General features: G+C 42.1%; 51 protein-coding genes, 1 tRNA gene and 1 pseudogene (1 of these 53 running past the window's edge). 23 read left to right on the top strand and 30 right to left on the bottom strand.

The features are described from left to right. From ACYRY3_RS29985 to ACYRY3_RS29970, 4 genes are all read right to left on the bottom strand, one after another. Window positions 1-1726: the 5' portion of an ATP-binding cassette domain-containing protein gene (locus ACYRY3_RS29985; RefSeq protein ID WP_460205327.1), read on the bottom strand. The gene continues 107 nt to the left of window position 1, outside the view; 1726 of the gene's 1833 nt are visible here — the first part of the coding sequence; the start codon lies at window positions 1724-1726; the stop codon falls past the left edge of the window. An 11-nt stretch (window positions 1727-1737) separates the two neighbouring features. Next, complete coding sequence (locus ACYRY3_RS29980; protein WP_460205326.1) at window positions 1738-3531, bottom strand: ABC transporter ATP-binding protein; 1794 nt, start codon at window positions 3529-3531, stop codon at window positions 1738-1740. A gap of 86 nt (window positions 3532-3617) precedes the next feature. Then, entirely contained in the window at window positions 3618-4457 is an 840-nt protein-coding gene (locus tag ACYRY3_RS29975; protein WP_460205325.1) for a M56 family metallopeptidase, read from the bottom strand. Continuing rightward, window positions 4457-4876, bottom strand: coding sequence for a BlaI/MecI/CopY family transcriptional regulator (locus tag ACYRY3_RS29970; protein ID WP_460205324.1), 420 nt, complete (start codon window positions 4874-4876; stop codon window positions 4457-4459). Before ACYRY3_RS29970 ends, ACYRY3_RS29975 begins: the two co-directional genes overlap by 1 nt. Window positions 4877-5171: 295 nt before the next feature. Here ACYRY3_RS29970 and ACYRY3_RS29965 point away from each other — a divergent pair, with 295 nt between their 5' ends. Continuing rightward, window positions 5172-5963, top strand: a complete 792-nt coding sequence (locus ACYRY3_RS29965; RefSeq protein ID WP_460205323.1) for a 2-phosphosulfolactate phosphatase family protein — start codon at window positions 5172-5174, stop codon at window positions 5961-5963. A gap of 85 nt (window positions 5964-6048) precedes the next feature. Here ACYRY3_RS29965 and ACYRY3_RS29960 read toward each other — a convergent pair whose 3' ends face one another. The 6 genes from ACYRY3_RS29960 to ACYRY3_RS29935 all read right to left on the bottom strand — a co-directional run bounded on the left by ACYRY3_RS29960 (window position 6049) and on the right by ACYRY3_RS29935 (window position 11562). After that, window positions 6049-7353 carry an SLC5/6 family protein gene (locus ACYRY3_RS29960; RefSeq protein WP_460205322.1) on the bottom strand — a complete coding sequence of 435 codons (1305 nt, stop codon included), beginning with the start codon at window positions 7351-7353 and terminating at the stop codon, window positions 6049-6051. A gap of 60 nt (window positions 7354-7413) precedes the next feature. Further along, a complete protein-coding gene (locus tag ACYRY3_RS29955) occupies window positions 7414-7701 on the bottom strand; it encodes a hypothetical protein (RefSeq protein WP_460205321.1) in 288 nt (95 codons plus the stop codon). Window positions 7702-7872: 171 nt separating this feature from the next. Next, entirely contained in the window at window positions 7873-9123 is a 1251-nt protein-coding gene (locus ACYRY3_RS29950) for a BaiN/RdsA family NAD(P)/FAD-dependent oxidoreductase (protein WP_460205320.1), read from the bottom strand. 98 nt (window positions 9124-9221) lie between these two features. Next, complete coding sequence (locus ACYRY3_RS29945) at window positions 9222-10319, bottom strand: PIN-like domain-containing protein (RefSeq protein ID WP_460205319.1); 1098 nt, start codon at window positions 10317-10319, stop codon at window positions 9222-9224. 448 nt (window positions 10320-10767) lie between these two features. Further along, window positions 10768-11004, bottom strand: coding sequence for a hypothetical protein (locus ACYRY3_RS29940; RefSeq protein ID WP_460205318.1), 237 nt, complete (start codon window positions 11002-11004; stop codon window positions 10768-10770). 69 nt (window positions 11005-11073) lie between these two features. Continuing rightward, window positions 11074-11562, bottom strand: coding sequence for a hypothetical protein (locus ACYRY3_RS29935; protein WP_460205317.1), 489 nt, complete (start codon window positions 11560-11562; stop codon window positions 11074-11076). A gap of 258 nt (window positions 11563-11820) precedes the next feature. Here ACYRY3_RS29935 and ACYRY3_RS29930 point away from each other — a divergent pair, with 258 nt between their 5' ends. Then, on the top strand, window positions 11821-12024 hold the full coding sequence (locus ACYRY3_RS29930) for a Fic family protein (RefSeq protein ID WP_460205316.1): 204 nt from the start codon (window positions 11821-11823) through the stop codon (window positions 12022-12024). 52 nt (window positions 12025-12076) lie between these two features. Here ACYRY3_RS29930 and ACYRY3_RS29925 read toward each other — a convergent pair whose 3' ends face one another. Continuing rightward, on the bottom strand, window positions 12077-12385 hold the full coding sequence (locus tag ACYRY3_RS29925; RefSeq protein WP_460205315.1) for a TIGR03792 family protein: 309 nt from the start codon (window positions 12383-12385) through the stop codon (window positions 12077-12079). A 131-nt stretch (window positions 12386-12516) separates the two neighbouring features. Here ACYRY3_RS29925 and ACYRY3_RS29920 point away from each other — a divergent pair, with 131 nt between their 5' ends. Together ACYRY3_RS29920 and ACYRY3_RS29915 are read left to right on the top strand one after the other, a co-directional pair. Further along, window positions 12517-12840 carry a phasin family protein gene (locus tag ACYRY3_RS29920; RefSeq protein WP_460205314.1) on the top strand — a complete coding sequence of 108 codons (324 nt, stop codon included), beginning with the start codon at window positions 12517-12519 and terminating at the stop codon, window positions 12838-12840. 79 nt (window positions 12841-12919) lie between these two features. Further along, window positions 12920-13468, top strand: a complete 549-nt coding sequence (locus ACYRY3_RS29915) for an FKBP-type peptidyl-prolyl cis-trans isomerase (protein ID WP_460205313.1) — start codon at window positions 12920-12922, stop codon at window positions 13466-13468. Between the two features lie 98 nt (window positions 13469-13566). Here the strand turns inward: ACYRY3_RS29915 and ACYRY3_RS29910 are convergent. From ACYRY3_RS29910 to coaD, 4 genes and pseudogenes are all read right to left on the bottom strand, one after another. Further along, window positions 13567-14997, bottom strand: a pseudogene (locus ACYRY3_RS29910) (DnaB-like helicase C-terminal domain-containing protein); the annotation flags it as partial. Between the two features lie 260 nt (window positions 14998-15257). Beyond that, a complete protein-coding gene (locus ACYRY3_RS29905) occupies window positions 15258-15623 on the bottom strand; it encodes a Ycf66 family protein (protein ID WP_460205312.1) in 366 nt (121 codons plus the stop codon). A gap of 144 nt (window positions 15624-15767) precedes the next feature. Continuing rightward, window positions 15768-16463, bottom strand: coding sequence for a DivIVA domain-containing protein (locus ACYRY3_RS29900; protein ID WP_460205311.1), 696 nt, complete (start codon window positions 16461-16463; stop codon window positions 15768-15770). Next, complete coding sequence (coaD, locus tag ACYRY3_RS29895) at window positions 16346-16924, bottom strand: pantetheine-phosphate adenylyltransferase (RefSeq protein ID WP_460205310.1); 579 nt, start codon at window positions 16922-16924, stop codon at window positions 16346-16348. Before coaD ends, ACYRY3_RS29900 begins: the two co-directional genes overlap by 118 nt. Window positions 16925-17131: 207 nt before the next feature. Between coaD and lgt the strand changes: the two genes are divergently transcribed. The 6 genes from lgt to ACYRY3_RS29865 all read left to right on the top strand — a co-directional run bounded on the left by lgt (window position 17132) and on the right by ACYRY3_RS29865 (window position 25982). Next, complete coding sequence (gene lgt, locus ACYRY3_RS29890; protein WP_460205309.1) at window positions 17132-18028, top strand: prolipoprotein diacylglyceryl transferase; 897 nt, start codon at window positions 17132-17134, stop codon at window positions 18026-18028. A 206-nt stretch (window positions 18029-18234) separates the two neighbouring features. Then, window positions 18235-19002, top strand: coding sequence for a precorrin-4 C(11)-methyltransferase (cobM, locus tag ACYRY3_RS29885; RefSeq protein WP_460205308.1), 768 nt, complete (start codon window positions 18235-18237; stop codon window positions 19000-19002). A gap of 37 nt (window positions 19003-19039) precedes the next feature. Continuing rightward, window positions 19040-19393: a phenylpyruvate tautomerase MIF-related protein gene (locus tag ACYRY3_RS29880; protein WP_460205307.1), complete on the top strand. Its 354-nt coding sequence runs from the start codon at window positions 19040-19042 to the stop codon at window positions 19391-19393. Window positions 19394-20029: 636 nt separating this feature from the next. After that, on the top strand, window positions 20030-22915 hold the full coding sequence (locus tag ACYRY3_RS29875; protein ID WP_460205306.1) for an ATP-binding protein: 2886 nt from the start codon (window positions 20030-20032) through the stop codon (window positions 22913-22915). A gap of 258 nt (window positions 22916-23173) precedes the next feature. Beyond that, window positions 23174-25390, top strand: a complete 2217-nt coding sequence (gene ppk1 / locus ACYRY3_RS29870) for a polyphosphate kinase 1 (RefSeq protein ID WP_460205305.1) — start codon at window positions 23174-23176, stop codon at window positions 25388-25390. A gap of 175 nt (window positions 25391-25565) precedes the next feature. Further along, window positions 25566-25982, top strand: coding sequence for a response regulator (locus ACYRY3_RS29865; protein ID WP_460205304.1), 417 nt, complete (start codon window positions 25566-25568; stop codon window positions 25980-25982). Between the two features lie 155 nt (window positions 25983-26137). On the opposite strand, the gene ACYRY3_RS29860 is transcribed toward ACYRY3_RS29865, so the two are convergent. Next, window positions 26138-26320, bottom strand: a complete 183-nt coding sequence (locus tag ACYRY3_RS29860) for a hypothetical protein (protein ID WP_460205303.1) — start codon at window positions 26318-26320, stop codon at window positions 26138-26140. A gap of 159 nt (window positions 26321-26479) precedes the next feature. On the opposite strand from ACYRY3_RS29860, the gene ACYRY3_RS29855 reads away from it, so the two are divergent. Next, window positions 26480-27031, top strand: coding sequence for a DUF2854 domain-containing protein (locus tag ACYRY3_RS29855; protein ID WP_460205302.1), 552 nt, complete (start codon window positions 26480-26482; stop codon window positions 27029-27031). Between the two features lie 72 nt (window positions 27032-27103). Here the strand turns inward: ACYRY3_RS29855 and ACYRY3_RS29850 are convergent, their stop codons facing one another. After that, complete coding sequence (locus tag ACYRY3_RS29850) at window positions 27104-27364, bottom strand: CRR7 family NDH-1 assembly protein (RefSeq protein WP_460205301.1); 261 nt, start codon at window positions 27362-27364, stop codon at window positions 27104-27106. A 414-nt stretch (window positions 27365-27778) separates the two neighbouring features. Between ACYRY3_RS29850 and ACYRY3_RS29845 the strand changes: the two genes are divergently transcribed. Beyond that, window positions 27779-28813, top strand: a complete 1035-nt coding sequence (locus ACYRY3_RS29845; protein WP_460205300.1) for a GGDEF domain-containing response regulator — start codon at window positions 27779-27781, stop codon at window positions 28811-28813. Between the two features lie 53 nt (window positions 28814-28866). Here ACYRY3_RS29845 and ACYRY3_RS29840 read toward each other — a convergent pair whose 3' ends face one another. Both ACYRY3_RS29840 and ACYRY3_RS29835 read right to left on the bottom strand, forming a co-directional pair. Beyond that, window positions 28867-30441 (bottom strand): alkaline phosphatase D family protein, encoded by a 1575-nt coding sequence (locus ACYRY3_RS29840; protein ID WP_460205299.1) that lies wholly within the window; start codon window positions 30439-30441, stop codon window positions 28867-28869. Window positions 30442-30684: 243 nt separating this feature from the next. Beyond that, window positions 30685-30756 (bottom strand) — tRNA-Thr (locus ACYRY3_RS29835). Window positions 30757-30790: 34 nt separating this feature from the next. Here ACYRY3_RS29835 and ACYRY3_RS29830 point away from each other — a divergent pair. Further along, window positions 30791-31060 carry a DUF3493 domain-containing protein gene (locus tag ACYRY3_RS29830; protein ID WP_460205298.1) on the top strand — a complete coding sequence of 90 codons (270 nt, stop codon included), beginning with the start codon at window positions 30791-30793 and terminating at the stop codon, window positions 31058-31060. A 490-nt stretch (window positions 31061-31550) separates the two neighbouring features. On the opposite strand, the gene ACYRY3_RS29825 is transcribed toward ACYRY3_RS29830, so the two are convergent. Further along, on the bottom strand, window positions 31551-33239 hold the full coding sequence (locus tag ACYRY3_RS29825; protein WP_460205297.1) for a DUF1565 domain-containing protein: 1689 nt from the start codon (window positions 33237-33239) through the stop codon (window positions 31551-31553). Between the two features lie 393 nt (window positions 33240-33632). Between ACYRY3_RS29825 and ACYRY3_RS29820 the strand changes: the two genes are divergently transcribed. Further along, window positions 33633-34169, top strand: a complete 537-nt coding sequence (locus tag ACYRY3_RS29820) for an alpha/beta hydrolase (protein WP_460205296.1) — start codon at window positions 33633-33635, stop codon at window positions 34167-34169. Between the two features lie 63 nt (window positions 34170-34232). Here ACYRY3_RS29820 and ACYRY3_RS29815 read toward each other — a convergent pair whose 3' ends face one another. Both ACYRY3_RS29815 and infB read right to left on the bottom strand, forming a co-directional pair. After that, window positions 34233-34430: a hypothetical protein gene (locus tag ACYRY3_RS29815; RefSeq protein WP_460205295.1), complete on the bottom strand. Its 198-nt coding sequence runs from the start codon at window positions 34428-34430 to the stop codon at window positions 34233-34235. A 507-nt stretch (window positions 34431-34937) separates the two neighbouring features. Continuing rightward, window positions 34938-36377, bottom strand: a complete 1440-nt coding sequence (gene infB, locus ACYRY3_RS29810) for a translation initiation factor IF-2 (protein WP_460205451.1) — start codon at window positions 36375-36377, stop codon at window positions 34938-34940. Between the two features lie 33 nt (window positions 36378-36410). Here infB and ACYRY3_RS29805 point away from each other — a divergent pair, with 33 nt between their 5' ends. From ACYRY3_RS29805 to ACYRY3_RS29785, 5 genes are all read left to right on the top strand, one after another. Continuing rightward, entirely contained in the window at window positions 36411-38198 is a 1788-nt protein-coding gene (locus ACYRY3_RS29805; protein WP_460205294.1) for a glycosyltransferase family 39 protein, read from the top strand. A gap of 712 nt (window positions 38199-38910) precedes the next feature. Next, window positions 38911-41202 (top strand): ATP-binding protein, encoded by a 2292-nt coding sequence (locus tag ACYRY3_RS29800; RefSeq protein WP_460205293.1) that lies wholly within the window; start codon window positions 38911-38913, stop codon window positions 41200-41202. Window positions 41203-41208: 6 nt separating this feature from the next. Then, window positions 41209-41694 carry a response regulator gene (locus ACYRY3_RS29795; protein ID WP_460205292.1) on the top strand — a complete coding sequence of 162 codons (486 nt, stop codon included), beginning with the start codon at window positions 41209-41211 and terminating at the stop codon, window positions 41692-41694. A gap of 2 nt (window positions 41695-41696) precedes the next feature. Further along, entirely contained in the window at window positions 41697-45002 is a 3306-nt protein-coding gene (locus tag ACYRY3_RS29790) for a PAS domain S-box protein (RefSeq protein ID WP_460205291.1), read from the top strand. 75 nt (window positions 45003-45077) lie between these two features. Next, a complete protein-coding gene (locus tag ACYRY3_RS29785) occupies window positions 45078-46193 on the top strand; it encodes a hybrid sensor histidine kinase/response regulator (protein ID WP_460205290.1) in 1116 nt (371 codons plus the stop codon). A 137-nt stretch (window positions 46194-46330) separates the two neighbouring features. Here the strand turns inward: ACYRY3_RS29785 and ACYRY3_RS29780 are convergent, their stop codons facing one another. Then, window positions 46331-47410: a RuBisCO accumulation factor 1 gene (locus tag ACYRY3_RS29780; protein WP_460205289.1), complete on the bottom strand. Its 1080-nt coding sequence runs from the start codon at window positions 47408-47410 to the stop codon at window positions 46331-46333. A 550-nt stretch (window positions 47411-47960) separates the two neighbouring features. On the opposite strand from ACYRY3_RS29780, the gene ACYRY3_RS29775 reads away from it, so the two are divergent. From ACYRY3_RS29775 to ACYRY3_RS29765, 3 genes are all read left to right on the top strand, one after another. Next, window positions 47961-48917 carry a response regulator gene (locus tag ACYRY3_RS29775; protein ID WP_460205288.1) on the top strand — a complete coding sequence of 319 codons (957 nt, stop codon included), beginning with the start codon at window positions 47961-47963 and terminating at the stop codon, window positions 48915-48917. A gap of 73 nt (window positions 48918-48990) precedes the next feature. Continuing rightward, window positions 48991-49686 (top strand): bifunctional demethylmenaquinone methyltransferase/2-methoxy-6-polyprenyl-1,4-benzoquinol methylase UbiE, encoded by a 696-nt coding sequence (gene ubiE / locus ACYRY3_RS29770; protein ID WP_460205287.1) that lies wholly within the window; start codon window positions 48991-48993, stop codon window positions 49684-49686. A gap of 69 nt (window positions 49687-49755) precedes the next feature. Then, window positions 49756-50994 (top strand): DUF445 domain-containing protein, encoded by a 1239-nt coding sequence (locus ACYRY3_RS29765; RefSeq protein ID WP_460205286.1) that lies wholly within the window; start codon window positions 49756-49758, stop codon window positions 50992-50994. 337 nt (window positions 50995-51331) lie between these two features. Here the strand turns inward: ACYRY3_RS29765 and ACYRY3_RS29760 are convergent, their stop codons facing one another. Both ACYRY3_RS29760 and ACYRY3_RS29755 read right to left on the bottom strand, forming a co-directional pair. Continuing rightward, complete coding sequence (locus ACYRY3_RS29760) at window positions 51332-51715, bottom strand: type II toxin-antitoxin system VapC family toxin (protein ID WP_460205285.1); 384 nt, start codon at window positions 51713-51715, stop codon at window positions 51332-51334. Next, the gene (locus ACYRY3_RS29755) at window positions 51715-52098 is read right to left on the bottom strand and encodes a hypothetical protein (protein WP_460205284.1); all 384 of its coding nucleotides are present in this window, start codon (window positions 52096-52098) and stop codon (window positions 51715-51717) included. Before ACYRY3_RS29755 ends, ACYRY3_RS29760 begins: the two co-directional genes overlap by 1 nt. 129 nt (window positions 52099-52227) lie before the next feature. Here ACYRY3_RS29755 and ACYRY3_RS29750 point away from each other — a divergent pair, with 129 nt between their 5' ends. Then, window positions 52228-52416: a hypothetical protein gene (locus tag ACYRY3_RS29750; RefSeq protein ID WP_460205283.1), complete on the top strand. Its 189-nt coding sequence runs from the start codon at window positions 52228-52230 to the stop codon at window positions 52414-52416. Between the two features lie 21 nt (window positions 52417-52437). Here ACYRY3_RS29750 and ACYRY3_RS29745 read toward each other — a convergent pair whose 3' ends face one another. The 5 genes from ACYRY3_RS29745 to ACYRY3_RS29725 all read right to left on the bottom strand — a co-directional run. Beyond that, window positions 52438-55008 (bottom strand): HD family phosphohydrolase, encoded by a 2571-nt coding sequence (locus ACYRY3_RS29745; protein WP_460205282.1) that lies wholly within the window; start codon window positions 55006-55008, stop codon window positions 52438-52440. Between the two features lie 217 nt (window positions 55009-55225). Next, entirely contained in the window at window positions 55226-56164 is a 939-nt protein-coding gene (locus tag ACYRY3_RS29740) for an ADP-ribosylglycohydrolase family protein (RefSeq protein ID WP_460205281.1), read from the bottom strand. Between the two features lie 92 nt (window positions 56165-56256). Next, a complete protein-coding gene (aroQ, locus tag ACYRY3_RS29735) occupies window positions 56257-56727 on the bottom strand; it encodes a type II 3-dehydroquinate dehydratase (protein ID WP_460205280.1) in 471 nt (156 codons plus the stop codon). Between the two features lie 9 nt (window positions 56728-56736). Then, window positions 56737-56874 carry a hypothetical protein gene (locus tag ACYRY3_RS29730; RefSeq protein ID WP_460205279.1) on the bottom strand — a complete coding sequence of 46 codons (138 nt, stop codon included), beginning with the start codon at window positions 56872-56874 and terminating at the stop codon, window positions 56737-56739. Between the two features lie 357 nt (window positions 56875-57231). Next, the coding region (locus tag ACYRY3_RS29725; RefSeq protein WP_460205278.1) for a topoisomerase C-terminal repeat-containing protein at window positions 57232-57671 on the bottom strand (440 nt) is incomplete at its 5' end.

Here is a 57671-nt window from a genome sequence, read left to right as displayed (position 1 = left end):
GAGAAACAACAAGGCATGTTGGCATCCAATCACTTGCAACTTTTTCCGAGTAGCCCTTTTGGCTTCTTGCTGCGAATATACGTGACCACAATATTTGTTCGGTCTCAACATCAAGAGCGCTGGAGAGATCGTCAAAAACTAGCAATTCCGGAGAGCGCACAAACATACGAGCTGCAGCTGCTCGTTGCAGTTGCCCACCTGAAAGCCGCACGCCCTTTGGTCCTAGCAATGTCTCCAACCCCTGGTGCATATCTGCCACATCCCGCTCAAATACAGCCAGTTCGATCGCTCGTGCTAAGTCCATTTCGCTTCTATGAAGACCCAACAGAATATTCTCACGAAGCGAGTAGCTAAAAAGTTGCGGGATTTGAGGAGTATAAGCACTACGAGGAGGAACGAAAAAGTTAGCGGGGTCATCGACGCGATCGCCATTCCAGTATATTTCACCTGTTTGCTTTGGTAACAATCCCAGCAGGGCGCGGAGTAGGGTTGTCTTACCAGAACCAATACAACCGGTAATCACTGTCAAGCTTCCCCGTACTAGCTTTAGGTCTAATCCACTAATTCCGCGATTGGTGTCAGGATAACGATAAGTCAAGTTAGAGACTGTTAACTCATGCAAGCACAAACTGTCATTCCAATCCGGCTGCTTCACTGAAGGTAACTGTTGTTTGCGACCGCGTAAATCATTAAGGTAGAGGGGGTTGTGCGCCACCAAACTTTCTGCAGGTACGTCAGAAAGTAAAGCTTCCATACGCTCAAAGGAGACTTCAGTCTGCTTTGACACTGCCAGAAAAACCCCAAAAAACCTTAAAAAGGAACTTACAAAAGAGAGACTGTAGACAAACAAGGCAAAGTCACCCACAGTGAGCTTGTTTGCAGCAGCCTGCATTGACTGCGAAGCAAGAAGCAAAATTAAACCTGTTCCTATACTGACCACATTTTCAAAGCCAGAATTGAGGATTGCGTTTAGCAGTTGGTCTTTGATTGCCATTTGACGGCGCTGTTCGTTAATCCAACGGAAATGGTCGAGTACTTCGTTTTCTGTCCCTGCAACTTGAATCGCTTGCACAGAACCAAACATCTCGCCGACCAAACCTGTCACTTGTTCGGTTGCTTGGCGACTTGCCTGACGGTATCGTTTGATTCTTTTTTGTGCCTGCTGGATGAGTGCGATCGTAACAGCTAGGGGAAGAAAGACACACACCGTAATCCATACATTGATGCTGAGTAAAATTGTAATAGAACCAAGGGCGAACAACCCCCCGCCGATATTCTCTGAGACAAAAGCAACATTGTGTTCTACTTGTTGGGCATCATCACGGAAGTAGCTAATGGCTTCACCAGGCGATACAGTTTTGCCAGCCTCAGTAGATGGCGAAAGGGGTTGAGCACCAGGACGGTTTAAGATGCACTCTAAGAGATTGCGCCGCAGTAATGAACTCATGGTGAAACGGTGCTGAGTTTTGGTCAAACGACCTGCAAATAAGACGGCGACTTGCCCCAGACCTATGGTGAGGAGAAGCGTCATGAGAGCCATAGGGGATAAACTCAGTTGGGACTTGTTTGTTAGAGTGTCGAAAAATTCACGGATAACTAATCCCGGTACAGCGGGCAACCCCATAATGAAGATCCAGAAAAAGCTGTCAATCAAGTACAACTTTGGGTTGTAACGTATCAGTTGCCATAATAATTTCCAGCTGGATATCTTGTTTAATGCAAACATAAAGCTGTGTATTAAGCTAGTACATCGGTTAAACCAGTTTTTAACAACCGGGAGAAACGGGAATTGGAATCGTTGGCTAAATTTTTGCGAAAACCGTATTCGACGATTCGACCGTGGTCTAAAATCAAGATTTGATCTGCCTTTTGCACTGTCGCTATATGATGGGCGATAATGACTCCGGTGCGCCCTTCCAAGAGCCTGTCCACTGCACGCTCAATGAGCTTTTCTGTCATGGGGTCGAGACGGGAAGATGCTTCATCAAGAATTACCAGACCGGGATTTTTCAGAAAAATTCGGGCAAAAGCAAGCAACTGTGCCTCTCCTGCAGAAAGCCCACCACTGTCTGACCCCAATTGCGTATCTAATCCATAAGGCAGTAATCGCAACCATTCAGATAGTCCCAACAATTCCAGCACGTCTAGGAGTTGTTGGTCGTCGATGTTTTTGTTGAAAAATGTCAAATTATTACGCACTGTGGTTTGAAAGAGTTGCACGTCTTGGGTTATCAAACCTACTTTCTGCCGTAATTCTCTCAAGGGCGTGGAGTCAATTGCTACACCACCTAAGCGTATACACCCCTCTTGCGGGTCGTAAAGTCGAAGCATGAGCCTTGCTAAAGTTGTCTTACCACTGCCAGTGCGCCCCAGCAGCCCCAGTATCTGACCGGGCGGTAGATTGAAGGAGATATTTTGAAGTACCCCAGAAGGGAGGGAGGGGGTGAGGAAGTGAGGGAGGTAGGAAGATGGAGATTGTTGGTCTTCATAACTAAATGAGACGTTGTCAAAAACTACAGATAGCGCTCCTGGCGAAAGGGGTGTATCTCCACCTGGGTTGAGTCTTGTTTTGATTTGGAATAATTCTTGAATTCGGTTAATACTGGCTTGTGCCTGTTGTAAACCTTCTAACTGTACTCGGATTTGTTCAATGGGATCGCGCAGAAGATTGCTGTAATAAAAAATGAGGTAGACCGTCCCAATGGTAATTGTCTTTTGAGTCCAAAGATAAGCACCGATCGCTAATGCGATAGCATTACCAGTGGTAAAAAGACCGATTGTTGTTCCCCAAAGAATCGTCTCGCCAAAACGAGCCTGATGAAATGCAGGCAGCCAACGTTGCAGAATGAGATAGAAACGGCGCATGGCATAGCTAATGGCTCCATTCGCCCTGATATCTTCGGTACCTGCGAGTTTTTCTGCGATAAAACCAAAAAATTCCGCACCAATTTGACGATAGGCTGCCCAATAAGGAACGGCATTGGACTGGAGATAGACCAAAATGAGCAATGCTGCTAGGGAAAAAAATGTTAGACTCAAACCAGCCCGCCAATCCTCATAAAAAAGCACCACCAGCACACCTAGTAGCAGAAGGGCATTGCCCAAGACTTTAAGAGTAAAGTGGGAAAAAAACTGGGACAGAGCGTTCACATCCCCATCGACTCGCTCAACCAACTCTCCTGGCGTGCGTGATTTATGAAAAGATAAGTCTAATTTGAGACAGTGTTCTGCCAAGTCAGCCCGTAGAGCATTGGTTGCTGTCCAGGCAACATTTTCACCAAAATAAGTCGCTGCAACCGAGAGAGCTTGAGTAACTAGAGCAACAATAGTAAATAGTAGGGCGGCAATAAATAAGGCTTGCTGGGAACCTCCTGTAACGGCTGTATCAATAAAGTACTTTAGAATCTGAGGGTTAAGGATTTGCAAGCCTATGCTGCTGAGGAGGGTGATAGCAAGCCAGATAATGTACCTTAGCTGGGGCTTGAGATACTCAACGAGTAAATTCCAGTACTGTTTCCAATGAGCTTTCATGGATTAGACTACGGATTTCTGTTGAACGTATCTTATTGTGGTCGAAAATTCTACCACTAACCACTAACCACTATCTACTAACAGTCTTAGGTATGAAATATCACAGTCAGCAACGGTAGCAACGCTAAGAGAAAGCTTTTCCAGTGCTTCAAGTTAGATTGGGGAATGGGCTGTGGTTGTCCTAACAAAGCTTCTATTCTCTGTTCCAAACGGTCTACAGGACTAGAACCCAATGCTGCACAGAAAACTTCTGAAGAGACAGGCGGAGTACTAGCTACCAATAAAAGGGATTCTGCCAGCAGCAGTGGGTCTACCCGAAAAGCAGCATATACGTCAGCTCGTAGTTCGCGCAAAATCAATAGTTCTTGCCACAAAGCGTCTGTGTTGGGTAACCAAGCTGTGCAAAAACGCACCCAACCCAGCCAGAAAAACCAAAATGTGTCTCGGTAATGGAAATGCCCTTGCTCGTGTGCAAAGACAGTTTCTAATTGATTTGCTGAAAGAGTTTGCAGTAGTCCTTCAGTCAGGACGAGTTCGGGTTGCCAAAATCCGATTTGACCTGCAAAAAGTGCCCTTGTGTTCAGAATTCTAACTTGTCTGCCTGCAATATTAACTCGGGGACAGTCGCGAACAGATTTGATAGATTGCCATCCTTCCAGGGTTAGTTTGATACATGAAATAGCCACAAAAGCAAGAACGCTTAAGGCTAAGACATAGCCAAAACAACCAGTTTGCAAGCCACCCATTTTACCTTGAGGTCCCATGCACACCAGGGCAATACCTGTCATTAAAATGAGCAACGGGGGAAAGAGAAAGAAAAATAGTGCTTTTTGCCATTGCTCATTCCAGGTGCCTCGAGTTTTTGTCCATTGCGATCTCATCCAATACGCGACTGTCAAAGCAGCCGCAATCATCAATACGTGCATTATTTTTCCTCCCTGGCTTGGCGTGCAGCTTGAATGCGTTTGGCTATGGCTTGTATTTGCTCGGTTGCAGCTTCATCAAGAGTATCAGCAAAAGCAGCAACTACGTCGGGGTTCCCCACTGCTAAAAATCGCCGTAACTGCTCGTGTGCTCGAATCATGTCAGCTTGCTGCTTTGTCACCAATGGCCGCCAATAAAAAGCTCGCCCTTTTTTGTCGCAGGCTAGCCAACCTTTGTCTGTAAGGCGACGTAACACGGTCGTCACCGATGTGTATGCTAATTCCCGATTGGGATCGGTCAAAATGCGATCGTGTACATCCTTAACTGTAGACGATCCCAGTTCCCAAATGATATTCAAAATTTCTGCTTCTAGTGGACCTAGGGACAGTTGTTTGGGACGGTAGTTTGGTAAAGGTGCCATGTGGATTTCAATTACAGATGGGGCATAACGACTAGGGTCTATGACATAGTAAAAAGTTTTTTCTATGGTGCTTTTTACCCTATACTTTAAGCCAAGCACAACTTGTTTCAGCAGTCTGTTCTTTTCTTTAGATTACCTTGATTTTTCCATTGATAAGTTGCAGTTGTAGTAATAATAGGAATTACCAATGGTTAATCTACTAAATCAATCTTAAAGACTTATTATGGTTGGCACATTCAGTAGTTAGAATGTTGACGTAAGTATTAAATCTTATTAAATCAGGTGTAACCAGCACGTGAAGCTATTTGTTTACCATACTCCGGAATCCACTCCAGCAGATGAAGTGCCAGAATGTGCGATCGCAGTTGATGTACTGCGAGCCACGACTACAATAGCAACAGTCCTAGCGGCTGGGGGTGAAGCAGTCGAAGCATTCAGCGATTTAGATAAACTGATGAGAGAGAGCGAAAAATGGTCTCCTGAAAAACGCTTGCGTGCTGGAGAACGTGGGGGAGCAAAAGTTCCCGGTTTCGATTTGGGTAACTCTCCTCTCGATTGTACTCCTGAACTAGTACAAGGACGGCGTTTGTTTATTAGTACCACCAACGGCACTCGTACTTTACAAAGAATACAAGACGCTCAAGCTGTATTAACGGGTGCTTTTGTTAACCGCGCTGCAGTCGTGCAATATCTTGTAGAAAAGCAGCCAGAAACAGTTTGGATAGTTGGTTCGGGCTGGGAAGGCAGTTTTTCTCTAGAAGACACCGCTTGTGCAGGTGCTATTGCTCATAGCGTTTTGCAAGACACTAACTTGTCACCCGAGTTTGCTGCGGGTAATGATGAGGTTGTAAGTGCGATCGCTCTTTACTCTCAATGGCAAGATAATTTACTTGGCTTGTTCCATCATGCCAGCCACGGTAAACGTCTGTTACGCCTTGAATGTCATGAAGATCTGAAATATTGTTCCCAACCCGATATTTTGGATGTTTTGCCTATACAAACAGAACCTGGAGTTTTAAAGAAGTATTATAATAGCAGTTTCCATGTGGATGAACTACAGCCGTTGCTAAAGGCTAACAGTCGTTAACTCCTACAGATGTAACTCACTGAATTACCAATCCATATTAGTTATAAGATAAGGGATGAACTATAAAAATTTTTCATCCCTACATTTAATTATGCTCTTTTAGCTTAGATAGAGGGTTAAAGTTCTCTGCTAACTGACCAAATAATAAACTCACACTACCACAACCAATGCCTACGATCATAATGGTCAATTCTCCATTATTCCAAAAAACGGCATTGGGCTGGTAAAGAATAATACTTAAGGTAGTGAGAGCGGATAGACTTCCTAGAGCCAAAGACAGTCTCACACTGAAAACGGAAGGTGTGTAAAATTTAACGTAATCTAAGAGATAGGCAATCCAGGGAACCCACACTGCTGAAAGGTAGGCAGTGTAAAACAACAGAATCAAACCAATGATTTCGCCTCCATTTAGAGCAATACCCAAGGCAAACAGAGCATTCACTCCGGCAATCAAAATGCGATTTCCCTGAAATTTAGGTAAAAGCTGCAAGTCCAACAAAGTTTTGGTTTGTACCCGCAACACACTACTGCCTAAACCAAGGGATGGAACTGCTAAAGCCGCAATCAAGAAGGCACCTAAAGGTTGATTGCTTCCACCACCAACCCAAGATAATATGTATGGAATGGCAGCTTTAGCATCCAAGTCTGCAGGTAAAATAGCAGCATTTTGGGCAGCAATAACCACAGCAGAAGGGAGAAAAGCTAAGGCGATGATTGCTAAGGCAGCGAAGATAGAACCGAGATAGACAGTACGTACATCTCGAGCTTGAACTATGTACTGCTGACATTTCATATCAATCAGTACCAGCAAAATTGTGGAAAGGGAAACACCTATCGCTTCAGCAAAACTGATTTGATGCAAGGACGAGATAAATTGTAGGGGTGCTTGCACGTAATTTGGTAAACCGTGCAATACCCACAATCCATAAACTAGCCCCAAGATGTTGAGCAAGAGGAATCCGCGAAACAACCAACTTGCCTTCTCAACTTCCAGCAGTGAGAGAACCCAAAACAAGAACGTCACTATGAGCATGCCGGACAATCTGGGTACTCCCATCACACCGAGAATGGAAGCAGCTGCAATAATCTGGACTGCCCCAATACCAATAAACGATGTCCAAGACATCAAGCCAACGCCAATTTTCACCAAGTTGCCGTAACGATTTCCCAGCAATGTCCAAATTTGCTCAATTTCAGTCCAGTAGAATTTTGCGAGTACTATGCTCGCAATGACGCCCAAACCAACAGAAACCGCATACAGACTACCCATAACCCCTGAGGACACAGCTTTTTCAGCAGTTCCTAAAAGAAACCCCAAGCCATAATGGGCAGACACCAGCAATGTAGCTAATGAGAAAACACTGAGTTGCCGATTTTCATCAACAGTCATCAGAAAAAATAGGTAGAAACCCCGTCCTTCAGCGAAGCGGAGGACGGCTTTACAAATCTTCTAAGCAACAATCAGTCCGTTTGAACGACGAATTAATTTTACTTTGCTAGAAGCAATCTGCCCTAACCGTTTCCAGTTAGCATCGCTGACAGATACTTGTTTTTCGGTGTCGCCACTGACATAGCCAATCCCTTTTGGAGAGTTGACTAGATCGCCCTTACGAACACCGTGGCGAGTAGTAGACCCGCCATATTTACGACGCACTCCACCCCCCGAGGGAACCATTAAATGTAACTGGCGACGGGAATAAGGAGGGCGACGAATGACTTTGAAAGGAGCTGATGTCACTTTGACGCTACCAAACCATTTACCACCATCTACATTTGCTTTGTGGTACTGGCGATATTCAACAAAATGACTGGCGGCAAGAGCTACGCCATCAACGGCGTGAGTGTTAAATTCAGACGTTGCTCAAATTGGTTTGAGCAATCCTCGCCCTTAAAGGGTGAGGTAGGTGAATTAATTTTTTCCTGATGCTGCCGCTAATCCTGCTAAATACCCGGTTGTCCAAGCACTTTGAAAGTTAAATCCACCCGTGACACCATCTATATCTAAGATTTCCCCTGCAAAATAAAGCCCCGGAACTAACTTACTTTCCATTGTTTTAAAGCTGATTTCTTTAAGATTGACGCCTCCACACGTCACAAATTCTTCCTTAAAAACTCCTTTTCCCTGAATTAAGAATTTTCCTTGGGTAATTTCTTGTACTAACAGATTCATTGTTTTATTGGGAAGTTCTGCCCAACGGTTTTCTGGAGCAATGCCTACACGAGAAATTACGTACCGCCAGAGGCGATGGGGTAAATCAGCACCGCGATGCAGTGACATTGCTCGCTGTCCCCATTCATTTTTAACAGCTAACAATTGCTGGCGTACTTCCTCTGGCTTAAGATGGGGTAGCCAATTGATAGATAGAGCCGCTTTATAGTTGCTGGAGTGTAACACTCTTGCACCCCATGCAGAAAGTTTTAGAACCGCAGGTCCGCTCAAACCCCAATGTGTAATCAATACGGGTCCTACTTGTTCTATTTTGGGTTTTTCCGGTACAGTTAAGCACAATCGCACAGATTCAACGCTCACACCAGCCAATTCCCTCAACGCTGGGTCGGGAATATTGAAGGTAAACAAAGAAGGTACAGGTGGTTCAACGGTGTGTCCCAGGTGTTTGGCTAATTTGTAACCAACTGGGTTGCTTCCTGTTGCCAACAGTAAGCGATCGCACTCCAAAATTTCTCCTGACTTAAGAGCAATTTCAAATCGACTTTCTTTCCCGTCTGTGAGCGAGTGGTTGATTGTTGTCACAGAAATTCCCGTCTGCAGTTCTACTCCAGTTGCTTTTGCAGTTTTCATCAGACAGTTCACAATGGTTTCCGAACTATCTGTAATGGGAAACATCCTGCCATCCGGTTCAGTTTTTAGGGGAACTCCTCGACTGGCAAACCAAGCTACTGTATCCTTAGCTTGAAAGCGGGTAAAGGCACCTAACAAAGCTTTTCCGCCTCTTGGATAATTTTGGACTAACCCTGATGGTTCAAAGCAAGCGTGAGTCACGTTGCAGCGTCCACCACCCGAAATACGAACTTTACTTAATGGTTGACGGCTAGCTTCAAGCAAAGTGACTTGAGCATGGGGATTGGCTTCGGCTGCTGCGATCGCACCAAAAAAACCAGCTGCACCACCACCCACAACAACGACCCTCAGAGGTTTCACGATGAAAATCCTAATACAATTGACCTTTTTCCACTAACCACTGATTGTGTAATAAACTAGGGGTCTACAGACAACTGATAACCGAACACCAGTCACTATTAAATCAACCGATGGCAGGGGAAAACATCTTTTATGTTAGCGTTGAAATACTTACCATGTGATGAAGCATTCATGAGGGCAGCATAAACTGTGACCGGAACACCTTGATACTGGTAAACTTCCCCTTTCTGGAATTCAATTTCCAAAATTTGGTTGGCAGTATCATAACCTACACTACGCAGGCACGCTGACTCGACTGTTATTCGCTTGGTAATTGTGTTCTGAAATATAACATCTCGAATTTCCTCGACTGCTTCTGGCTGAGTTGGTAGTTCAAAAAACTTTTCTGCATCCTTCAAGAATTGGTCACTATGGTACATATAGAATTGAAAGTTGTCTATTCCTACCTCAGAGATGATTTCTTGAATAAGGTCTGGTCTTGGCTCTAGAGATTCTCCATCATACTTCAACCACCAATCTTCCTTATTATCATCCGTCACAAAAATTATTGGTCTTTTCTGAATTTTTGCATAATCAATCAATTGAAACCACAGAATAACATCTCCGTAATTTCTAGGAATAGGTTTATTCGCATCTTTATATCCTGGAGGTTTCTGATAGCTAAACCGCTTTTCTGCTTTCTGATAAAGATTTTCCAGTTCTTCATCAGTATATGGTTCACCTACTTTTCCTTCAAACAGATCTGTGAGAACTTCTCTGAGTTCATCATGTTCCAAGTAGTTTGGGTGCTGATTTTTTGCTTCATTTATCTGAAATACGATCTTATCTATAACGATTTCAATATTCTCTATAATTTGTTGAGGCTTGATGAATGGGTGTCGTTGATAATCGTGAGAGAATTCACTCCTGATTTCTTGAAGTTTCTTAGTTAAAATTTTTTCGATATCGTCATAAGCCTTAATAAATTTAGAGATAACATATATTCTGTTTCTTTGGTATTCATATCCCACTTGGTGAGGTATCCAAATTCTCTCTTTTAATCTATGAAGAATTTCAAAAAATCTCTCTCGCGTTTCTGGTGTATAACAATAGATGTGTAACAAAACATTTGCATCAAAAGAAAAAATACAATTTTTCCATATTTCCGTTAATTCTTCCGACGTAGGCTTATAATATCCACGAAATAAATTTCGCATATCTAGTTTTTAGACTCTTGGTAGCAGGATTGATAGTTACAATTATTGTTACAGAGTCAAGTCGGTCGATGCAAATAAAGTTAAAAACTTTTGGTCGTCCTTTACCATTAGTCTTGTTGTGCATTATGATTAAATTTCATCTATCTAAAGAAGTATTTTCTGGATTAAATTTTAATTTAAAGATAAAACCAAGACCTCTCCAGAACACAATGTAGAGACGCGCCATGGCGCGTCTCTACACGTATGTTATTTTATACATTAAATTTAACTAAGGAACTTCCAAATAAAAAAATATCCAACTTCCTCTTGTAGTCTCTTGTAGTCTCTTGTGCTCTCTTGTGGTCTCTTGTTGACTAAGGACAAAGGACGAATTATTTCTTATCCCGGTTCGCGCCGTTGTGGAATTCCAAATGATGGAAACCTCTCCATACCTGTGCGTAGGTGCGGTTCAGGTTCGGGAAGAAAACCTCGTTGTTCTCAAACTTTTTCTGATAGTGTTGCTTGATAAGGCAAAACCAAACTCTTGAGTTGCTGCTGTATCTTTGACCGACTTAGCAGCAACGTCGTTACCTGACATATGGAGAGTTCGGTGCTTAACTTCTAGTTGCATAGTAGGTATGAAGCTAGACCCGAGGAGTGTAAAGCTGACAATAGTGAGTAAGAGTTTAATTGTTGCGGGTCGCATAGAATTTACCTCACTGCCAAATATTTGCAACTTTCTGCTAAGAACGTGAAAATGAAAAGTGAGTGAGGTTTATTCAACACTGACTGGGGTAAAATCTACTAAAAGTGCTTCAAAGTCTTTTGACATTTGTGTAAATACGGATAAGTATTGAGATGCCATTTCCTTTGTCAGCAGTTCTATCATCAATCTGTTTTCTATCCACAACTCCATAACATCAAATAAAGAGTCGCGGTTACAGCGTACAACGCGCCAACCTTCACGCTGCCCAATTTGTTCTATTTCTTCCTGAGAAAGGGAAACAGACAGCGCGGCGTGCATATCTATATAGTGAGAAGCGATCGCGGTCTGTACGAAAGTACATTCGCCTTCCGCTACACCGGGGACTAGCTGAGTACCTAAAGGATACAACTCAATTGCTGTACCGTTTTCATCGAAAGAAACAACAATGTAACTGCCTGGGTGGGGAAAAAAGTTAAGAACTTGCCCTTTTAAGATTTCTGCAAAAACTTGTGCAACGCGGTAAGGATTTTTAACAGAGATTGAAAAGTGGTGAATCATGGGATAGCCTCAGTTCGATGTTTCTTAGATTAGGGAATAATCGGGGAGAACTAGGGGAGGCGATCGCCAATTCACCGATGAAACTTCACAATCAAGTAAAGTTACAATGAATCTTATGTATTAATACGCAGTTTGAAATGTAAAATCAACCAATAAATACTTATAAATCAGATATCCTAGTAATAGATGATACACCTGAGAATTTAAACCTGTTATCTGCCATGCTAATGGAACAAGGGAAAAGTGTCAAGTGAGCTTATGGAACAAACAATCCGTCAACTTTGTCAAGACAGTTTTTTAACACATAAGCAACTTGAGAAGTTGTTAGGTCGCTCTGCAACCACACTCCGAGTTAATTATCTCAGCACTATGGTAAAAACTGGTCAACTGGAATTGCAATACCCAGACAAACCTACTCATCCAGAGCAAGCATATCGTACTAAAAATAACCTTTTACCGTAAGCAAGTTATTCAGTACTTTTGTCTACATCTGTTATTCATCTGGGGGCATAACTCACTTTTGCGGAAACTTCCTCACTTGATACTCTTCTGACTCGACAATCTGTTGTGGAAATCCCAGGGCTTGAGTAAACTTTTGTTCAATTGCATCTAAATCCTCTTGGGGTATGGCTTTCCACTGCTCCCGCGTTGCCCAATGAATGATTAAAACAACTTCTGCAGCATCATTTGGGTTGATCCACACTTCTTTTCCAAGGAACCCCGGATACTTCGCAAGGGCGGTTGTCCAAATTTCTGCATCTTTCTGGATAAATTTTTCCCGTTGTGCGGGCGGAACTTTCACCTTCAGTAGCTCGATAACCACACTGTTTATCCCCGTATTTGTTTGTCAGAATAGAGCTGTAATCTATATTAATTAACCTTCGTGGCATAGGTCTATAGCATAGATTTATGAAAAAGGGTTTTTTCCTTTGAAACAATTGATAGAAAGGCATTATGGACAATAACAACTGGATGCAGCAGTTATTAATGTTGGGTCTCGGTACAACATCCTTGGTAGCTGATAAAGTTAGGGAAGCAAGCGATCGCCTTGTGAAAGATGGCAAGCTCGATCCCGAACAAGCGAAGGCAGTTATGGATGATATGGTACAGCAGTTAAAATCGGAACAGGGAAACTGGGATGCCCAGATGCAACGGCAACTGCGAAATATGTTACAGGATTTGGGGGTTCCCCGCCAGTCAGAAATGGATGAATTGCGGGGTAGAATAGACCGCTTGGAGCGTCAAGTCCGCGATTTGGAAAATAAGCTTTGGCGTTAGTGGTGCGCTTTGTGTTCTAAACTAAGTTTTGTCATAGTGGTCATCTTACAATCGAACTTCCTAAGTAGGGAGGAATATTTTGAAAGCAATTTTACTCAGCGTGGGTTTCATGCTGTTTTGTGTTGTCGTTTTGATTCTGGCGCAAATAGGCGGTGACAAACAAACTACCGCTACTGCTGCCCAATTGAGTGAAATCACAACCGCATCCACTCAAGTCGTCACTGAAAACAATACCTTAATTGCGAGCAAAGCCATGTCTGATGCTAACAAAGCCAAGCCTGATGCTAACGTCGTCACTACGCCCTCTGGATTAAAGTATGTCGAAATCAAGGAGGGAACTGGGGCGACTCCTAAAACCGGGCAAACTGTTGTCGTTCACTATACGGGCACTTTAGAAAATGGTAAGAAGTTCGATAGTTCACGCGATCGCAACCAGCCCTTTAGTTTTAAACTTGGTGTCGGACAAGTCATCAAAGGCTGGGACGAAGGTCTCAGCACTATGAAAGTCGGCGGTCGCCGTCAGTTAACCATACCCGCAAACTTGGGATATGGTGCTCGTGGTGCTGGTGGCGTTATTCCACCCAACGCTACCCTCATTTTTGATGTGGAATTGTTGGATATTCGATAAGGGTTGGTGGTTAGTAGATAGTAGTTAGTAGCAACCGCTAACCACTAATTACTAACCACCCACTACCAACCACTAACCACTAACCACTAACCAAATTATTAATACCCCCCTGGTCTAGCTAAATTTTTAAACTTAGTTAACTGTGGATCGAATAAGAGTTTAACAACCCCTGTTGGTCCGTTACGGTGTTTGGCAATAATCGCTTCAGCAATTCCGCGATCGGGACTATCAGTGTTATAGTATTCATCTCTGTACAGCATTATGACTAAGTCCGCGTCCTGCTCAATAGAATTGTGGACAATAATGTTATTTGCGATGAAATTATGAAATTGAGGAACTGTTAAATCATAGACCTCTTCTTCACCATCAGCTTCTATTGAGACAATTTCATCCCAGTAAACATCGCTATTAGCTAAGCGGTTTAATTTTTCAGATTTGACAACTCCAGCTAATCTCTCTGCTCTTTCTCGGCTCAAATTTTGTTTATAAAGAGCTGTGCCACAATGAGCAACACCAAGTGAAGATTGCATTTGGCGTATAGTAATACCATACTGCTGCATTGATGGAACAGCATATAGTTTCCATATATCACGAGGTATTACGTCTCTATTAGTGTTAGCAGAACGTACTTCAATGTATTCTGCAATGCGAGGTATAATCTGCTTGCCAAAAGCTTCAATTGCAACAGATGCAACAGTATCAGCTAAATCTTCTTCTCTTGTAGTATATTGAATTACGTGTCGGGGAAGAGTACACCCATCTCCAATCAGATGTCCGAGTAAGGCAATTTTAGAATTGCTTATAGATTGTACAGAAGAACTAGGTAAGCACCGGGGTAAAGCAATGCGATCGCCTATTTGCATTTCGTCAAGTTGCTGCCAACCGTGAATTGTGAGAAACTTGTGATTCCCAGTAGCTCGAATTGTGCGTCCTAAACGGGTTACAAGCCGCATGATATGCTTAACACCTGTAGAAAAAGCATTGCTAACAACTGCTTTTTCTAATTGCATTGTTTCTTCATTCAGTGCCCAAATTCGGAAACCCGATTTACCTACCAATTCCCGAATTGGTATTTGTACCCCGTTATCTGCTAACGTTACCAAGCTATCACCTGTTAAGCAACCCGATTCTCTCAAATCAGAAAGCATTGGACGCTTGTTAGTGCGTGATTCCACACCTCGACTCAACTGAGATAAAGCAATCACAGGAACAGATAATTCACGGGCTAAACTTTTAATACTGCGGGTAATTCTTGACAATTCTTGCACGCGATTATCACCTGCGCCTTCCATCAATTGCAAGTAGTCAATAATAATCAATCCCAGTTCCGAACCAATTTCTGCTTGTATGCGCCGTGCCTGACTTCGCATTTCCGTGACTGTGATGTTGGGCGTATCATCAATGTAAATTGGCATGTCTGAGAGCAAACCAATAGCACGACTTAAAGGTTCCCATTGTGTCTGGCTAATTCTTCCACTTCGCAAATAACCAGTTTCAATTCCTGCTTCGCTAGCTAATAATCTTTGCACATTTACTGGCACTTTGTTGATGTGATTTGGATTATCCTTTTCGGTTTGCTGTATTTACTGTAGCGGTTCTCATTTAAGTCATATCTACTACCACTACTCCCTTTCTGCTCTCAAATTACCGATTTTTCTAAAGTAGGTTATGCCCCATAACAGCTTTTGTAGTTGATAAGTAGTAGGGTGGGCACTGCCCACCATTAGCAGTTGGTAAGTAGTAGGGTGGGCACTGCCCACCATTAGCAGTTGGTGGGCTACGTCTACTTTTAGGGCGATCGATTATCTATAAAATCTACCAAAACATATTTAATACCCAGATAAATGATAGATACAGTTAAAAGAAACTGCTGAAATTGGAGAATAGGATCTAAACGCCAACCTTGAAAAATTAAAACTATCCCACTTAATGGAAGTGCAACAACAGCAATGAGTGCTTGTCCTAAATATAATAGTTTGGATAAACTACTCATATTATTATGTCTTCGTATTAATATAATAATTGTTGCAATTAAGTAAGCTATTCCTAATAAAAATAAGAACAAACCGTTAAAAAAAGCTGTATTTAAACCAAAATTCACCTGACCGTAAATAGGTGTAAAAAAGAAATCATTCATCAAATTTGGTAAAAGCATCTACTAACACCAATTTCTAAGACCAAGAGGCAAAGTGAGGGGGGAACTGGGTTTGTGGATGAAACACAAAAAGACCAAGTTAGCTGCAATGGGGATCGCCATTGTCTGCTCTTCTTACTACCAGCTATTTGTGGACGTCACAAACTATTTCTTTTTAGGAGGTAGAGAATTGCGCCCTTTTGGGTTGTCTGAGTACAATTGTTGGCGTCCGTTGCGGATTATCCGCAACATATCTTGAAGCTGCTGCTCAATATTTTCTAAAACATTATCAGCATATTCGTCAGCACCCTGTTCAATTGCTTCGGCTTCTGCAAGTGCTTGCTGGCGCATTTCCTCTATTTCTTGCTGACAAGCACGGCGCTTGCGATCGATTTCCTCAAGAGTTTCTTGCATCATCGCCTCACAGTCTTGTTGCACTTGTTGCCGCAGTTGTTCGGCTTCTCGTTCTGCTTGTCTAAGGATGTCGCTTTCATCCAAAATTTGTGCTCTTTTGGCTTGCGCTGCATCAACAATTTGTTGTCCGTACTCTTCGGCTTGTAAGAGAATTTCCTCCTTTTGCTGAAGAACTTCTGCTGCTTCAGAGAAAGCTTCCGGTAAAGAAAGCCTGATGAAATCAAGCTGGTCTAGCAGCTTGTCTTCATCCACTAACGTGCGATGCGTAAGTGGAATATTGAAACCTGAAAGAATCATTTCTTCAAGGCGGTTAAGTTCCTGTTGAAGATCTACGCCTGGTGTTCGCGTAGCGTCTCCGTCGTAGGAGATTCCATCGGGGTATTCTGCCGAGAGGGGATTGGCTCCGTTTTGATTTGATTCGATACCTGGTTGTTTTGGGCGTAACATTGGTAAATATCAAGGGCAACGTGCGGGGGAACAAGATGATCTATAGAGCCACCAAACCTAGCAATCTCTTTTACAACACTACTACTTAAAAAACTATACTCATTTGATGTTGCTAGAAAAACTGTCTCTATTTCATGAGAAAGCGTTTTATTAGTATGAGCCATCTGAAGCTCTACTTCAAAGTCTGAAATTGCTCGCAGACCCCGCAGAAGCACTTGTGCTTCCCGCATATGGGCATATTTGACGGTGAGACCATCAAAAGCGTCTGCTTCTACATTAGTTAAATGTTGCGTTGCCAGACGAATTTGTGCCAAACGTTTTTGGACAGTAAACAAAGGCATTTTGTTGGGGTTCCGCAAAACAGCCACTACAACACGCTCGAATAAACGACTACCCCGTTGGATAATGTCAAGGTGTCCTAGTGTGATAGGGTCGAAGCTTCCTGGATAGATGGCAATCACGATGATAGATGCCTCAAAGTTGATGAGGTGATTATATCTGACCTATTTTGAATTTTGAATTTTTAATTGCTTATACTCCCCTATCAACCCAAGGCGATTTAAAATCTACCCTGTAGGTTTCCTGGGGTTTCCGATGCCCGCATTTTAAATTAAATATAAAATCGAAAAACACTTCTCTTTTGCGGGTTGCGACAGACACGCTTTTCAATGCACTCTTTTCTTCTCATGTCTTTTATGTACTTTGGCATAATACCAGACTTTTGCACTTTGCCTTTGGCATTTCAATTTACTTCCCCAGGACCGATTCTGGTGAAATTAGGACCATTGGTCATCCGTTGGTATGGTTTTCTGATTGCTTCAGCCGTTTTGATTGGCGTTAGCCTTTCTCAATACCTTGCAAAGCGCCGCAATGTCAATCCCGATCTGCTGAGCGATTTATCAATCTGGTTGGTGATCGGGGCTATTCCAGCAGCACGGTTATATTACGTTTTGTTTGAGTGGTCGGAATATGCCCAACATCCAGAACGGATTATTGCCATTTGGCAGGGAGGTATTGCGATTCATGGAGCAATTATTGGTGGCGTTACTGCCGCATTAATTTTCGCTAAACTTAAGCGGATTGCTTTTTGGCAATTGGCGGATCTGGTAGCTCCTTCACTAATTCTAGGTCAGGCAATTGGACGCTGGGGCAATTTCTTCAACTCTGAAGCGTTTGGTAATCCCACAAATTTACCTTGGAAACTCTACATTCCCCCAGATCGCCGTCCTCCGGAGCTAGCAGCATTTGAATACTTCCATCCTACGTTTTTATACGAATCTTTATGGGATCTCATGGTGTTTGCCTTACTGATAACCTTGTTTTTTCGGGGTGTGTCTGGCAAACTTTCTTTAAAAATTGGTACGCTGTCTTTAATTTACTTGGCAGGTTACAGCTTGGGACGCTTGTGGATAGAAGGTCTTCGGACTGACAGTTTAATGTTTGGTCCACTACGGATAGCACAAGTTGTCAGTCTACTCGGAATTATTTTTGGCTTGGCTGGGTTAGCTTGGCTCTACATCATTAAACGTCCTCTACCAGATGTTGTCCCCCTGAGCCAGGAGTGAGGGTGCAGGATGCAGCTAACTCAAAATAAAAAATGCCCCAGAGTGTTCTCTAGGGCTTAACCAGGGTGCATCTACCAATACACTCTTCTAAAGTAAGAAGACCTATCCGGAAAGATACGGAAGAATACCAAGATTTTTTTGGGAAGAATTGTTGTGTGCTTGTTTATGCGTGATTCTACTAGCCTTTTAGCGATGAAAAAAAACTTATGCCCCTAGATCCAGCAGTGTACATTGTAGGAGCCGGACCCGGAGATCCAGAATTGTTAACGGTTAAAGCACAAAAGCTGCTTGCTTGTGCCGATGTGATTTTGTTTGCTGATTCCTTGGTACCCCAACAGATATTGCAGCTGTGTCGAGATGATGCTGAAATTGTTCGGACTGCAAATAAAACTTTGGAAGATATTTTGCCAATTATGGTATCACGGGTGCGATCGCAAAAATCTGTGGTACGGCTTCATTCTGGAGACCCCAGCCTCTACAGTGCTATCCACGAGCAAATGCACCTTTTGGCAGAAGCAAATATTCCCTTTGAAGTCATACCGGGTATTAGTGCCTTTCAAGCTGCTGCTGCCAAACTTAAACTAGAACTGACCGTTCCCGGTGTAGTCCAAACGATCGTACTAACGCGCATTAGCGGGCGTACAGAAGTGCCAGCAACAGAAGAACTCGCAACCCTAGCCGCTCATCAAGCTAGCTTATGCCTGTATCTTAGTGCGCGTCATGTTGAGGAAGCTCAAGCCAAATTACTGGAACACTACCCACCAGAAATACCAGTGGCAATTTGTTTTCGATTGGGATGGCTTGATGAGAGAATTTTGGTTGTGCCGCTTAATCAAATGGCAGAATCCACTCATAAAGAAAAGCTAATACGCACCACGCTTTATGTTGTCAGTCCTGCACTTTCACAAGCAACAAAGCGTTCTCGTTTATATCATCCAGAACACAGCCATTTGTTTCGGCAGTCGCAGCTCTAAACTCAACAACATAGAACTATTAATTCCAAATCAAGCTATGCCTCTCATTAAAGTACAAACCTCTGTATCTACTCCCGCAACAGCTGAAATTGAAGCAATGCTCAAAAATTTATCAGCTCAGTTAGCTAAACACACAGGTAAACCGGAATCCTATGTGATGACAGCTTTGGAAACAGGAATTCCCATGTCCTTTGGTGGCACTACAGATCCCGTTTGTTATATAGAAATCAAGAGTATTGGAACAATGCTGCCGCAGCAAACTAAAGAGATGAGCCAGGATTTCTGCCAGGAGATTAATAAAGCATTGGGCGTCCCTCAAAATCGAATATATATAGAGTTTACTGATTCTAGGGCTACAATGTGGGGCTGGAACGGTTCAACTTTTGGTTGATTACAGCAATTTTCAAGTCAGCAATGTTCAAGAAATAAGGGATGTCCAAGAAATAAATTATCCTTTGAATGTGGTTCGGGCGTCCTCGCCCATTCTATAATTTAGTGGCTCTCTAGAAACCCGCGCCACAGGAGAACATTTATTATCAGAAACCCGGTAACTTTTACAAAACCGGGTTTCTACGTTTTATGTTGTTATGTTTGTCTACTCATATCTTGCACCACGCTCTCCCAATCGAAAACCATAGGCTAAAAGCTGATTAACTGTAATAAAAACTATCAATCAGTTATTGCTAATTGAAGTATTTCTTGCAGATTTAATAATAAATAAATGATAAATTCCGTAGTTCCAATAGTATTTTAACTATCTCAGTTATTAGTAAAAATACTAATAAATTATATTTCAATGAGCAAAATTTTTAAGTTTAAAGTAAAGATACATAATTACACATAAAACTTTTATGATTAGATTTTTTGGGACTTTTGCAAAGCAAGACTTTCATTAAAAATGCGAAAATTTACTTAAAAAAAATATGAAATTAAAGCTTGAGTCAGATTTTCAGTATTCTTACGATTATTTAAAAACACAAAAATAGGTTATTTCAATAATCTAGCTATCAAAATAAAATAATTTCTAATGTATTTTCAGCCAATTTTGGGTGCAAAGAAAAAACAATTCTCATCCTCACTCCCTCGTAGCCTGAGTGTCCTTGAAACTTGGGGCTTTGGTGTGACTGCCCATACTGGATGGATTACTGTAGCTCCAGCTTTGTGTGCGGCACTGGGAACAAATGCTGTCTTTGTCTGTTTGCCTGGAATGATTGTGGGCATTTTGCTGAATTTGCAAGTGAAACACTTAGGCAAGCATTGGCAGGATATGTCGGGAGGAACGCCCAACTACGCAACGAGGTTACTTAAGAATTATCCGGGATTAGGTCGTTACATAGCAGTTGGATATTTTGTAGGTTGGGCAGCAGGACCAGCCGTGCTTGCAGTTGTTCTTACAGACTTAATTAAAGAGAATCTTGCATCATTAGCTATTGTCTGTCCGGAACTAGCACTCAAAATTGGCTTCACCTGCATTGCTTTTGTGGTTGCCTTTAGTGGCACCCGTGCTTTAGCAATATTGCATTTGTTTGTGGTCATTCCGGCGGGTGCATTCACGCTAGCTTTTTGCTCACTCGGATTGTGGTGGTTGGCTTTCTCGAATGAGAGCCCCGGTCTTTCTCCTTCTTTAGAGACGTTCCATGCAATCTCTCTAAACTTTAGTGACTGGGCAAAGTGGTACTTCATTGGGACTTGGAATCTCTACGGCTGTGAAACAACGTCCTCTTTTGTTGCTGATAGCCGACGACCAAAAGAAACTTTGCGGTTTTTGACCATTGCTTCTTGGCTGATGCCTCCCGTTTATCTCGGTGGCACTCTGGTACTAGCTCAGTTAGCTAAAGAGCCGGAACTAGGTAATAGCACGTACTTGAGCCTTTTAGCAGCATCCAAGCCATTTTGGGGTGAATATGCTTCTATGTTAGTGACGTTGCTAATTGCTTTCTCCAGCCTTCTGAATTGCGCGACTGCTGTCTGTGTCCTTCCCCGTATTTTGTACCAACTTTCTTTAGACAGGCATATATCCCCCGTATTCGCTTTTGTCTCAAAGCGAGGTGTCTTGACTCCTGCGTTGATATTTACCTTTTTATTTAGTGTTCTATGTTTGATTTGGGGAGATGTTGCCAGAATTGTGATGATAACCAACACTGGTTACTTAGCGTCCATAACAGCATTTCATTTAGGAATGTGGATGCGGAGGGGCAAACCTGAAGTCCGATGGCCTTGGTTATCGCTGTTGTTTTTCATTGTAGAAGCAGTTGTCCTGGTAGTTGGGGGTTTGGCTTGGAGTTGGCAAGATTTCCTCATCGGATTGTTGTTGCCTATTTTCATTTTGGTTGTAGATGCTGCTATCCGCCGCATTCGATTTGCGCCTCTCCATCCAAACTGGTGGATTGAACATGACAATGCCCAACCTATCGTCCAGTTTAAGGATTTCATTGCCGTTCAGGTTATTGTGCTGCTGTTATTAACTTGCGGTGCTACCACCATCGGTTGGATGCTGAGTGCTTACTTAAACAGAAACTCTGGTGAGGTTAGTACCAATTTATTGGTTATCCTGCTTGCAATAGTTGCTTTCGCTACGGTAGCAATTGCCTGTTGGACGACATTACCACAAATAGCATCTATTGCTGAAGCTCGTGAACTTGCTGAAAGCCGCTTTATCACTGCCCTCGATACCGTTCCCGATACTGTTTTGGTCTTGGATGAAAACGGTACCATTACTCAAGCTAACCCAGCTGCCCAACAACTTTTAAAAATCGGAATTCATCAGATCGTGGGGCAGGATCTGAACAAATTTTTTTGCAATTTAGATGATTTACCTGGCAATTGGCAAACCAAGAGCGAACAGATTTTACAACTTCCAGATTCAAGCCAGCGCATTATTGAAACTACAATTTCTTACAGAGAAAATCAAAAGAGCCAAGAATACATTGTGTTTTTGCGGGATATTAGTGATGTCTACAACGAGCTTCACTTACGCAAGCTTTCTGAAGAGACCTTGCGTCATTCAGAAGCTACCTTAAGACAACAAACAACTGAATTAGAACAAACTCTCAAAGAATTGCAAAGTGCTCAAGCACAGTTAATTCAATCTGAAAAAATGTCCAGTCTCGGTCAACTTGTGGCTGGTGTTGCCCACGAGATTAATAACCCTGTTAACTTTATCTATGGCAACCTGGCTCACATAGATAACTACGCTCAAGATTTACTTGCTTTAGTTCAACTTTATTCCCAAACTTACCCCAATCCAACTCCAGATATCACCGACTTCACCACAGAAATTGATTTAAACTTCCTGCAACAAGATCTACCCAAAACTCTTAATTCCATGAAAGTGGGAGCGCAACGCATTCGGGAAATTGTACTGACTTTACGCAATTTTTCTCGTCTTGATGAAGCCGAGATGAAACCTGTTAATATTCATCAAGGTCTTGATAGTACTTTATTAATTTTGCAGCATTATCTGCAGGGAAAACCCGAACAGCCTGAAATTGAAGTCATCAAAGACTATGGAGATTTACCCGAAGTTGAATGTTATGCAGGACAGTTAAATCAAGTCTTTATGAATATCCTCACTAATGCAATTGATGCTTTACGTTACTCAGAACTAGCGCAGTCAACACAAAGACTTGAACAATATCCCAGTCAGATTACTATTTGTACGCGAGTTAAAAATAGTTCTTGTGTGACTATCGCTATTAAAGATAATGGACTTGGGATGACTTCAGAGGTTAAGACACGGTTGTTCGATCCCTTCTTCACAACGAAACCCGTAGGTAAGGGAACTGGTTTGGGATTATCAATTTGTTATCAGATTGTTGTGGAGAAGCATGGTGGTAAATTAGAGTGCCTATCCCAACCAGGAAAGGGTACGGAGTTTTTGATTGAAATTCCTATCAAACCTGGTAAACTCTGAGCAACCAAATATTAACTTACTCTTAATCCACCTTTAAGTAAGTTGACAGAAATAAAAGCAGTTATGTTAAGCAATATAAAAAATGTCTATAACGCTGACAAATAAGTGATGTCGAATGACAAAGGTCTGCCTTAAAGTCACTCCTGTTTTTTCTTTGCCTTTGGGTAGAAGCAGTAACCCCTTTTCATTTACTATTGTGTAATATCCATATCCCAAGTTAGGGTTAGAAGCCCTATACTACCTGGCTTTAGGTTCAAAATGGCAAAATCTAAGAAGACTGCCCATCAAGTCAATCTCACAGATCCTCAATATTATCTCAACCGTGAATTAAGTTGGTTGGAGTTTAATAAAAGGGTGTTACACGAAGCCTGCGACCCCCGCACACCCCTTTTAGAACGCCTCAAGTTTTTGGCAATATTTAGCTCTAACCTAGATGAATTCTTTATGGTGCGCGTGGCGGCACTCAAGGAACAGGTAGAAGCAAAAATCAACTTTGTCACGTTTGATGGTCGCACGCCAGAGCAACAGCTTGATGAGATTAGTGCGGCTTTACGTCCACTGATTGCTCAACAGCACGAACATTTTGAAAAAAGCTTGCGTCCCCAATTGGCCGATCGCGGCGTTCATATTTTAGATTATATAAATTTATCAGATAGACAAAGAAGTTACTTAGACAAATACTACGAAGAACAAATTTTTCCTGTCATCACTCCCCTGGCTGTCGATCCCAGCCATCCTTTCCCCTATATCTCCAATCTCAGCCTCAATTTGGCTGTTATGGTCAAAAATCCAGAAACGGAAGAGGAACTGTTTGCCAGAGTGAAGGTTCCTACAGTTTTACCGCGATTTTTGCCCTTACCTTCAGAGTTGGGAATTCAAAATTCCGAAAAACCAAGTTTTTGGACTGGTGTACCCTTGGAACAGGCAATTGCCCACAATTTAGAGTCCCTATTCCCTGGGATGAACATCCAGGAATACCATATGTTCCGCATCACGCGTGATGCGGATTTGGAATTGGAAGAAGATGAAGCTGATGATTTGCTGTTGGCGGTCGAACAGGAACTGCGAAAACGACGTGTTGGTGGTTCTCCTTTACGACTGGAAATACATTCTCAGACTCCTGAATCGGTCAGAAAACGTTTGCTAGAGGATTTGGAATTAACGGAGAATGATGTTTATGAAGTAAACGGTCTTATGGGGTTGAAGGATTTGATGCACTTTATGTCACTACCAGTTCCAGAACTCAAAGACCAACCTTGGCAATCTGTAGTCCCTCCCCGCTTGCAAAGGATTAAAGAACCAAGTATTAATCCAAATATACGGGAGCTAGAGGAAGGAAAAGACTTTTTTACAGTTATTCAAGAAAAGGATTTGCTAGTACACCATCCCTATCAATCTTTTTCAGCATCCGTTGTGCGCTTTATTACCACAGCAGCCCATGACCCAAATGTGTTAGCCATCAAGATGACTCTATACCGGACATCTTTTGACTCGCCAATAGTCAATGCTTTGATTGCAGCTGCTGAAAATGGCAAGCAGGTGTCTGTATTGGTAGAACTCAAGGCGCGGTTTGATGAAGAAAATAACATTTATTGGGCAAAGCGACTGGAAAGTGTTGGCGTTCATGTTGTTTATGGTTTGGTAGGTCTCAAAACTCATTGCAAAACTGTCATGGTAGTGCGCCGCGAACACGATCGCATTCGTCGCTACGTTCATATTGGAACTGGCAACTACAATCCAAAAACAGCACGACTGTACACCGATTTGGGATTATTTAGTTGTAATGACGATTTGGGAGCAGATGTTACAGATGTTTTCAATTACTTGACAGGTTACTCCCGGCAAAAATCCTACCGACTGCTTTTGGTCGCGCCTGTGAATATGCGCGATCGCTTTATTTCTCTGATTCATCGGGAAATGGAAAATGTTCAAAATGGTCTCAGCGGACGCATTGTTGCTAAGATGAACTCCCTTGTCGATCCGGAGATTATTGCGACTTTGTACCAAGCTTCTCGTGCTGGCGTACAAATCGACTTGATTATTAGAGGCATATGTTGTTTGCGCCCTGGATTGAAAGATATTAGTGAGAATATTCGCGTTATCAGTATTGTTGGTCGCTTTTTAGAGCACTCCCGTATGTATTATTTCTACAATAACGGACAAGAGGAAATTTACATTGGTAGTGCTGACTGGATGCCTCGTAACCTGGATCGCCGTGTAGAAGTCATTACTCCAATTTTAGATCCAGATATAGCTAAAGATTTGCAAGAAATTTTAGGGATTATGCTAGCAGATAACCGTCAAGCTTGGGAACTACAACAAGATGGCAGTTACATTCAACGCAGTCCTGGTGAAGATTGCCCGGACGCTAGTTCGCAAAAAATTCTCATGTCTATGGCTTCAAACCTAAACGCAATTGCTTCAAATGCAGTTAATATAAATACAAAAAAAGGTTCATCGCATCTTGACAATTAGTTCACACTATTTTGATAGTCAGATGTTATTTCTTTCCTGTAGAATTCCTCTTTTTGACTTATCAGTTTATTTGCCACTGGCACGGACAAATTATTCAACCATTGGATAGAGTAAGTTAACGGGCTGCTTCTCATAAACTATAAAAGTTATCGTACATTATCTTTAGTTCCCTAGGATGTTAATGTTGTCCTGCGAGTCTTCTACCTTAAGAGTCCTAGTGGTTGATGACCACGAACTAACTCGTTTAACCCTAAAATTAGCCTTTTCTTCCCAAGAAAATATTCAGGTAGTGGGTTTAGCCAGTAATGGTAAAGAAGCCATAGAAATGGTTGAACGTACTCTTCCTGATGTAATTGTTCTAGATTTACAAATGCCAATTATGGATGGATGGAGTGCATCCGCTCATATTAAAGCCATCTCCCCAAGTACCCAAATTATTGCCTATTCCTCAGTAGAGGATGCCAAGTGCCAAGATACCAAAGAAGTTGGTAGTCTGGATGCTTTCTGTAAGAAAGACGTACCAACTACAGAACTAATTGCTTTGGTTAAGCAGTTGGGGCAGGGTGTCAACAATTCCTCCCTACCAGGGTAGCTGATATAGTATGCTTGTCTTGGACTTGGGAAACCAACACATAGGTGAGAATTCGGGGTCTAAAAAAAATGGAACTGCCTAAAGCTGTCGGTAGAATTGTTGATTTGCAATCTCTACCGACGCAACTTTTTATTTATTTTTACTATCTATTGCACTTAACCTATTTCTGCTTCGGGGAAAGTGCGTCTGAATTCATCAATTAAGTCGTCCATTTCTTCTAACGCTTGATTGACGTCTACTCTTAGAGTTCCCAAATTAGGTTGTTCTAAGAGGCTTAGCAGATATTCACGTTTGCTTCGCACTTGGCTGACTCTTTCTTTGATTGTTTGTGCATCCATTGTTGTGTTCCTAAACTCAGCTGTGATTCTCACATTTAAAGTTAACGCAAAAATATAAGCTTTTATTCCTTGAAAGAAAGGAACTTTGTTTTCTGGCTTGTTAGCGAGACCCAATGGTAGTACAAAAGAAATACTAAGAATTTGTACTACGCTGGAATTATGCTACGCCAATTTTCTTTGGGGACTCTCGGCTTAACTATCGGTGGAATCTTAACCATCATCGGCTTTGCTGCTTATGCTGCAGATAACGCTACACTCAATCTTATAGGATTCTTTTACGGTATTCCTCTTCTTTTAGGAGGGCTTGCTCTCAAGGCTAACGAACTTCCGCCTGTGCCTTTTAGTCAATCTACAACGCCACAAGTGCTAAAGTTACGGCAACAGCAGGCAACTTCTACTCAAACTAAAATTCGCCAAGATATTACTCGATATTGCTACGGTCAGGATGCTCATTTTGATAAATCTCTTGAGTTCTTAGGTTTAGGTTCCTCAGATGACGAAAGACCAGTGCTTTTAGGGTTACGAGAAACAGACATTAATGGATTTTATGCCTTAATCTTGGAATTTGACTCGCCTTCAGTACCAATCGATATCTGGCAACAAAAGCAGGAAAAAATGACTAATTATTTTGGTCCTAATGTGGAGGTGTCAGTCTCTCAAAAAGATTCTAATACAGTTGAGTTAGCATTAATTGCTAATTACAAGAGTTAGTGATTAGTGGTTAGTAGTTAGTGGTTAGTGATTACTAGCTATTAACTACTAACTACTAACTACCAACCAAAACTATTTTTCTAAGCGAACTGCGTACCACTGCAAATATTTATCTGGTCCAATATCTAATTCACAACTTGTATCCATCAAATATTTTACTTTTGCTTCTACTGAATCAAAGGAGCGTAAATCCGCTGGCAAATCTTCTGATTTTAATTCTTGCAAAGCTCCTTTCAGCTTATCAAATAGTTCCAAGGCAGTCAGAATTTGCTCTGGTTGATTTGTTTCTAAAACAACAAAATAATCTTGCTCATACATTAGTGAATCTGGCATACAGAAGAAGATTGGGTAAATTTCAGCTTGGCTTATTGTTCAATATTGTAGGTTATACCAGTAAATATGCTATGCTTATTGCTCTAAAATTTTATGGCTTAATTAAATCGATCGCATTATCTTGTAGGAATTTCCTACACTCTACAACCTACATCTTCATTAATCAAGAGTAAAATAAAGCAGATTTAACAAAAATAACAAAAATATGTAAATATCTTGTGAAGTAATCATTTTGCCAGCCCAGTTTTTGCAAATTAGTAATGAAGCAGTTCAATTACGTCTGAGTAATTGGGAACTATAAAATTAACCTCTTTTAGATTTAGTTTAGTTATTGGGGTAAGGTGTAGGGGTAGAGCGTAGAACCTCCACAGCAACACTACCCCTATTCTATTTTGCCTTTATGGAACGCAACTCATGTCCGGCATAAGCCAATTTTCTATCCCCAACGAACCCCCTATAATTCTCGTTGCTGATGATGATAAGAGCATACGGATGCTGTTACGTGAAGCTATGGAAAAAGAAGGCTATCGAGTTGTTGAAGTCCTTAATGGCAAGCAGTGTTTGGAGGTATTTGCAACTGTTAAACCAGATCTAATTTTGCTAGATGCTGTTATGCCAGTTATGGACGGCTTTACTTGCTGCAAGCAATTAACCCAATTATCCAGAACTCTTTGGGCTTCCAGTCTTGTCAGTTCTCTAACAGGATACTCTTTTGGTAATACCACGATTTCCAGATTGTGCGATCGCATTCCCATTTTGATGATTACGGGCTTGGAAGATTCCGAATCGGTAGATCTGGCTTTTGAGGCGGGAGCAAGCGACTATGTGACCAAACCAATTAACTGGGCAGTTCTGCGTCAAAGGGTCAAAAGGCTGTTACAGCAAGCACAACTCTACAAACAGTTAGAGGCAGTCACCCAAGCTTTGCAAGAACTTGCCAATGTAGATGGTTTAACTGGCGTTGCTAATCGTCGTCGTTTTGACCAATATTTAAATGCTCAGTGGTTGAACTTGGCAGAGGAGCAGTTGCCCTTATCTTTAATAATGTGCGATATCGATTATTTTAAACGTTACAACGATAAATACGGTCATATACCAGGAGATGCCTGTTTGCAGAAAGTTGCATCTGTCCTCAGCCGTACCGCTGAGAAAAATCAGGCTTTAGTAGCGCGTTCTGGCGGTGAAGAATTTGCTGTGATTATGCCCAACACCAATGCCTCCGGTGCAGTTCACGTTGCTGCTGCCATGCAAGCCGGGGTGAGGGAACTACAAATTGAGCATACCGAATCTACCGTAAGTCAGTTTGTAACCCTAAGCGTAGGAGTAGCCACAACTATTCCCATTTTTGGGGTTTCTCCAACAAAATTGATTGTGGCAGCAGATAGGGCGTTATATCAAGCTAAGGCAGAGGGTCGCAATCGTATTATTCTCAAGCATTTGTATTCTTAGGGATTTCCAAAAAATAAGTGAGGTGGGTAAGACGCCCACCCTAATTACGGAATCTAAGCACGTTCAGCGCCTGGTTGCCCGTTTTGAACTACAAACGAAGCTAGAGTGCTAATGCTTGCCTTTTGTTCGCGAATTGTAGAAACAATCCGATAGTCACTTTGCCAAGTACTAGGTGTGAGATAGCAACGAACATAACCCCGGTTTTTACCGTCAAAAAATTTAGTCTGGGGGTTAGCGCTTAGAGCGGCGACAACAGGGGGAATAAAGGCTTCTGGGAAGTCAGAGGAAATTGAGGTACCTACGAATTCAGTACCAACAGTGGGTGAATCTGGGTTGTTGAAATCAGCTTTTAGATCGTGTACCCAACTGGAATGGATGTCACCCGTAATCACAATCGGGTTCCTGGGTTGCTGTTGTTGTAAAAATTCTAGTAACCTATTGCGTGCAAATACATAACCATCCCACTGATCCAAGTTAAACACTTCTTGAGTTGGAGTGGGGTCGAAATCAAATTGTGCCAACATGGTTTGCTGAGCAATAACATTCCAGCGAGACTGGGACTGACGCAAACCTTGGAAGAACCACTCTTGTTGGTCTTTACCAGTCATAGTCGCATTTGGATCGAAAGCTTCGGCACAAGGGGGTTTTAAGCCGTCATCACAAGGCTGGTCGGTGCGGTACTGGCGGGTATCGAGTATGTTTAACTCGGCAATGTCTCCAAAGGTAAAACGCCGATAAAGCTGTAAATATGGTCCTTGAGGCAGCGATGACCGACGCAGAGGCATATGCTCGTAGTAAGCTTGGTAAGCGTTGGCTCTGCGAGTGACAAACCCTTCTGGGTCTTGATTTTCTTCTGGAATTAAACTAGCGTAGTTGTTTTCTACTTCGTGGTCGTCCCAAGTCACTATCCAGGGAAAAGCAGCGTGAGTCGCTTGCAGATTGGGATCGGTTTTGTAAAGGGCGTGGCGGTTTCGGTAGTCGGAGAGGGTGAGGATTTCAGGGCTGTTGTGTTGGCGCGGTCCCCCTGGCTCTGGTCCATATTCATAGATATAGTCCCCTAGATGAACGACCAAGTCCAAGTCTTCCTCAGCTAAATGCTGATAGGCTGTGTAGTAACCGTTTTGCCAGTCTTGACAATTGGCAAAGGCAAAGCGAAATTTATCGATACGAGCATTTCGTGCTGGAGCTGTGCGAGTACGACCAATGGGGCTAACCTCATTACCTACCTTAAACTGATACCAGTACCAACGATGGGGTTTTAATCCACGTACATCCACATGGACAGAATGTGCAAACTGTGGTGTTGCTATCACTGTGCCTTTTCTTACAACTTCTCTCATGTTTTCATCTAGGGCAACTTGCCATTGCACTGGCACATTTACAGATGGCATCCCACCTCCATTTAATGGATCGGGAGCTAACCTTGTCCATAGCACGACACTATCTGGTAAGGGATCGCCAGAAGCAATACCAAGACTGAAGGGATAAGCAGAAAAACTAGGCTGTGCGAGAACTCTGTTAGTCCATTGAGTTGCGATTGCACTTGCGGTTGCGACTCCTGCACCGACTAGAAAGCGCCGCCGCTTTGCTCTAGTGGATAGCAAGCGATCTAAATGAAAACACGCCATAGCTATTGTTTTGCGAAATTGTTAAGAGATTTGGGCAGAGACTACAGACGTGGATTTGGTATAAAATCCAGCCGAGTGTTGCAAAACTAAGCTACCAACTGGGCATTAAGTAACTATTAAGGCTGTGTTAATCTTGCAATAAATACTGACAGTTTTACGTCCACCAAGTTGAAGTCGGTAGGCATCGCCCACCCTACTTAAGGGCTAGTGCTATTTATCACATCAGTTATTGTTATTCTTTGAAGCCGATGACGGGATTTGAACCCGTGACCTGCTGATTACGAATCAGCTGCTCTACCGCTGAGCCACATCGGCATACATAATACAAGATTATAGCAGTATTTACTTTATGGTTGAACCCAAAAGCAAAAATCGAATGAATTCTCAACAGTATGCCCGTTTGAAAGCAGAAGTCGCAGCCCCCTATCGCGGTTTGCGAATGTTTATTTACATTGCCTGCGGTGCATCTGGTTTGATTGGTGCATTCATTTTTCTAACTCAGTTGCTTGCAGGACGTGATGCTGAAAGCGCTTTGCCTAACTTAGCTGTTCAAATAGGGGTAGTTGCTTTGATGGTTTTCCTCTGGCGTTGGGAGCAGCGTCGCCAACGACGCTCATAACAGAACTACCCCACCTATGCTCAAGGCATGGACATCGGAATGATTGGGCACAAAATTATTGTATTGTGCCCTTTTCTCCCCTTCAGTAAAAATTGGATGTTAATTTGATTCCTTTTGAATAACTAGTGTTTATTTATACATGCATTTCTTGTAACTTAACAATTGTGTACACTAAACAACAAAAAGACAGAAAAAATTAAAAAAATATTAGGAAATCTGAAAAACGAAAAATTCCTGAGAAACTAGTAATTGTTAAAACGGGGTCAGCTTATATAAAGACCCTGAATATAAGTCAAAAGTATAAAAAAGGGTCAGTTACAAATGTAAAGACCCTTGTGTTAACAAAATCTTTTTATTACTAAAAGTGCCAGTACTCATGTCTTGTGAGTGCTGGCACTTTTGATGATTGTTAGTGGTTAGTGAATAGTGCTTACTAGATTGTAGATACTAACCGCCAACCACTAACTAATAACTACTAACTATCCTCGTGTTATGGAGTTCTGACCAAATAGGGAGAAGGGATTGGTTGTAGGCTACCTCGACTAACCAGTGCTTGGTAAACAAAGGCTGCAACTTCTGCTCGAGTTGCTTGACGATTGGGGTTGAGTTGCTTAACCGAGGGATAGTTAACAACAAGTTGTTTTGCAGTTGCTGCTGCTACAGGAGCTGCGGCATAGTTTGGAATTTGGGCGGCATCACTATACACAGAAAGAACGTTCTGATTGTCCACGTTCAATCCCAAACCGTTAGCTAGGGAAACTAGCACCTGTACTCGTGGGATTTGTTGCTCTGGTTTAAAAGTTCTATCGGGATAACCAGATACAAAACCACCTTGGTAAGCAGATTGAATCACCTGATAAGCCCAAAAATTACGGCTAAGATCGCTAAAGCTAGCAGTTTCGCGTTTGGCGCTAGGTGTAAAGGCTTTGCTAATAATGGCAGCAAATTGGGCACGAGTGACGGGTTCGTTAGGTTTAAAAGAACCATCGGGGAACCCAGCAATAATGTTTTTAGATGCTAAAGCTTCAATATAGGTTTTTGCCCAATAACCTGTAGGCACATCTTTAAACGCTGTTGCGCCTCCCCCTATTGGTGCTTCAACAGTGGCTGCAACAAACTCAACTTTGCCAGAAATCCTCTTCACATCAATATCATTGCCAACAGCAAGTATAGTGTTGCCTGTAGTGGCATTTAATACATCGAAGAATTTTTTGACATCTTTTTTACCGTTATTACGGATGATGTTCTTACCAGGATTTTCTGCCGTTCCTAAATCTGGTTGTGCGTTTTGAATGACAACTAAACCATGATCTCGATTATCCTCAATGACATTGTTACGCAATGTTGGTTTAGAAGACCCATTCACCACAACACCACCATTGTTTTGTATGATTTGGTTATCACTAATTAAAGGTGATGCTAAATCGCTGACTGCAACACCAAAACCAGTGTTCTGAAATAAGTTATTGCGAACCTCTCCTTGAGCAGATTTAGCTACAGAGACACCGTTACCTTTATTTTGAATAAAGACGTTATTTTCAATTTTTGGATTAGCTTTGCCTGTAACAAAAACGCCCTCACGTACACTATTAGTAAAAGTAGAGTTTTGAACAACTGCATTAGATGTTTCAATCCACACGCCAGTACCGCGATTTTCTGGGTTGGTCACTGTGACACCAGTGATAATACTATCGTTTTGGGCAAGGATGGCTACATTCTGACGGGCAAAAGTGGGACTGATAAAATTACCGCTACCTACAATTAATATTCCCTGACCTTTAGAGGATTCATCACCGCGCAATGTTACTCCAGATGCGATCGTTAGAGGAAAGACTTCTCCGTTTTCTTGACTGTAAGTACCCGGAGCAAGTTGAATGACTGTACCTGCTTTGGCTTGCTTGAGAGCGTAGGTAATAGTTTTGTAGGATTTGGCATCTGAAGTCCCAGTATCAGGGCTATCTTGTCCTGTTTCCGGATTAACGTAGAGAGTTGCTGCACCGACGGGTACTTGTGCTGTTGTCATAGTCGCAGTGACTTTTTGCGGCGCTCCCCCAGCATCTACCTCAGTTTCTGACAGGATAAACCCACCTCCAACTACTAGCAAAGCTGTTAACCCTACAGGCAAAGCATGAATGGCAAATTTTTTTGATTGTGGAATGTTGAATCCCTGGTGTCTCATCTTGATTTGTGTCTTTATATGTACGCAATTAGGTTTATTTGAAGGAGGAAGTATCAAGTATGAAGTATGAAGTGAAATACAAAATATTTCATCCCTTCTCCTTTATCCTTCACTTTTTAGACTTTATCCGGCTATTTGCACGCTTAATGAACTATAAAACCCATGCAAAACTATAGCCGAAGACATATCCCTTGGCAGCTGGGTTCCCTAGTAGAAACGAAGGTTTTTTATTGTTAATTTTTTTACTATATTTGCACTGATAAATACTGAAGTGCCAATTTTTCAGCAACTTGACAAACCGGGTTTCTCAAGGAAGCCCGGTTTATAGAAAAATTTGCAACTCATCTTATGAAAACAGCGTCAAAGAAATAGCACGCGTTCTAAAATTAGGTAATGCTCTGCCAATTGTTTTCACTCCGTCGCACTTCGGTTTTTACTGTTATCGCCTGTCTTCTACTGAATGGGTTTCATGCTATTGCTGCTGAAAAGGTGATACTAAAGTATCGTGTTTTCCGGGAATCACTATCTGTGGCAGATTTGTCATCTTTTGCCGAAACTGGAAAACCATCTAGTGCTCTTTCATCCCATCTAGCTTCAGCAGGGCAAGATCCTCAACGGGTTCGCAAGTATTTGACAGAGCCGGTGAAGGTTAACCTTGTGATTCTTGATAAAGTACTCAATAGTCAAATTGGTAATTCTGTACTCGACCAGCTAAGCCAAGTGATTCACACGCCTTCTGGTAAAGCTGACAGACAAGCTTTGCGTTCTGCTTTGATTCTTTGCGCCAATCAAGATGAGAAGATTACTTTGCTAGAAGTCATTCAAAATTATCCAACTTCAGAAGTTGAAGTTGATGGGGCAAGGCTCGAAACGGCTTATCGCCAGCTCTTGCTTTTACAAGGAAATTTACAAAATTTGCTGAATTTTTAGCTCTTAGTCTTTTGTCTTTGGTTGTTTCCGGATATATTTGACCAATGACAAACGACTTCTGAGTTAGTATGCCAGTGTTTCTAAAGTTTCTCGTAAATAACGCTGTACCTGCTCCTCAAGTCGAAGTGTTTGTACTTGGCTACCACGCTCTAGCAGCCAACGTTGGAAACCCGAACTACCTGCGATCGCACTCTTTAAACTATTCCATATTTCAGCGTCACCGGAAAATTGGCGATCGTTCGTTATTTGAATCCTTACCATATTTCCTTATCCTCATTATTAACTTTGTTAAGCCAGGGCAGTTTCCACAATCACCAACCCTGAAACTATAGAATTTTTGCTAGTCTACTCTAAAGGTAATGTTTTTAACCAACTAATTCTGTTTCATTGGTTACTAAAACCCACACCGTATTCACATAACTTTAACAATGGCAAGGGCTCATGTCAAAAGGAGTGGGCATAACAATGTTGCTGCTGAAACTTCAGCCAACAACTTTCTCTTCCCCTTACCCTTATTTACAACTAAAATAACAAATTAATAAAAAGCCTCACTCATCTGAAAGCCATAATACTGCTTTCGTAGCGACTAACATCTTAAGGTTCAATAACTTATATAAAGAATTCTTCACAGCTTATCGTTAGCTGTTGTTGCTATGACAGATGTTTGGTATCACGTTCGAGTCATTTAAAAAACCAGAGTTAAGAGTTTTCATTGTATAACTCCTAACTCTTGCCGTGTACAAGCGAACCAAAGTTCGCCAGTACTCATTATCTTGCACTTGAGAGTGTACGGCGTTTGGTCACCATTTGGTAGGCTTCAATGATGTCACCTTCTGCCCAATCGGTATACTTATCGATACCGACACCGCATTCGTAACCAGCATTAACTTCACGTACATCCTCTTTCATCCGCTTGAGGGAGTCAAGGGTATCTTCATTAATCACCTTGCCATTGCGGCGTACTCGCACTTTGCAGTTGCGGAATAACTTGCCAGATTGCACGTAACAACCTGCAACCAAACCGCGACCAACAGGGAAGACAGCTCGCACTTCGGCTTGACCGAGGTGTTCTTCTACCAATTCTGGTTCCAAGAGACCTTCTAAAGCGCCTTGGATATCTTCCAACAGCTTGTAGATGATGTTGTACTCCCGTACATCTACACCTGCTTCATCTGCCGCGTGTCTTGCACCACTGGCGTAGGTTGTGTTGAAACCAACAATGACAGCTCCACTGGCTGCTGCTAAGTCAATATCAGTTTGAGTGATTTCCCCAGCAGACGCCAACAACAAGCGAATTTGCACTTCGTTTTGCGGTATTTGCCTGAGCGATCCCACAATGGCTTCTACTGAACCCTGTACGTCTGCCTTCAAGATCAAGTTGAGTTCTTTTAACTCGCCTTCTTGAGCTTGAGCCGACAAACTTGTTAGGGTAACGCGTCCCTGCATGAGGCGGGATTGACGTTGTTTTTCAGCACGTGCGGCAGCAATAGCTCTTGCTTCTTTTTCGTTCTGGAAGACCTCAAACTCATCACCTGCGGCAGGTACTTCACTTAAGCCCAATATTTCAACAGCGAAAGACGGACTAGCAAGTTCAACTCTTGCACCTCTGTCATCCACCATTGCCCGGACTTTACCAAATACGGAACCAGCTACCAGCAGATCTCCTACGTGTAGTGTACCGTTTTGAATCAGCAGGGTAGCAACCGATCCTTTGGCTTTATCCAAATGTGCCTCAATGACAGTTCCTCTCGCCAGACGATCTGGGTTAGCAGACAGTTCTGCGATTTCTGCTACTAGCAGAATCATTTCGAGAAGCGTATCAAGGTTTTCACCCTTAATCGCGCTAACTGGAACCATAATCGTATCGCCGCCCCATTCTTCTGGCACCAAACCAAATTCCGTTAATTCTTGCTTCACACGGTCTGGTTGAGCTTCTGGTTTGTCGATTTTGTTAATGGCAACCACAATAGGAACTCCAGCAGCCTTGGCGTGGCTGATCGCTTCAATTGTTTGGGGACGGACGCCATCGTCAGCAGCAACCACTAAGATAGCAATGTCAGTAACTCGCGCTCCCCGTGCCCGCATTGCTGTAAATGCTTCGTGACCGGGAGTATCAAGGAATACGACTTGCTGGACGTTTCCATCGTGTTCTACATCTACGTGGTATGCACCGATGTGCTGAGTTATACCAGAACAACTATCCACTATCGACTATCCACTAACTACTATCCTTTTACACTTATGTTAAATCGTAAAAGCCTGCATTATCTGTATTTGATTGGGGTAATATTCTTGGGTGCTATCTTGCGCGTTTGGCATTTGGATTTAAAACCCCTATGGATGGATGAAGTCATTACGGCTATCTTCAGCCTGGGTAAGAACTATAATGATTTCCCTTTGGATGTAGTGTTTCCTCTTGAACGTTTGCAGGAGATGTTTAGCTTTCAACGGGGAGGCAGTTATTTTCAGATTGCCAACAACGTTGCTACCCAGTCTACTCATCCACCCCTATTTTTTTGTGGAATGTATAGTTGGTTAAGCTGGGTAAGCCCATTAGGAGAAGAGTGGGTGGCAAAATTGCGCTTGCCATCAGCGTTATTTGGTGTAGGTTGTATTGTTGCAATATATTACGTCAACCGTATAGCTTTTTTTCCATTTGCTGGATTAGTGGCAGCTGCTTTGATGGCTGTTTCTCCCTTTGCTGTTTACCTTTCTCAAGAAGCGCGACACTACACTTTGCCCATGCTCCTGATTACTTTAGGGTTACTGGGACTGGTACAAATTCAACGGGATATTGAAAAGCGTCCGAGAGTCAGGTTTGTTGTTTGGGCTGGATGGGCAATTGTTAACACGATCGGTCTTTATGTCCACTACTTTTGTGCTCTTGCTTTCATCGCCCAAATTGTAACGCTGCTTTTTTTATTGTATTGCCGTAGGGGAAATATCCTCAATCAACGCAAAATTTGGTTAGCGGTTATTCTCTATTCCAGTAGTGTGGCAATAAGTTTTCTCCCCTGGTTAGCGATCGTATTTTATCATTTTGGTCGTTCTGAAACTGACTGGATAGAACCGCCCCAACATATTGCTCCTTTGTTTCAAACTCTGATTGGTTGGATACTGATGGTCATTGCCCTACCAGTAGAAAATCAGCCCCTCCCAATTGTATTAATATCTGGATTGCTCATGCTGGCTTTCAGTTTGTGGATAAGTTGGCACATCTTCAAAGGGTTAAAACAACTGTTGTCTACACCATCAACACATCTCCCAACCCTAGTTCTGTTAATTTTCACTGCTTGTGTGTTGTTGGAATTTTTTGCAATTGTCTATTTCTTGGGTAAAAATATTACTACGGTTCCACGCTACAATTTTGTCTACTATCCCAGCTGGTGTGCCCTTCTAGCTGCAAGTCTTTCCCAAAAAGAAAAATACGAACAAAAAACAAGAAAGAAGCATTTTTATGTTTTTCTCTCTTCACCTTTGATTTGTCTTTTTGTCGGTCTGATTTGTAGTGTTTTTGTTGTTTCCAACCTAGTCTTTCAAAAACCTTTTGAACCCGAGCAAGTTGCAAAGAATATGAATCAAGACCCTTCTACGTCGCTGATGGTTGTTATGGCATACAGAGATTATCAGGATGTGGCTTTGGGATTAAGCTTTGCTTTAGCACTTGAACCACTCAGGAGTGATACCCAAAGCATAACTGGAAATGGTGACAAAGATTCTCCCTCTCTCTCCGTTGTTCCCTTATCTTCAGAAGGAACCCGGAGTTCCACCTCTGTTTCTATCCCCCCATTTTCCAATTTTGCATTTTTTAAGCAATCACCAGACTTTACCTCTGTTTGGCAAAAGCTTTCTCAACTTCCTGCACCAACGGTTCCTCAGCTCGATCTTTGGGTTATTGGTCCGGGAAGAAAACGCAAAGACTATCCACCCAAATTGGCATTTTCCAGCCAAATGATTTGTGCTATAGACCTACAGCAGCACTACCGTATTGGTATTCCCTATCAATTATATCGCTGTGGATATAGATAATTTAAAATTCTGTACTTTAAGCCAAGCTTATCATTAATTATTAATAATTTTATAACAACCCGTCTTGACGACGATCGCATAATTTTTTTTATTTTAAATCAATTTATAATCCCTGTTAAATCTCCAGCTTTTAATTAAAGATGTTGAACAGTACAGCAACTAACTTTACAATTACAGCATCTAATAAGAATTACAAATGAGAATCATCACTTGTTATCAGTTATCAAGACTTGGCTGAACTCTTGTTAAGACCAAATTGGGAATTTCTCACCCTAACCCGTAACACATTAAGTCAGGCTTGGTTAGACACTTCTTTGCGATAATAGCAAAATAAATCTCTATTTATTTCAGTATATATACGGTTGATAAAAAAGTATTAAAATCTGGAAATAAGTAGAAATTCTGTTGTATGAAAATGTTCTATTTCTATAGATTGGTATTCAAAAGCAATGTATTGTTTTTTACTAAAATTTAAGAAGCGCTCCAGAAATAAATAAACATAAATATGCAGCAAATGGCAATACGAAAGTCTTGAAAAAGAATTATTCAGGGCAGGAAAATTGGGTGCCAAGATTATGTTTTAAAAGTATACTAAATTTAGTCGGCTGTTTTGGTCAACATATAAAAAAAATCTTTCTTCATAAATTGAATTTGAAATTTAAAAATACATTTATAGAAGAGAGATGACCGGAGATTATATTACAAAAAAACAATGAATATTTTACAGAATTTTATTAATGCTGAGAATGTAAACTTAACAAATTGCGATCGCGAACAGATCCATATCCCTAACTCCATCCAACCCCACGGAATTCTCCTGATTCTATCCGAACCCGACCTAGAGATACTCTATATTAGTAACAACACAGAGAGATTGCTTGGCATTCCTGCAGAAAATCTCTTGGGAAAAGATTTATCTAGTCTCCTAGAACCCGAGCAAATAACTGCAATTCAAGGTTGTCTGCAAGGAGATTTTGAACATATTAATCCCCTGAAGCTCTTGGTTTCTAGGCAAGATAAAAATACCACAAAGTTCAACGGAGTTATTCATCGGTCACCGCAAAATTATTTGATTTTGGAACTAGAGCCTTTGTGTTCTGAAGAAAGCAATAGTTTCATGAGTTTTTATACTCACAGCCAAACTGTACTTACTAAGATGCAACAGGTATCAACCTTAAGTGAATTGAGTGCAGTGATTGTCAAAGAAGTAAGAAAAATCACAGGATTTGACCGAGTCATGGTTTATCGGTTTGAACCAGATAATTCTGGTGTAGTCATTGCCGAAGATAAACTACAACCATTAGAAGCTTATTTGGGATTACACTATCCAGCGACTGATATTCCCAAACAGGCGAGACGTTTATACACGCTCAATCCATTGCGTCTTATTCCTGATGTTAATTATCAGCCTGTAGAAATTATCTCAAAAAACAACGCGGCTATTTCCCCATCCATTCCTCTTCAATCCCTGGATTTAAGTTTCAGTGTCTTGAGAAGCGTTTCTCCAATTCATATTGAATATATGAAAAATATGGGGATGGGCGCGAGTATGTCAATTTCCCTTGTAAAAAACAATAACCTGTGGGGATTAATTTCTTGTCACCATCAAACTCCCCGATTTGTTTCTTATGAAATTAGAACTATCTGTGAGTTTTTAGGAAAAGTGATGTCTCTAGAACTTGCCTCTAAAGAAGAAAATGAAAATTTAGATGAAAAATTGCAGTTAAAGTCGATTCAAACTAAATTTATAGATACAGTTGCCCGATCGCACGATTTTACTGATGCCCTAGTGGAAGACCAAGTCAGTTTGCTCAAACTGGTAAATGCTGAGGGTGCAGCAGTTTGTGTCGATGGTCTTTTGACACTCATTGGCGAAACACCAGCTGAGTCAGAGATTCATGACCTTATTGCCTGGTTGAATGGTAAATTTCACAACTACCTATTTGAGACTGATTCCTTACCAAAGCAATATTCCAAAGCTATCGAGTTTAAAGAGGTAGCCAGCGGATTGTTAGCTCTTTCTATTACTCGGATACGGGATAATTACGTGCTGTGGTTCCGCCCAGAAATATTACAGCACGTCAACTGGGCTGGCAATCCTCAAAAGCCAGCTAGAGTAGAAACTGATGGTAGTCTAACCATTTACCCACGTAAGTCCTTTGAGATATGGAAAGAGACAGTACGTCATAAGTCACTACCTTGGCAGCAATGGGAGATAGATGGGGCAATTGAACTGAGAAGTGCGATTGTAGGCATAGTGCTTCGGAAAGCGGATGAATTAGCAGCAATTAACTTGGAATTGGAACGTAGCAATACAGAGTTAGATGCGTTTTCTTACATTGCTTCTCACGATTTAAAAGAACCACTACGAGGCATTCACAATTACTCTACATTTTTACTAGAAGACTACGCCAGTATTTTAGATGGAGATGGAGTCTCGAAGTTAGAAACTTTAGTGCGGCTGACAAAGCGCATGGAAGATTTGATTAATTCCCTGCTGCATTTTTCCCGTTTGGGACGACAGGAATTAAATATGAAGGAGATTGACTTCAACGAGTTGGTGCAAAATGTCTCAGAAATATTCCGCATGAGTTTGGGGAATACTAATATTGATATCCGAGTTCCCAAACCACTGCCTGCGATTAAGGGCGATCGCATTTTACTTGAGGAAGTCCTAACAAATTTGATAGGAAATGGCTTTAAATATAACGATAGTGCTGAAAAATGGGTAGAGGTTGGATATTTAGATTCGGTTGAAGAATTTCAAGAACAGCCTTTTAAATGGACGTTTTATGTACGGGACAATGGCATTGGGATTCGTGAAAAACATTTAGAAACCATCTTTCGGATTTTTAAACGACTTCATGCTCCCGGTAAATATGGCGGTGGTACAGGAGCAGGTTTAACTATTGTCAAGAAAATCATCGAACGACACGAAGGCAGTATCTGGGTGGAGTCTGCTATCGGTCAAGGCAGTACTTTCTATTTCACATTACCGGGTTAAACGCATATGGAAAATTCATCGGTTCCAGTACCTCTCAATGTCCACAGTGCTAACTGCACCATATTGGTGGTAGAAGATAGCGACGAGGATTTCACAGCACTTAAGCGAGCACTTCGGGAAGCAGCATGTTTCTACCCAGTATATCGGGCTTGCAATGGGGATGATGCGTTGGATTATCTTCACCACCAGGGGGAGTATAGCAATCCCATGACATCGCCTCGTCCAGCCATCATATTGGTAGACCTAAATTTACCGGGAACAGATGGACGAGAAGTGATTGAGCAAATAAAACAGGATTGCACCCTCAAAAGTATTCCTGTTGTTGCATTGACCACATCTTCCAGCCCCAAGGATATTGAGGCTTGTTATCAGTATGGTGTTAATTCCTATATGCTCAAACCGATTGGTGTGGAAGCTTTGAAACAAACCATTCGGAACTTTTTGCATTACTGGTTTGATACTGTTGTTCTTCCTTACCCAATACAGCAATAAATATGGATAGTCAACGTACCATTGCGATCGTAGATGACTCTGAGGAAGACCGCACGCTTTATCGTCGCTTCCTGGAGCGTGACAGGCGATATATTTATAGGATTGTAGAATTTGAAACAGCAGCAGAAGCAATTGACTCTTGCAAGTGTTTCACGGTCGATCTGCTCCTCGTGGACTTCATGTTACCAGATGCCACCGGGCTAGAGTTTCTGGAAGAATTAAAACTTGTCACTGGTAGGAAGTATTTACCTGCAATCGTGCTTACGGGGCAAGGAGATGAAAGCGTTGCAGTGCAAGCAATGAAAAGTGGCGCACAAGACTATTTGGTGAAGGGAAAACTCACGGATGAAACCCTTCATCGTGTTAGTCATGCTGTCATGGAACGGGTGCGCCTTATGGAGCAGGTAGAGCAGCAGCAAGAGCAGCAACGCTTGATGGCAGCGATCGCCCTCCGCATTCGTTTGTCCTTAAGCCTGGAAATTGTTTTGAATACAGCAGTCGATGAAATCCGTAATTTTCTGAAAGCTGACCGGGTTATAGTTTACCAGTTTCACCAAGATAAGAGCGGTACTGTTGTAGCAGAATCTGTTTTGCCGGGATGGAAAAGTTGCTTGAATTTGAGGTTTGAAGATACCTGTTTTAAAAATACTCGAGGAAGCTATTACCGAGGTAACGCAGGAGCAGTTAACGATACGCATCAAGCAGCATTATCTAACTGCTATGTTGAATTGCTCGATCTATATCAAGTTCAAGCGAATCTATATGTCCCGATTTTTTCAGGGACTCAACCTATAGAAGGCGATCGCTGTCTGCTGACAAGCAATCCTCCTGTTTGGGGTTTGCTGGTAGCTCATCAATGCTCTGGTTCGCGTCAATGGCAGCAATGGGAAATGGATTTGCTAGAGCAATTGTCAGTGCAGTTGGCGATCGCAATTCAACAAGCAGAACTCTACCAAAACTTGCAAATTCTCAATGCACAACTTGAAGTTAAAGTGCAGGAACGAACAGCAGAATTACAACAGAGCGAGCGAAAATTCCGTGCCATTTTTGAGCAAACTTTTCAATTTATTGGGCTGTTAACTCCGGATGGCACAACTTTGGAACTCAACCAAGCATCCTTGGAATTTTTTGGTGCTGAACGTGATGAGGTGACAGGGCAACGCTTTTGGGAATTATCCTGTTGCAAAGCTCTACCCAAGTTATGTAAAGGTTTGCAAAGAGCTATTATCCAAGCATCTCTTGGAGATTTTATGCGATTTGAGGTAACGCTACCCAATGCCCAAGGTGTTCAAAGAACTGTTGATTTTTCCATCAAACCGATTTTTAACGAGCTCGGGCAAGTTGTTTTGCTGCTTCCAGAAGGACGAGATATTACAGAACGCAAGCAAGCAGAAGAAGCGTTGTGTGAACTCAACCACGACTTAGAACTCAGAGTTCAGCAACGCACCCAAGATTTAGAGCAAGCTAATGCCAAGCTGAGAAGCGAAATAACCGAACGTCAGCGAATAGAAGATGAATTACGGCGAAGCGAAGAAAAGTTTCGCCAACTTGCAGAGCATATTCGCGAAGTGTTTTTCATCTTCAACCGTGATTTTAGTGAAGTGATTTACATAAGTCCAGCATATGAAGAGATTTGGGGCAACTCCTGCTCAAGTATGTATCACAACTCCCTGTCTTGGTTGAATCTTGTCCATCCGGAAGACAAGGACCGCGTTATACTAGCACTTCAAAAACAAAGATATACTGAAGGTTTCAAGCAGGAATATCGAATTATTCGGGCTGATGGAGATATACGTTGGATTCGTACCCAAAGCTTTTTGGTTAGAGACGCAGCAGGTGCAGTTCAACGCATTGTAGGTATTGCTGAAGATATTACCGAAGGCAAACGTACTGAGGCTGAACTCCAGCGACGTCAACAGGAATTCCTTGCCCTAGTGGAAAATGCACCAGATGTCATTGCTCGCATTGAACGGGATTATCGCTATCTCTATATTAATCCCGCCGTAGAAGCAGCATCAGGTTTACCCAGGCAGGCATTTATTGGAAAAACCACTGCAGAACTTGGGTTTCCAGAGGAGACAGTGACGCGGATTGAACAGGGAGTGAAGCAAGTTTTTGAAACCGGACAAGAGCATTTTATCGAGTTCCGTCTTGAAGGTCTCAACGGGTTAAAGTATTACCAATCTCGGATGGTTCCAGAGCGAACTCCTCGTGGGAATGTAACATCAGTTTTGTTTATGAGCCGTGATATCACACTCCTCAAACAAACTGAGATCGACATGCGAGAAACCAACGCCTTACTACAGGCAATTATTCAATCCGCACCAGTCGGGATTGATTTTGTTGATACTGATAGCAAGGTTGTCCTGTGGAACCCAATGAACGAGCGTCTTTTTGGTTGGGAAGCAAAAGAGGTACTTGGCAAGCCTCTACCAATTATTCCCTATGAGGAACACGAAAAATTTGTTGGATGTACAACCCAACCCTTTGCTAATTGTGAATTAACTCAAATAGAAACTCGTCGTCAAAGGAAAGATGGTTCCTTAGTGGACATTAGCCTTTCGACTGCTATGGTACGGGATATTCACGGAAATATTATTGGTGCCATAGGTATTTGTCAGGATATTAGCGAACGACAAGCCGCGCTACGGGAACGCAAGCAGGTAGTAGACCAGCTCGAACATTCACTAGAAGAAAAAGAAACTCTTTTAAAGGAAATTCACCATCGAGTGAAAAATAACCTGCAAATTATCTCTAGTCTGTTGCGAATGCAATCCAGACGCGCTAGAGAGGAATCCACCATGATGTTATTCCAAGAGTCTCAAAATCGGGTGCAATCTATGGCACTCATCCACGAGCATCTTTACCAGTCGCCAGAAATTTCTCAAATTGATTTTGGTGAATACATTCGTAGCTTAACGGATAACTTGTTCCGCTGCTATGGCATCAGCCAAAAGATAATAGTTCTGACAATAGAAACCAACGGTATCAAGCTCAACCTTGATACTGCTATACCTTGCGGGCTTCTCATCAATGAACTTGTTTCCAACTCTCTCAAGTATGCCTTTCCTAAAGGAAGACGTGGTGAGATTGTGATTCGTTTGATGTCAGCCACAGATAATACTATTACCTTAACAGTCAGTGATAGTGGTATTGGTATTCCAGAGTCCTTAGATTGGAGCAATACCCATTCTTTAGGCTTGAGAATTGTGCATAATTTAACCCGCCAGATCAAAGGTAACATAACTCTGGAACGCGAAAACGGTACCGCTTTCCATATCACCTTTTCTAAGGTATTAAAACCTTAAGAAGTTAGTAGTTACTAGTGATTAGCTAACCACTAACCCCCAACCACTAACCACTAACCACTATCTATAAAATCTATGGTTCCTATTAGAATTCTTATTGTTGAAGATGAACAACTCGTTGCTGATGACCTGAGAGAAACACTGGAGTATCTGGGCTATGACGTTCCTGCCTTGGTAGCAACGGGGGAAGAAGCGATTCTCATGACCGAATCACTGCAACCCGACTTAGTGTTAATGGATATCCGACTGGCAGGAGAAATGGACGGAGTAGAAGCTTCCGAACAAATTCAAACTCGTTTCAACGTGCCTGTGGTATATCTGACTGCCAATGCTGACAGGGCAACCTTGGAAAGAGTCAAAGGCACGCAGCCTTTCGGCTATATCTTAAAACCTTTTGACGAAAGAATACTGTCTACCACTATTGAGATTGCTGTCGCCCGCCATCAAGCAGAGTTTGAAATACATAAGGCATTATTTACAGCTCAAACAGATAAGCAGATGGCTCAGTCCCAATCCCAACAGAAATCTCAATACCTTTACATGGCAGCCCACGAGTTTCGCAATCCCTTAACCACAATTAGGCTTGGGGCGGAAATACTGAAACACTATGGCGACCAAATGCCAGAAGAAAATAAACAAAATCAAATTAACCGCATTCAATCTGCTACGGATGACTTAATGTATCTTTTAGAGGAAATTTTAACATTGGGTCAGGCTGAAACTGGAAAAGTTCAGTACGAGCCAACACCCGTAGACATAGTGACGTTTTGCAAAGAACAGGTTGAATCGTTTCAGATGACAGCAGGTGAGCAATACACTGTTAAACTTTTGGTAAAAGGTGACCAACAGACTGCCTGTCTTGATGAAAAATTGCTTTGGCACCTACTGAACAATCTGCTTTCTAATGCTATTAAGTATTCTCCACAGGGGGGCACTGTATCACTCAGTCTGTACTGGAAAGACAATCACGTTTATTTTGAGGTACGAGACCAAGGAATTGGAATTCCTACTGAAGCCCACGAAAAGCTCTTTGAACCATTCAAACGAGCATCTAATGTGGGCAAAATCCCAGGTACGGGATTGGGGCTGGCAATCGTCAAGCAGTGTGTTGATATGCACGGTGGCACAATCAGCTTTGAAAGTGAAGTTGGTCAGGGTACAACTTTTACAGTTAAGCTACCCTGTAACTGACTAGTAGTAAATAAGTTGGCAGGATTAAACAGAACTACATTACAAAACGCAAATTTATTTCAAACCTTACCAATGACAAATGACAAATGACTGAGGACGACCCTTAACAGTTACTTTTTTTCTTATCTGTTAACGAATCATTCATCAATTTGCCAAGAATCCTTGGTCACGTTTTCATCAAGAATTTTCCTTGGTCGCACGATCACAATGATTCGACCTAGAAGGGGCACTTCTGGGGAAGTTTCAAACCACTGAAAATCCAATTCTCCAGAGTTATCGAAGACAAAATAACTACCTGCGTCCCATTCTCGCTGACCGCGATCCACAATGACTAACACGGGTTCGATACGATTTTGGGTTTGGTTTGGAAATCGATCGCTATTACATATAATTGCCACTGGGTCTTCTGCACTTAACAGTACCTGCCAACCAGGTAATGGTACCCAGGCTTGTTCTCCGGCAAACTTAACTATGCGAAATGGTTCTATCTCCTCTATTAAGGGGACTGCTTGCAAATCTTGTTGTGTCAGCGGTAACTCGCCAACCACCGGTACAAGACGTGGTAATTCACTTGCTGACTCGAATCGGTAAAAAGGCACAGAGGGCGCAGGGCGATTGGGTACGACAGTAAAATCCGTCAGCAATTGTTCGATTTTTTTCCTGGCTGTTTGTGAGTACGCAAAGCGCAAGCCTTTAGCTATCAGACGGGAACGCTCTTGTAAATCTGAGTTTTGGCGTGCTAGTTTCCAACACTGATAGGCAACTGCATCACCGGGATGGTTTTCAAATCCGGATGGTAAGGTTCTAAAGCGGGAAAATTCTTTCACTGCCTTGGCGACTTCCTTTGCCCCATCAAGATCGAGTTGGTTGTGGAAGGCAACTTCGGCAGCCGCAGCCCTTTCTTCTTGAGTTAGCAGGCGTAGCTCATATAAAATATCACTTCCTCTGATAGAATAGTGCGATCGCACTGCCTCTGATGCACCTGCCTTTTCTATAGAATTGTAAACTTGTGCTCCTACTATGACTTGATTTTGTTGTATTGGCTCAAATCCAGTTGCTTCAAAAATTTCTTGAGGATTGTAGCCAAGTTTTTGCAGTTGGGCAATGGCAGTTCCCCATTCCACCCAGTTGCCTTGCTTTTGTCTGAGCTTTTGCAGCAACTCCGGTGCTACATCGTTGTTCTTAGGATTTTGAGCATTGGGTGGTAAGTCAGTCATAATTTCTCAGCAAGCTTCAAGGGAACGCTGTTTATACTTGTACAGCAAGTCTTATTTTATTGTGTGAAGTACCCTACTTTAAGCTTTCAAGTAAAAGTTATAACTTATTGATGGTTGTATTAAAAATTTACCGGAAAAAGTAGTCAGAATTCAGTCGCCAGAATTCAGCATGAATTCTGTGGGACTGGATGGCGACTTGGGTTGAAAGCCCCCGGATTTATCCGTGGAAGCAATAAAAATTTATACTTCTTTGAATCCCCTGAATTTATTCATGGGGAGATTCTGAATTCTGAATTCTGGATTCTGGATTCTTCTCAATATTCAGCCCATTCAGTACAACTATTAAGAAATAATAACTAATTATTATGCTTTTACGTAAATTCACTAAATTCAAAAATGAATATTTGTCTAAAATTTTATGGTTGTTTTTGCCAAAAATAGGTATAACCAGTTGATATGGTATACCCAAGTCGTAATTACAATATTGTGCTATGTTTTAAGCCTGCTAGGTATGGAATATAACAAAAAATAAAGATTTAAGGATGATTTTATGAATAGTCCCCTTCCTGAATTAGATAAAATCCGGCGTCAACTGGTGACTGTAGAAAGCCGTAAAAAGGCAAAAATGCTAGTCGTTGATGATGAGCCGGATAATCTTGATTTGCTTTACCGTACCTTCCGCCGAGACTTTCAAGTTCTGAAAGCAGACAGTGGTATAAATGCCTTGCAGGTGTTGGCATCTGAAGGAGAAGTCGCGGTTATTATCTCTGACCAGCGAATGCCAGAAATGAAAGGCACAGAGTTTTTAAGCAAGACTGTACCGCAGTTTCCAGATACAGTCAGGATTATCCTCACAGGTTTCACTGATATTGAAGATTTAGTAGAAGCAATCAATGCTGGGCAAGTCTATAAGTACATCACCAAGCCTTGGGACCCCGTAGAACTGAAGGCAGTGGTGCAGCGAGCGGTAGAAACTTACGAAGTTCTAAAGCAACGTACCGAAGAATTAAGGCGTGCCAATGCTCAAATGGCATTACTAGCTGTTTTGGTGCAAGTCACTCAGCAAGCACCCAACTTAGAGGCAGCCCTTGACCCGATTGCCAAAGCATGCGGTGAGAGTTTTTCAGCAGATGGCTGTATTTTGCAACTTGTGGAGGGCAATGCCTTGGTTGCAAAGCAGGGAACTTACAGTATCAAAGGAACTGTAGAAAATTGGCTAGCTCAAGACCCGCTGACAAATGAAGCAATCGCTAATTCACAAATGCAGGTTTCAGTAAATATTCCTAACGACCAAAAGCTGGCTGGTGTTGCCCACTATCCAGCTAACGGTGTTCAAGCTCATTTGATTATTCCAATAACTTACCGCAATGAAGTGTTAGCGGTGTTGTCACTACAGTGGAAACAACCTTGCACTTTACGTGAAGATGAATTAAAACTCATTCATTTGTCAGCCCAATTAGTTGCGATCGCACTGACTAGCACTCGCTACTATCAACCCACTAAATAGTCAATAGTCCCTTGTCATTTGTCCAGTGTTATGAGCAAATGACTAATGACAAAGGGCTAAGGACAAATGACTAATGACCAATAACGACATTCGTAACATTTTTAACCGTATTGCTCCTGTTTACGATCGCTTAAATGATGGGTTGAGTTTGGGACAGCATCGCATTTGGAAAGAAATGACGGTGAAATGGAGCGAAGCTAAACCGGGGGATACAAGTCTTGATTTGTGTTGTGGTAGTGGAGATTTATCTTTTGTCCTAGCAAGGTACGTGGGAGTCACCGGACAGGTGTTTGGCGTAGACTTTTCACCAGAATTGCTAGAAGTTGCAAGAGTGCGCTCTCGAAACCAGTCTCGCCAATATTCCATCACCTGGGTAGAAGCTGATGTTCTGGATTTACCTTTTGAGGATAATCGCTTTGACGCTGCAACAATGGGTTATGGGTTAAGAAATGTAATAAATATTCCCAAAAGCTTAAAAGAACTACATCGTGTCCTGAAAAAAGGTGCCAAAGCCGCTATCTTAGACTTTAACCGTCCTAGCAATCCCCAAATGCGTGCTTTTCAACAGTGGTATTTGGACAATCTCGTCGTACCCATAGCAAACAACATGGGTTTAAAAGATGAATACGCTTACATCAGTCCCAGCTTAGAGCGATTTCCTACGGGAAAAGAGCAAGTAGAAATAGCCCGCCAAGTTGGTTTTCAACCCGCCACACACTACCCCATTGCGAACGGTATGATGGGAGTGCTAGTGCTAACGAAAAGTTAGTAGTTAGTAGTTATTGGTTAGTAGTGACTGGCTAATAACGACTAACCACTAACTCATAACTAATAACCAATGGATTGGTCTCATCTTTGGCTTTATGTTTCTCCCCCTATAGCGGGTGGCATTATTGGCTATTTTACGAACGATATAGCCATCAAAATGTTATTTCGTCCCTACCGCGCAATTTATATTGGTGGACGAAGGGTACCTTTTACTCCAGGATTGATTCCCCGCAACCAGGAGCGTCTTGCCAAGAACATTTCAAACACAATTATGGGGTCGCTACTGACTCCAGAGGAATTGCAAAATCTGGCACGACGGCTGTTGCAAACAGAACGGGTGCAAGGCGCAATTCTCTGGCTGCTGCGCTTGGCAATCGATCAAATTAAATCAGACCAAGAACAGAAAACAGCTAGGATTTTGGCAGGTATACTGCGGGATTTGTTGGGGGAATCGTTACCACGACTGCTTAAAGTACTGGCACGGCGGGAAGACTTTTTGGAAGCTCAGGTCAATCAAATCTTTGACCAGATATTACTGGAATTTCAACTGACAGATGAACAAGCCAGTCGTCTTGCTGCTTGGCTGTTACAAGTCGTTATCCCTCCGGATGCCCTGCGCCAAGCAATCATCGACTTTTTGACCGATAGCACGATTCAAGCTATTGATGAAAGTTTTCGGGAGAAAACCAGTGGTACCTATTGGGTTGTGGCAAATCTGTTTGGCTTACGCAATACTTTAAGCCGCCTGCGGACTTACTGCTTGGATGAAAAAGATGCTACCAATGCCCGTTTGCAGGAATTGATTCAAGAATTACAGGTTCGCGATCGCCTCAAGCAATTTTTGCAAAACTTATCATTACAAAACCTACCAGTAGGAACAGTAAGACAACTGCGAAAAACGACACGGGACTCCGTTCGTCAGTACTTGCAAACACGTGGTAGTGATTTACTTCAAGGATTAAGTGGGTCTGTTGACTGGGAAAACATAGCTATGTTACTGGTTAATCGCCTGAGTACTTCACCTGTTGTGAGTGCTTCTTTAGAAGTTGTCAGTAAAGAACTGGCTCTCCTTTTAGAGAGGTATTTGGAACGAGATTTAGAACTCATTGTGGCTCAGGCAATTCCCATTTTGTCAATTGACCAAGTGATTATAGATCGAGTCAAATCAACCTCACCTGCTGATTTAGAAGCAGCAATTGAGGGAATTGTCAAAAATGAATTACAGGCGATCGTGAATTTAGGCGGTCTTTTGGGATTTGTTGTAGGGTTATTGCAAACAGCACTCTTACTCTTTAACCAGTCAGTTTAAAATGACTCTGTAAAATTAGTGGGCAGTGCCCACCAATAAAAGTAGTAGGGTGGGCAGTGCCCACCAATAAAAGTAGTAGGTAGTAGTAGCACTGCTCACCAATAAAAGTAGTAGGTGGAACTATGCAGCACAGCAGTTATGTCTTTAGGTAATCTTCTGGCAGGAAGAGAGCCGTAATTATTTTGTCAACCCTCTTTTTTTATCCATTTATCAGTGGGTATCTGAAGTCAAAAACCGTACTGTTGTATTATAAAGAGAGAGAACAATCAAGAGGTGCGATCGCCTGTCGTCTGGCGCGGCGTCTACAAGTCACTAGTCACTAATCACAGGTCACGGGTTACTTTGTAGCAAATAAAATTGGTACTCCATAGTTTATAAATTCAGTATCAGAAGTAATTACAATCATCTGTTCTAATAAGGCTTGTGCTATTAAAAACCTATCAAAAGGGTCTTTATGATGTTCGGGTAGTGATACAGCTTTAAAAGCGTGGTGTTCTGTTATTGATAAAAAACTAAACTGAGTAGCAATAATAGCTTCTATTAAATTGTCTGGAGTATTAAGCTGTCCTTTCTTTTTCTTGGTTTCTATTTCCCAAACACTAACAGCACTAACAAAAACATCATTTGCAGAATCAGAAATTTGTTCACGAACCTCAGGTAAAATACAAGGATTATCTTCAAGCGACCATATTAAAGTGCAGGTATCGAGCAACAATTTCATTATTCTTCGATACCCAATTCAGAAAGAATATCGCTTGAAGTTTTATAGAAATCCTCAGATATTTCTACTTGTCCTTTCCAAATACCTAAAGGTCTTGAAGTTTTTTTAACAGATTCATGTCCTACTAATTCATTAACGGAAATGTCGAAAGGTTTCGGTTGTGAGGTATTTGATGAAAGTGATTCTAAAGCAGTTTCTGAATTAGAATAATTCCAGATAATGCGAGATGTAGAGGAATCAAGTAGTGGGGGGCGATATTTTAGTTTAATTAAACGATTTAGTGAAGTAAGGCGATTAATTGTCTCTTGCACCTTTTCTAATTCCAAAGGTGTTAAAGTATCTAACTTGGCTAATACTAAACGCAAATTTTCGGTAATATACATAGTTTTAATTAACGATTACAAACCAATATTTTATATTCTATTCTATTATTTTAATCTGTATAGCCAAGAATGTTAGCGTGATAGCAGGTGTCACTGGGTGTAGGCGTTTCAGAGAACGACCAGCGTTAGGTGTGGCATGAAGGTGGTTTAAGGCGTAGTGAGGATATCTTTTTAACCATTCATAGAGTTATCGGCGGTTCTAGGGGCATTTATGCGGGGGTGATGGGGATAGGCGATGGGTGTGGGGACACTGGTGAGTGGGAAAGTCGGAAAGAGGAAATCTCAGAAGTGATTCTGGGAATCCCCGCACCGCGATAGTCGGGGAGGATGTCAAACTTGTTAACTGTTCGCTGGCTTCTCACTACTAACCTTAGATTTTGGGTAGGGAATGCGTTTGTGATGGAATTGTTGCCAAACCTGCACGAAAATTTCGGCAATTTGGGACATTTCCTCTCTTGTTAAGCCTGATGCTACTAATTGGTTATCTTGCCACCTAGCGCGGAGAATATTATTGAGCATTGTTAAGGCTTGTTCTGGAGATACTTCTCTGAGCGATCGCAAAGCTGCTTCACATGAATCTGCTAGCATGACGATAGCGGTTTCCCTGGATTGGGGAATGGGTCCATCGTAACGAAAATCTGCTTCTTCTACTTCTAAACCGGGGTTTTCCTGGGCTATTTGTTGTGCTTGGTGATAGAAATACGCAATTTGCATTGTTCCCTGATGTTCCGGGATAAATGCTTGAATTGAAGAAGGTAAACTGTGTTTTCGTGCCATTGCCAACCCTTCACTAACGTGCTTTTTGATGATTGCTGAACTTTTCCAAGGGTCTTTAATTTCTGTATCGTGTTTATTGGGTCCTCCCATTTGATTTTCAATAAATCCTAAAGGGTCGTGCATTTTTCCAATATCGTGATATAACGCGCCCGCTCTCACCAGTTCGACGTTACACCTCAAGTGTTTGGCAGCCGCTTCAGCAAGGGTTGCCACAAATAGCGTATGTTGAAAAGTTCCAGGAGTTTCAGTAGCAAGTCGTTTTAATAAAGGACGGTTGGGGTTTGCCAGTTCTGACAAGCGGATAGGGGTTACCAGGTCGAAAAGCTTTTCCAAATAGGGGCTTAATCCGAGTGCGACAATACTCCAAACTAAACTCGATAGAGCAAATAACACGGCGTTTGGTAAAATTGTGTAGTATGGAAATATACCAATTGCTGCGCTAAGTAGAAGTCGGAACACCAAGTAAACGCCGCCTTGGGTTAAAGCGATCGCAACACTTAAAAGTGCGAGTTCCTCACGAGAATGCAGTTTTTGTGCCATACAGCTGGCCAGAATTCCCGCAGCTGCACCAGCTAAAAGGTTCACTTTACTGACATCTAAACTAATGGGCAGCACTATCGACAGCAGCGCTATAATTGTGACGCCCAAACGCGGTCCGTAAAAGCTACCCACCAATAAACCAACAGCACTCCAGGTAGTGTGTGGTGTACCCATTGTGAGCACTAGTGGTATGCTGAGGGTCAGCAGTAATATGAGAAAGCGATCGCTTTGACGCAATTTGCTTCGACTTCGCCGTTCTACAAGGGCAAAAAAGCCAATAGCTGCAGTCACCGCCGCCCCTAGTTGTATCAATGAAAGCCAGTTAATCTCCCGACGAATCAGGCGATAATGCTCCAGTACCTCAAAGTCAAACGCAGTAATTTTTTCTCCCTTGCGAACAATGACTTGATTCTTATGCACGGTGACCATCACGGGTTTGACGCCAGATGCTGCTTTTGCCGCCATCAGTTGTGTTCGTAATTCATCTTTTTTAAGATTTGGCTGAAGTACAGTTAACAGCAGTTTGATTGCTAGGGGTTCGGCGTCTTTTGGGACTAATGTTTGTACCTGCAGGCTGATGGCATCTTTGAGAATCTTTCGCGGTAATCCTGGTGGTATACCTTGGGTGAGAATTCTTTCCCCACTTTGCTGGATGCCCGTTTGTGTTTTCACCCAGTCGTCATCTGATAGATCGAGGAGGGAAGCGCGATCGTAGACTGTGTCAGGCTGAGTTGCAGCCAGATTTGAAAGTTTGGTACTTGCTTGGGCATACCCTTGACGCACTTTAGTAATTTGAGCAATGAGCGAGGATAAGTTGTGCTCGTTCGTTGATAAGCGGTAGGTTTCTAGTTCCTGCACCGCTTGAGCAAAGTCAGCATTTTGGAATAAATCATCTGGTTTTGAATCATTTGGTTTGAGTGAGTGAGACGTTGAAACGGAGATGGGGCTGGGGGGAGAATTCTGCTTTTTGAGCAACAATCCTGACTTGTGCTTGCCACTATTGTGGATGGCGAGTAATAGTGCTTGCCACTCCCAATGGGAGCAGGAGCGTAGATAACGTTGGGTAGAAACGGATAGAATAAAGGTATCGAAAAATGGAAAAGCCTCAAGAGACGAACGAATTTCGTTGCCTTCATTCAAAATTTGTTGCAAGTTGTGCTGAACTTCTTCATTGATTCGCGCATCCACCATAAGTACTGGTACAAACCCCGTAGTGGCAGCTTTGCGCTGTTCTTCGGTTTTTTCCTTATCCTCAATACTGGCAGTCGCTGGTGCTTTAATCGTCTGCGGTGCAATAGCGCCTATTTGCAACTGCGGTTGGTTATATAACTTCTGCCCCGTGACCCCTGTGAGGGATATGACTGCTATTGTCAAAACAATAGGGGAACGCTGTCCTCCGATACAATTGACAACAGCATAAAGACCTTTGTGACCTTTGACCGTTTTGGTTGCCGAACTTGGCGTTTTTGATGTTTGGTGTTTGTCTTGTTCACTATTTTCTGACGCATAGGGATGAGGGCGTAGCGCTCTGTATTGTCGCCGCCACTCAATCATTTTCTGGGTCATGGACTGAAAAAATTGCTGCGTTTTCATCACCTATGACCGCAGTTCCTTACTGTATTAATTTAAAACAAGACTTTTGGGAGCAGAAACACACTTTAAGCGGATTTGCCACAATAGCTACCTACTAATTTCGATGGATGGGTAACTTTTTTATGCTAGTATTAAAATATACTATATTTTGTAACAATTTATTAATTATGTTATTTGTTTCCTTGCACTTAGCAGCATGACAGCGATGGGAATAGTATTAACGCAATCGAATAACACGAGGAGCTGCTACTGCCTGTGAGGAGGACAACAACCTCCACCCAAATGCACTCTTGTCTTCCCTGTCTTCATTTGGATCGCAAGCAATCTCATACACTCCCGACCACACAGCCATTAGCCGATCTGTCAATCTTAATATATCAGAACAGCTACCTAGTTCCCACTTTTGGGTCGAATCTGAACAATTGAGTGAGATTTGCCAAATTGCAGGAATACCTGCTGTGCCGTTATAGGCTCCTGATAAAGCGCCTGTAATTGAACTGACAGTTTTTGAACAACGACCCATTCTATCTGCTCGCAAGACAGAAAGACGAAAGTCTTCTAAGGTACTGAGAAAACAGTAAAATGCCATTGCTATGGCGTTACCTGGCTTTTCTTCTCGACTCAATTCACCCTGTGCGATGTCTAAAGGGGCACCACTTTTTAATAAATTCTGAACTTTTAATAATTGTTGTGGAAAACTCGTTGATGTTTCCCCAAGAAAAGAAATCGTTTGGGGGATAAGAGTAGCTTGATGGAGCTTTTCTGTCAGAGATTGGGCAACTGCATAACTCAACGCTAGGGTTCCATCCGTGATGATGGCATCACACTGCAAAAAATTTGTTAGTAACATCACGTTTTGGCGCAGTTTTATCAAATTGTCATGGAAAAACAACGCTACTGGTAGAGTGGCAAGAATGACAGAAGTTTCATTGTCTAATTGAATTTCTTGTTCCTGCTTGTGCCATTCACCAGGGTTCAGTCTACCCAGAGAGATCAAATTCTCAGCGCAAAGAATTGCTATCTCACTCCAATGCAAAAGCCTTCCTGATGACGTTTCTACACCGTCTACCAAACATCCCTTCCTTGCGGCAACCCTTTCCCCAAGAATTGCCCCTAGTAAAACGCCATCAAAGCGGCTTAAAAGTGAATATTGCATATCCAAATAGAAAGTATGAAGCATGAAGGATAAAACATTTTACCCTTCATTTTCATTGACAATAAGTTTTGAAATACTTAAGACTTCATCCTTTATACTTCAACTTTCCTTATGTGGTGGACTAATGCTTGCAAGCCCAATATGTAGCTTTGTGCGCCAAATCCGCTAATTTGCCCTATAACCACTGGAGCTATATAGGAGTGATGGCGAAAATCTTCCCGGCGGTAGATGTTACTTAAATGCACTTCTACTGCTGGCAAGTTAACGCCAGCGAGAGCATCTCTCAGTGCCACACTTGTATGAGTGTACGCACCAGCATTAATGAGAATTCCCTGATATTGCCCCAATGCTCCATGAATAGCGTCTACTAAAGCACCTTCATGGTTTGATTGCACGGCAATGACCTTCGCCTGCTGCTTCTCTCCTTCTTCTTGTAACAGACGATCGATTTGTGCTAAACTCAGCGAGCCATAAATTCCTGGTTCTCGCTGCCCTAGCAAATTCAGGTTTGGTCCATGCAATACTAGAATGCTTAAGGGAGTTAACGACAAGCCTTGCACCATTTGTTATTCTTAGCGACGACGCGAGCGATCGTCTACGGGAATCGGAATCAATTCTGGCTCCGGTTCTGCCTCTGGTCCAAGAAGAGCTTCTATCAACTTTCGTGTCAATTCTTTAAGCTTTTCTAGTACTTTTTCTATATATTCCATTGAACCGCCCGCTCCTGAGCTACTCTTTCAATATTTTTATTATTACACCGAGAAACTAGAGTATCTTTACACCTTTGGCTTAAAAATAGATTTTTTCACACTCATCAATTTGGGTATGTACTATTTTTGCGATTTAGCCTAAGTTGCAGGGTTATTTACGCCCTTGTTTTCAGCCGTGTTCCCATTTTATCAGAAAAATTTGTTTTACGTGAGGATGGCTAGTGGTTAGTGGATAGTGGTTAGTGGTGAAAGCAAAACATATGTAAACTTTACAACTACTAACTACTAACTACTAACTACTAACTACTAACTACTGGCAGTCCCAACAAATACACACTCTTATTAGCACGATAGCCATCAACTAGCCTTTTTTGTTTTTTTGGTAGTGGTGGTTGAGGACTTGGTGGAAGATTTAGAACTGGAGCTTGTTGATTTACTCGTTGTTTTGCGAGTAGATTTCCCCGTTGAGGCTTTGGTTGCTAACAACTCTAACGCCGCAGAAAGGGACATATCATCTACTGATTGACCTTCTGGAATTCGGACATTAGTTTTACCGTGCTTAATATAAGGTCCGTAAGGACCGTTGTAGATATTCACTGGTTCACCATCCTCGGGGTGGGGACCTAATTCCTTGGCAGCTGCTTTAGATTTACTACTGGTCGTGCTACGTCCCTTTTTGGGTTCTGATAATAATTCCAAAGCACGTTCTAAGGTGATTGTCAAGATATGATCGGTAGATTTAAGGGAGCGATACTCCTTCTCCCCACTTTGGTTATGAACAACGTAAGGTCCAAAGC

The organism is Scytonema sp. NUACC21 (assembly GCF_054684315.1).
Note: the sequence above shows the minus strand (reverse complement) of the source record. Positions and strands in the feature narration are given on the sequence as shown.

What these genes read in the sequence shown, in the direction of transcription:
- ACYRY3_RS29795 (WP_460205292.1), top strand. Translation starts at nt 41,209, where the DNA reads ATGGAAAATTCATCGGTTCCAGTACCTCTCAATGTCCACAGTGCTAAC.
- ubiE (WP_460205287.1), top strand. Translation starts at nt 48,991, where the DNA reads ATGACCAATAACGACATTCGTAACATTTTTAACCGTATTGCTCCTGTT.
- ACYRY3_RS29825 (WP_460205297.1), bottom strand. Translation starts at nt 33,239, where the DNA reads ATGAGACACCAGGGATTCAACATTCCACAATCAAAAAAATTTGCCATT.
- ACYRY3_RS29850 (WP_460205301.1), bottom strand. Translation starts at nt 27,364, where the DNA reads ATGCCAGATTCACTAATGTATGAGCAAGATTATTTTGTTGTTTTAGAA.
- lgt (WP_460205309.1), top strand. Translation starts at nt 17,132, where the DNA reads ATGCACTCTTTTCTTCTCATGTCTTTTATGTACTTTGGCATAATACCA.
- ACYRY3_RS29785 (WP_460205290.1), top strand. Translation starts at nt 45,078, where the DNA reads ATGGTTCCTATTAGAATTCTTATTGTTGAAGATGAACAACTCGTTGCT.
- ACYRY3_RS29775 (WP_460205288.1), top strand. Translation starts at nt 47,961, where the DNA reads ATGAATAGTCCCCTTCCTGAATTAGATAAAATCCGGCGTCAACTGGTG.
- ACYRY3_RS29975 (WP_460205325.1), bottom strand. Translation starts at nt 4,457, where the DNA reads ATGCACGTATTGATGATTGCGGCTGCTTTGACAGTCGCGTATTGGATG.
- ACYRY3_RS29880 (WP_460205307.1), top strand. Translation starts at nt 19,040, where the DNA reads ATGCCTCTCATTAAAGTACAAACCTCTGTATCTACTCCCGCAACAGCT.
- ACYRY3_RS29945 (WP_460205319.1), bottom strand. Translation starts at nt 10,319, where the DNA reads ATGCGAAATTTATTTCGTGGATATTATAAGCCTACGTCGGAAGAATTA.
- ACYRY3_RS29830 (WP_460205298.1), top strand. Translation starts at nt 30,791, where the DNA reads ATGGTTGAACCCAAAAGCAAAAATCGAATGAATTCTCAACAGTATGCC.
- ACYRY3_RS29780 (WP_460205289.1), bottom strand. Translation starts at nt 47,410, where the DNA reads ATGACTGACTTACCACCCAATGCTCAAAATCCTAAGAACAACGATGTA.
- ACYRY3_RS29745 (WP_460205282.1), bottom strand. Translation starts at nt 55,008, where the DNA reads ATGAAAACGCAGCAATTTTTTCAGTCCATGACCCAGAAAATGATTGAG.
- ACYRY3_RS29800 (WP_460205293.1), top strand. Translation starts at nt 38,911, where the DNA reads ATGAATATTTTACAGAATTTTATTAATGCTGAGAATGTAAACTTAACA.
- ACYRY3_RS29815 (WP_460205295.1), bottom strand. Translation starts at nt 34,430, where the DNA reads ATGGTAAGGATTCAAATAACGAACGATCGCCAATTTTCCGGTGACGCT.
- ACYRY3_RS29760 (WP_460205285.1), bottom strand. Translation starts at nt 51,715, where the DNA reads ATGAAATTGTTGCTCGATACCTGCACTTTAATATGGTCGCTTGAAGAT.
- ACYRY3_RS29905 (WP_460205312.1), bottom strand. Translation starts at nt 15,623, where the DNA reads ATGCTTTTACCAAATTTGATGAATGATTTCTTTTTTACACCTATTTAC.
- ACYRY3_RS29790 (WP_460205291.1), top strand. Translation starts at nt 41,697, where the DNA reads ATGGATAGTCAACGTACCATTGCGATCGTAGATGACTCTGAGGAAGAC.
- ACYRY3_RS29970 (WP_460205324.1), bottom strand. Translation starts at nt 4,876, where the DNA reads ATGGCACCTTTACCAAACTACCGTCCCAAACAACTGTCCCTAGGTCCA.
- ACYRY3_RS29755 (WP_460205284.1), bottom strand. Translation starts at nt 52,098, where the DNA reads ATGTATATTACCGAAAATTTGCGTTTAGTATTAGCCAAGTTAGATACT.
- ACYRY3_RS29875 (WP_460205306.1), top strand. Translation starts at nt 20,030, where the DNA reads ATGTATTTTCAGCCAATTTTGGGTGCAAAGAAAAAACAATTCTCATCC.
- cobM (WP_460205308.1), top strand. Translation starts at nt 18,235, where the DNA reads ATGCCCCTAGATCCAGCAGTGTACATTGTAGGAGCCGGACCCGGAGAT.
- ACYRY3_RS29855 (WP_460205302.1), top strand. Translation starts at nt 26,480, where the DNA reads ATGCTACGCCAATTTTCTTTGGGGACTCTCGGCTTAACTATCGGTGGA.
- ACYRY3_RS29820 (WP_460205296.1), top strand. Translation starts at nt 33,633, where the DNA reads ATGCTCTGCCAATTGTTTTCACTCCGTCGCACTTCGGTTTTTACTGTT.
- ACYRY3_RS29935 (WP_460205317.1), bottom strand. Translation starts at nt 11,562, where the DNA reads ATGATTCACCACTTTTCAATCTCTGTTAAAAATCCTTACCGCGTTGCA.
- ACYRY3_RS29980 (WP_460205326.1), bottom strand. Translation starts at nt 3,531, where the DNA reads ATGAAAGCTCATTGGAAACAGTACTGGAATTTACTCGTTGAGTATCTC.
- ACYRY3_RS29730 (WP_460205279.1), bottom strand. Translation starts at nt 56,874, where the DNA reads ATGGAATATATAGAAAAAGTACTAGAAAAGCTTAAAGAATTGACACGA.
- ACYRY3_RS29840 (WP_460205299.1), bottom strand. Translation starts at nt 30,441, where the DNA reads ATGGCGTGTTTTCATTTAGATCGCTTGCTATCCACTAGAGCAAAGCGG.
- ACYRY3_RS29865 (WP_460205304.1), top strand. Translation starts at nt 25,566, where the DNA reads ATGTTAATGTTGTCCTGCGAGTCTTCTACCTTAAGAGTCCTAGTGGTT.
- ppk1 (WP_460205305.1), top strand. Translation starts at nt 23,174, where the DNA reads ATGGCAAAATCTAAGAAGACTGCCCATCAAGTCAATCTCACAGATCCT.
- ACYRY3_RS29940 (WP_460205318.1), bottom strand. Translation starts at nt 11,004, where the DNA reads ATGCGACCCGCAACAATTAAACTCTTACTCACTATTGTCAGCTTTACA.
- ACYRY3_RS29960 (WP_460205322.1), bottom strand. Translation starts at nt 7,353, where the DNA reads ATGACTGTTGATGAAAATCGGCAACTCAGTGTTTTCTCATTAGCTACA.
- ACYRY3_RS29860 (WP_460205303.1), bottom strand. Translation starts at nt 26,320, where the DNA reads ATGGATGCACAAACAATCAAAGAAAGAGTCAGCCAAGTGCGAAGCAAA.
- ACYRY3_RS29765 (WP_460205286.1), top strand. Translation starts at nt 49,756, where the DNA reads ATGGATTGGTCTCATCTTTGGCTTTATGTTTCTCCCCCTATAGCGGGT.
- ACYRY3_RS29920 (WP_460205314.1), top strand. Translation starts at nt 12,517, where the DNA reads ATGGACAATAACAACTGGATGCAGCAGTTATTAATGTTGGGTCTCGGT.
- ACYRY3_RS29805 (WP_460205294.1), top strand. Translation starts at nt 36,411, where the DNA reads ATGTTAAATCGTAAAAGCCTGCATTATCTGTATTTGATTGGGGTAATA.
- ACYRY3_RS29930 (WP_460205316.1), top strand. Translation starts at nt 11,821, where the DNA reads ATGGAACAAACAATCCGTCAACTTTGTCAAGACAGTTTTTTAACACAT.
- aroQ (WP_460205280.1), bottom strand. Translation starts at nt 56,727, where the DNA reads ATGGTGCAAGGCTTGTCGTTAACTCCCTTAAGCATTCTAGTATTGCAT.
- ACYRY3_RS29740 (WP_460205281.1), bottom strand. Translation starts at nt 56,164, where the DNA reads ATGCAATATTCACTTTTAAGCCGCTTTGATGGCGTTTTACTAGGGGCA.
- ACYRY3_RS29900 (WP_460205311.1), bottom strand. Translation starts at nt 16,463, where the DNA reads ATGTTACGCCCAAAACAACCAGGTATCGAATCAAATCAAAACGGAGCC.
- ACYRY3_RS29845 (WP_460205300.1), top strand. Translation starts at nt 27,779, where the DNA reads ATGTCCGGCATAAGCCAATTTTCTATCCCCAACGAACCCCCTATAATT.